The organism is Salipiger mucosus DSM 16094, from assembly GCF_000442255.1.
Lineage (GTDB): Bacteria > Pseudomonadota > Alphaproteobacteria > Rhodobacterales > Rhodobacteraceae > Salipiger > Salipiger mucosus.
In genome coordinates, this window is record NZ_KE557280.1 from 124,944 (window position 1) to 181,297 (window position 56,354).

A 56,354-nucleotide genomic window follows, 5' to 3' on the forward strand; every position below is an offset into this window, starting at 1 on the left:
TGCTGGGCGGCCCGGGCAGCGATACGCTGCTGGGCGGCCGCGGGGTCGACACCGTGGATTATTCCGGCGTCACCGCCACGGGCTTCATCCAAATCGATCTCGGCGTTGGCAAAGCCGATGTCGAGGGCTTCGATACACTGATCTCGATCGAGAACGCCATCGGCACGAACGGGGACGAATGGATCTGGGGCTCCGACTGGGAAAATCATCTGCAGGGCCTCGACGGCGATGATATGATGATCGGCATGAGCGGGGCGGACACGCTCGCTGGCGGTGCCGGCGACGACACGATAGTCGGTGACAGCAACTACGACACCGTCGACTTCTTCGGTGCCTCCGCCAGGGTGGTCGTGGACCTCGAGGCCGGAACGGCCACCGGCGACAGCACCGACTCGCTCTCGGGGATCGAGCACGTCATGGGCTCGGACTTCGGCGACTACATTTCCGGCACCCTGATCCACGGCAACCTGCTCGAGGGCTTCGCGGGCAACGACACCCTCACCGGGCTCGATGGCAACGACACGCTGCTGGGCGGGGACGACGACGACACGCTCAATGGCGGCGACGACAGGGACCGGCTCGAGGGCGAGGCGGGGAGCGACGTCCTCGCGGGCGGCTCCCACTCCGACACGCTGCACGGCGGCGCGGGCGACGACACGCTCAACGGCGGCGACGATGTGGACCGCCTCTACGGCGGGGCGCAGGACGACGTCCTCGACGGCGGCGACGCGACTGACTTCCTGACCGGGGGAGTGGGCGCCGACACCTTCGTGCTGTCGGGCATCGGCGACACCGGCGTGGGCCGCTGGAACCGCGACGAGATCCGCGATTTCGACGCCGCCGAGGGCGACGTGATCAACGTCTACCTGGTGGATGCGGACACGACGACCGGCGGCAACCAGGCCTTCACCTACGCCGGAACGTCGTTCACCGGCACGGCAGGCGAGCTGATCCTCAACGACTACGCCTTCTCGGGGGCCAACGTGACCATCGCCTCGATGGACGTGGACGGCGACGCGGTGATCGACGGCCAGATCTACATCGTCGGCGGCGCGGTGATCGGCGACTTCGTGCTCTGAGCCGCGCGGCGCGCGCCGGGTGCCTCAAATTCGAGCATGCGGGGCCGGACTGAATGGCCCCGCGTTTCTTGGACACCGTATTGTGGCGGTCTCTGCTACCGCTCGAACGCGACGGGCGACAACATTCCATTCCGTGCGTGGTTGCGCGTTGGATGGTGCTGCGGACTCATTCCGAGACGTCCGCAGCAGGCGCTCCTTCTTCGCTGATTTCAGGCGCTGTTCCGGCGTCATCGCCCATCTGCACCGACACGAAGCCTACGATGCCCAGGACCGCGACGGCGGCGAGAAGCATCCAGGTATTGCGAGAAATAGACATGATTATACCTCCCATGGCGGGATGATCTTAATGTGCAGGTCACTCCGTGCCTGCCAGTATTAAAACGCCTGCGGCGCGATCGAGGTTTCAATGCCTGGGATGATGGCTTCTTGGTTGGTCGGAAGCCGGATCAAGGATCCGGGCCGCCCATTGGCGTCGGCGGTCACAAGTGGCGGGCGGCATTCTGCAGGCTTAGCGCCGATACCTCGGGCGGGTCTTGACGACACGCAGAGAAGTCCTTCCGCGTCATCAAAGCGAGAAAGACGCCAAGCGTGGTCGCTCATCCCCGACCCTGACCTATGCGGGACGCCGAGACATCCTCGGCGTCCGGGCGTTCATTTCAAGCAACCCGCACTGCGTCTTGGGCAAGAGACTTCTTCGGGTCATAGAAGGGTCGGTCCACGATCTCGGCGCGCAGTTCCTCCGCGTCGCTAACCACCTCGACCGCGTCACCGAGAACCGCATCCTCGGCGGCGATCAACGCCAGCGCGATGTTCCGCTGCAGGCGCGGCGAATAGACCGCCGAGGTGACCTTGCCGATACGCGCGCCATCCTTCGTGACCGGCCAGAAGACTGTGTTCGGACCTGTGAGCGGCTCACCTCCGATCACCAGGCCGACCTGCTTGCGGCTGATGCCCTCGTCACGGATCCGCTCGAGGGCGGCCTTGCCGATGAACTCGGCGTCCGTGTCGAGATTGACCAGGCGTCCGAGCCCCAGCTCGAAGGGGTTCGTCTGCGCGTCCATGTCCGCGTGATAGGAAAGCATTCCGGCCTCGATCCGCCGGATCGTCGACGTGTGCCCGGGCTGCAGACCGTAAGCCGCCCCCGCGGCCATGATCTTTTCCCACAGCTCGTCGCCGCGCGTCTCGTCCCGAAGATAGAACTCGTAGCCCAGTTCGCTGGACCACCCAGTCCGGGAGACAACCAGCGGAATGCCGTCAAGCTCCAGTTCACGCAGCCAGAAGTACCGCAGGTCCAGAATGCCGTCTCCAAACAGGGCCTGCATGATGCGGCGTGAATTGGGGCCCTGCAGCTGCAGCGGCGAGACGTCGGGTTCGCGGATCCTCACATCGAGACCGGAGTGCACGGCCAGCCCCTGGGCCCAGAGGAGGATGTCGCTGTCCGCCAGCGATAGCCAGAACGTGTCCTCGGCCAGACGCAGCGCGATGGGGTCGTTCAGGATGCCGCCGTCTGCGTTGGTGATGAGGACGTATTTGCACTGGCCAACCGCCATCCCGGAGAGGTCTCGCGGCGTCAGCATCTGGGTAAAGCGCGCCGCGTCGGGGCCGGTAATCTCAACCTGCCGTTCGACGGCCACATCGCACAGGATGGCCGTGTTCACGAGATTCCAGAAGTTCTGCTGCGGATCTCCGAAATCCCGCGGGATGTACATGTGGTTGTAGACCGAGAACCCAGTCGCACCCCAGCGGACCGTCGCATCGAAATAGGGCGACTTCCTGATTTGCGTACCGAAACCGAAATTCTGTGACGTCATCATTTTGCGGACCCTCCCAAGGCCGAAAATCAAACCGCCGCCGCCACGCCTTTGCTAGATCGCTCTCGTGTCTCCGTCGTCACGATACAACGCGACCACCCTCCGGCTCGTTGCAGCCCGCGAGGTCTCCCGCCTCGCGAGTATGGCAGTTACGCAGTTCGACGGCGTCGATCTGAAGCAAAACCGACCGAACGAGAGAGGGAACCGGCAGCGGCGAAATCGTGAACGCAGTGCCGGTCGAGGCCCATACGACTGTCCGAGCCCGATTAATCGGTCTTTGACGGATGTCCGATATTGATCCCGGGACGCAGCGCTGGCGGGGTGGTGCAGATCCACATCCGTCGTCCCGCCAATCGGACTCGGCGTCCGAGATCAGGGCCTGTCCGGCGCATTGCCTTCTTCATAGACGGCGTTGAAGAAATCGAGCTCCAGCGACACTGCCCTCAGGAAAAAGTCGCGCGAGATTTCCGGCACCGCCGGACCGACCCGATCCAGCTCGTCGCGCAGGAACGCCACGAACTGCAGAAACTCGAGGTTGTCGTGGAGAGTGATCCACTCGGCATGTACGAAATTTTTCGGCAGTGGCTTCGGGGCGCGCGATGCCCAATCGTAATACAACCCCTCGGCCACGTTCAGGACAGAGAGCACCGCCGCATACGAGCGGGTCTCAGCGGCTTCCCTCATGATCGACTGAAAACCGATGGTCGGCTCTGCATCCGGGGTGGCGGCCCGATCCTCAGGTGTCACACCCAGACTTTCGAAAGCCCGCAGGAAGTAGGTGTTTTCCTCACCCGACACCGTGCCGGCGAAACGACCGAAACGAAGCCTTGCGTCAAGCGTATCGGCCGAAGCCATCGCAGCACCGAGCAGCGACAAGAAACTGTCGAGGAAGCGGTGATCCTGAACAAGGTAGAATGCCATCACCTTGTCGGGGATAGTTCCGGTGTACAGTTCGCTCACAAACCGGTGCTCGACGGCCTTTGTCCAGGTCGGTTCACTGGCTTGCTTGAGCGTCTCGGTGAATTGTTCGGTCATGGTGCTGCCCTTTCTTGGCTGGCAGCGAGACCGCAGATTCTTGACATAGTGCGGCCTCGCAGAGAGGCCGGCAAAGGCAGGCACATCATTATTCCCATCCCTTCGCCGGCATGATCCGGATCAGGTTCGAAGGGTCACCGCGCTGCTTGCGCGAGCGGTTTCTCAGCCTCTTGTCGAGGCTCCCCTTGGCACTTCCCCAATAACTGGAAGTTCTCCCGCTGTCATCGTTTGTGTCATAGGTATCGCCGAACCTGCCGGAGGCCGGAACTGCCGAGCTGACCCCGGCGAATGGTTCAGTCAGAATGCGAATGCTTGGTGGGCGCGGGCGGCAGCGGCGGCCACCTGCGTGGCACCTGCGCAGTGCTGGCCGTCTTCAATATCTTGGCGGTTCATGGGTCCGCTGCCGATGTTGGCCACGATCGACGAACCTGAGCCCGGCGCCTGGGCCGGCCTGGACTGCCGTTGGCAGCTTCATTCACCGAGCTGGGGACATGGGCCAAATTCGCGGGCGCAGCACTATGTCTGGGGGACAGGAAACGCGGCAGAAATGAGCCGCCGGCCACGCCCGCGCCAGTGACGCTGAGGCTTGACAAGGCACCTGTCATGTACCGGTTTGTGTCAGCAAGACGATTGAGCAAAAGGCCGCGTGCTGTCCGTGGATCTCGACGCGGCCTCGGTGGTGCTTGCGGGTGTCATCTGGGGACCGGTCGCGGGCGCCCTGGCCTTGTCGAGCAGAATGACGCCTGCGAGCCTGCGTCCGACATGACCGTGGCGGTCAAGCCATCATGACCAGGGCGTGACGAGGTATTTCTCGCCCGTCTTCATCTGGCGATAGTCGGTCACGGCCGCCTTGGTCAGCATTTCGTCGAGATTGACGCGTGTCTTGTAGTGGCTGGCGAAGGTGGTCGTGAGATTGTCGCGGACGCGTTTGCGCATGCGGTCGACCGTTTCGCTTCCCGCCGCTTGCAGGAAGGGGAACAGCAGCCACCCGGACAGGGTCCAGCCGAAGCCGTAACTCGGCGTGAGCATCGTCGGGCCGGTATCCAGGCGCCCGTAGATGAACATGCGCTTCGGCTGGTTCGAGCCGTAGCGCGAGTAGTCGGTCATCTTGCTCAACGCGACCTGCTCCATGGCCTTGAAGGCATTGTCGACCGCCTGGCCGCCACCGATCGGGTCGAAGCCGTAGAAGGCTCCGGTGTCCTCGATCGCCGAGCTCAGCTGCTGCATGAAGTCGTCATCCGAGGAATTGACGACATGCGTGGATCCAAGTTGCTTGAGAAGGTCGGCCTGGCTTTCCTTGCGAACGATGTTCACCAAGCCAAGGCCATCCTCCTTGCAGATGCGGGTCAACATCTGGCCGAGGTTCGATGCCCCCACCGTGTGCAGGATCGCATCCTGTCCATCCATCTTCGCATTCTCGGCGAACCCCAGTGCCGTCATCGGGTTGACGAAGGCGCTTGCCCCGTCCTCGGCCGAATGATCCCCGAGCGGCAGGCACATGGCGGCGTCGGCGATGCAGTACTGGCTGTAGGCATTGCCCGGCACGCAGGAAACGCGCTGCCCGACCAGTGCCTTTGCGGTCTCGCTGTCACCGGCGGCGACAACCGTGCCGGCGCCTTCGTTGCCGGCCGGCAGCTTGAGGCCGTGGCGCGCTTTGGAGCCCGCGTTGAAGGGCTCGGGCATCGTCGCGACGAATTTTCCATCGGAGTAGGTGGCATTTTCCATGTCTGCCGCGCCGACCAGGATGGCCAGGTCCGACGGGTTGATCGGGGCGGCCTCCATTTTCACCAGGACCTCGTTCCCTGTCGGATCGGGAACGGTCACATCCTCGATCGCGACTGTCAGAGTTCCGTCCGCATCCAGCGTCGTGAACAGTTGCTTGCCGGTGGTGGCCATTTCGGGGGTCTCCAAGTTTCGGTTCTGCGGGGCAAGGTCGCGGTCGGGAGAACATGCCGGCGCCTTGGCCCATATCGCTTTCGCGCTGCCAGATAGTGCTGACGTTTCTTCGGACGAACGGATAATGGCATCGGCCCCGCCGGCGTGCTGCGCAGGATCGCCGATGCGGCGCCATTTTTGCCACCGCGGACTTGTCTTGCGCTTGTATGCCGACCGATGCTCCGGGCGTACAGCTGCTGGCAGCGCGAGGCACGGCGTCGATCAAGAACAGCCCATTGACCAGCATCATGTCGGGCGGCGCGGCAGGCGCGTAGCATTGCGGCAGACTGCTGAAGGATCCCGCGCCATGGTTCATGATTTCGACCCGCAAATCGCGATCACCCCGCTCGGGCCGGTCTACTGGTACGGCGCCGTCTATTCGCTCGGCTTTGTCGGCATCTTCCTGTGGTTCCGGTTCCGGAAACAGGCGCGCGGGATGACCAGTGCCGACGTCTTCACGCTGACGATCCTCTTCGCCGTGGGGGTCATGCTCGGGGGGCGGATCTTCGATATCCTCGTCTACGAGCTCGACTACTACCGGGACCGTCCGCTCGCTGCACTGAACTGGTGGGAGGGCGGCATGGCCTCGCATGGTGTGCTGCTTGGCGGATTGGTCGCGACCGCGCTCTTTGCCCGGATGCGGGGGGACTCACTGGTCGCGCTGCTGGACGAGGTCGTGGTTCCGGGCGCCTTCCTGCTCGCGGTCGGGCGGCTGGGCAATTTCATCGAGGGTGGCGTCGTCGGCTCGGCGACGACCGTGCCGTGGGGATTTGCCTATCCCGATCTCGAGGGCGCCAGGCACCCTGTCGCGCTTTACGAAAGCGCCAAGAACTTCGCGATCCTGCCGGTCCTGGTCTGGGCCATCGGACGATGGCAACCGGGACGCGGCGTCGTCGCCAGCCTGTTCGTGTTCCTCTACGCGGGGCTGCGCTTTGCCGTCGATCTCTTCCGCGACTACGAGGCCGCCTGGCTGGGCATCGGCACCGGGCAGGTCTTCAACCTGCTGATGGCGGGCGCCGGGCTCGTCATGCTGATCTGGACCCTCCGGTCGCCGCAGGAACCGGCGCCGGTCCCGAGCCCGAGGGCACGGGCCGCGAGCTGGTGGCAGGTGGCGGCACTCGTCGTGCTGATCCTATACCCGCTGGGAATCCCCACCAGCTGGACCCGGGCGAACATCGCCGAGAAGCGGCAGGAGACCATGGAAGACGCCCGGATTACGGCCCCCGACCCACCGCGCTATTTCGGCTGAGACGCGAGGGCCGGAACGGAGAGAAAGACCATCCAGAAGGCGACAGCCTGCACTAGGTGATATAGCGCGATGGCCGAGAGGTTCGGGGGCACGGAGATATCGGCGACGATCACCAGCCCGGCCAGCACCGCGAGGACGAGCCCGCCAGCACCGCAGAGGGCACGGCAGTTGCCGGACCTTGCGTAGACGCGCGCGCAGATCACGGCGAGCAGGACGGACGCGGGAACGAGCCCCAGCGCGCCGACAGCAAAGGCGTCGGTCACGCCGGCCGAAACGACCAGCTGACCGACCAGCTGCACCTTGGCCCAGGTCCTTATTCGGCGCGGCCAGGGACCGTCCGGCACCAGCGCGGCTGCAAGGTGCAACGTGGCCGTCGCAGCGAGCGCAAGGCAGGCCATGGTGCCGAACCAGACGTAGCGCCCGGCCGCCGTGTCGCCTGCCGAGAACATCCCGTGCCAGAGCGCGCCGAGCAACGACGAGGCACCCAGCGCGACGAAAACCAGGGCGCAGAGCCTCGACACGGTGCCACCGCGACGCAGCAGGATGACAGCGAAGGCCGCGCATTCCGCCGCCAGCGCAAGATCGGTAAGCGTCACGTCCGCTTCGAGGATCATGTCTGCCGTATCCTTCGAGAACAGGCCGGCCACACCGCGCCCGCCGCGGGGCCGGTCATGCCATTTCCAGGTTCCAGCTAACGGGTCGCGGACGCAGGTGCCTTGTCCGGCATCAATGCAGGACCACGCGGGACGCGTATCCTCGGGCATGGCAAGCCGGCGCCGGGGCCGGGACGAAAACCTGGAGCCGGGCATGGCGCGCTCACCCAACACTGACCGACCGCGCCTCGCGATCGTCACGGGAGCATCGAGCGGCCTGGGATTTGCCTTTGCCCACCGGCTGGCCCGCGAGGGCAGTGACCTGATGCTCGTGGCGCGCAACCGGGAGCGGCTTGACGCCTGTGCGGCCGAGCTGGCCACCACCTGCGGCGTGACGGTCGAGACCATCGCTGCAGACCTTTCGCAGCCCGAGACGGCCGCTCTCGTCTTCGCGCGGCTGGCTGCGCTCGGGCGCCGGGCCGACGTGCTGGTCAACAACGCCGGCTTCAACCTCTATGGCCGGTTCGAGAAGAGCGACCTCGACCGCGAGATCGAGATGATCCGGCTTCACGCCATCGCCGTCACGCAGCTGTCGAAGCTCTTCGTGCAGGCGCGCGACCGGTCCCGCGTCAACAGGATGGTGAACGTCGCCTCGGTCGCGGCGCTGGTGCCCGGCCCGTATGTCTCGGTCCACTTCGCGACGAGGGCGCACCTGCTGAGCTTTTCGCTCGCGCTTTCCGAGGAGTTCCGGGGCACCGACGTGAGCGTGACCTGCCTCTGTCCCGGACCGATGCGATCGGACTTCTTCCGGCGCGCAGGCATGACCGACGTGCGGCTCGCGAGCGGCTGGCCGATGAAGAGCATGGCACCGTCCGACGTCGCGACCTGCGGCTATGACGCGATGCTGCGGGGAAGGGCGATGGTCATCCCCGGGCGTCGCAACCGGATCTTCGCGGTCTTCGCCCGGATCGCGCCACGCCAGCTTCGCGTGCGCTTCACCAGATGGATCATGGGCCGCACCTGACCCACTGGCCCCGACCACCTATGCGCCGGCCATCGATATGGACGAGGCGTGACCTGCTCGGGAGGACCTCAGCGGAGGCGATACAGACGACCAAAGGTCCGGCGACGCTGTCAGGCGACGCCAACGCCAAAGGACCGAGGCTGCCGGCAAGACGTTGAAGCCGCGGAAACAAAAGTGTTACACAAGGCGGAAATGTCGGGAATGCCCATGTTAAACGCGATCTGGTCCGAGTTCATTCAGCCCATCATGAGACGCCCGTCGCGTTACCAGGTGGCGGCTCTGTGCTTTCGGCGCGATGGTGAACGACTGGAGATCCTGCTCATCACCTCGCTCGAGACGCGTCGATGGATCCTGCCGAAGGGCTGGCCCAAGACCGGCTTCGACGCGGGGGGCGTCGCGCTCGAGGAAGCTTGGGAAGAGGCCGGCGTGAAGCCGCGCGGCGGCAAGCCGCGCCTGATCGGGCGGTATCGCTATGACAAGCGCCTCCGGGGCGGGATCCCGCTGCCGACGGACGTGGACGTCTTCGCGATCGAAACCGAGAAGCTCTACGACACCTATCCCGAGGTCGGGCGCCGCGAGCGTCGCTGGATGTCGCCGCAGGATGCGGCCGAAGCGGTGGATGAACCGGAGCTGAAAGATCTCCTCGCAAACGCCGACGAGCTGCTTGCCGTTTCCTCGCGATAACCCCTTTCTTCGAAGAGTAGACCAATGAGCGAGAAGGACAGCTCCTACAGCTGGCAAACCCTCGACCGTGACCTCAACCGGCTGTCGCGGCTCGAGGCGGCAACCATGTATGCCGCGCGCCCGCTCATCGGTGTCGGGTTGTCCCTGCTGTTCGTGGGCGTCGCGGCGATCGCCGCCGGGCTGATCGTCGGCCAGACGCCGGGCGCGCTCTTCGTCATCGTCGCGGCGGCGTTCGGCGCCTACATGGCGCTCAATATCGGCGCGAACGACGTGGCCAACAACATGGGCCCCGCGGTCGGGGCCCGGGCCCTCTCCATGGCCGGGGCCATCGCGATCGCGGCGGTCTGCGAAAGCGCGGGCGCGCTTCTGGCCGGCGGGGACGTGGTGAATACGATTTCCAAGGGTATCGTCGCGCCGGAAAGCCTGGTCGAGGGCCGGGTGTTCGTGACCGCGATGATGGCGGCGCTCCTGTCCGCCGCGCTCTGGGTGAACCTCGCGACATTCATCGGCGCCCCGGTCTCGACAACGCATTCCGTGGTCGGCGGCGTGATGGGCGCGGGCATCGCCGCGGCGGGCCTCGGGGCTGTCAGCTGGCCGACGATGGGGGCCATCGCGGCGAGCTGGGTGATCTCGCCGGCGCTCGGCGGTATCATCGCGGCGGCGGTCCTCGCCTTCATCAAGTGGCGGATCATCTACGTCGAGGACAAGATCGCCGCGGCCCGGACCTGGGTGCCGGTGCTCATCGGCCTGATGGCCGCCGCCTTCGCGAGCTATCTCGCGCTCAAGGGGCTCAAGCGGGTCATCTCGATCGACCTCGGCACCGCGCTTCTGATCGGGGTGGTTGCCGGTGCGCTCTGCGCGGCCGCGGCGGCTCCGCTGATCCGGCGCCAGGCGCGCCATCTCGAGAACCGCAACCGGTCGCTCAAGATCCTCTTCCGCGTGCCGCTGGTCATTTCCGCGGCACTGCTTTCCTTTGCTCACGGCGCGAACGATGTCGCCAACGCGGTCGGCCCGCTCGCCGCCATCGTCTACGCGCAGGAGACCGGCGGCGCCGCCGCCGAGGTCGCCATCCCGGTCTGGGTCATGCTCATCGGCGCGATGGGGATTTCCGTCGGCCTGATGCTGTTCGGGCCCAAGCTGATCGCCATGGTGGGCGGCCAGATCACCAAGCTGAACCCGATGCGCGCCTATTGCGTCGCTCTCTCCGCGGCGGTCACCGTCATCGCCGCCTCGTGGCTCGGCTTGCCGGTCAGCTCCACGCATATCGCGGTCGGCGGGGTGTTCGGGGTCGGCTTCTTCCGCGAATGGCACGCCGAGCGCCGCGCCCGCATGATCCAGAACTCGCGCCCTCCGGCGCAGAGCGTCCCGAGCAAGGAACGGCGCCGCCGCAAGCTCGTCCGCCGCTCGCATTTCCTGACGATCGCCGCGGCCTGGATCGTCACCGTGCCTGCCGCGGCGATCCTGTCGGCATTGTGCTACCTGGCACTGTCGTTCGTGTCGGTCTGAGGTCTTACCCGACGCCCTAACGGCCTGTTCATTCCGACGCCCTGACGCGGGGGAACGCAACGCATGCGTGCGGCGTTGCCTTCGCAAAAAGAACGCGTCTGAAATGAACAAGTTTCTTATCGGCAGCGCCGTTGCGCTCGCTCTGACCTCGACATCCCTGTCTGCCGCTCCGATCCGTGCCAAGGGCAGTTTCGCGCAGGTCGGCACGGGCAACGCAGAACAGATCTGGCTGACCCAGGGCAAGAGCGGCAAGGGGAAGGGCAACGGCGCCGGCGGCCAGAAGCGGCTCAAGAAAGGCAATGGCAACGCCGGCAATGGCAACGGCAATGCCGGACGCGGCAATCGTGGCAACGGCAATGCCGGTAACTGGAAGGCCCAGGCAGGCAATGGCAATGCCAAGCCCGGAAACGGGAATGAGCAAGCCAGCAATGGCAATCCCGGAAACGGCAAGCCCGCGCACGCCGGCGGACCGAAAAACAACGCGAACGGCAACGGCAACGGTGCCAACGGCCGCCGGGCCTTCACCCCGGCAGAGCGCGAGGAAGCCGTCAGCCGCTTCGCCTCGACACCGGCCCCGGAAGGCCGCGACATGACGCGAATTCTGGGTGCGACGGCCCTCGCCCTGGCGACACCGCAGCTTGTCGTGGCGGACACCCCCGAGAACGAGCTGAACACCCACAGCAACTGCTCGCCGGGCCTTGCCAAGAAGGATCCGCCCTGCGTGCCGCCGGGCCTCGCAAAGAACGGCATGAGCTACGACGAATGGGCATCCTACGATCAGGACGATTACGACGAGTTCTGGCTCGAGCGCCGTGAAGACTGGCTCGGCTACGAACGCGATTTCGATCCGAACCCCGATCTCATGCTGCTGCGATCGGACCAGATCGCGCGGCTCTATGATCTCGATCCCGCGCCCGAGGGCTACCGGTATGACCTCATCGATGGCCTTCCCGTGATGCTCGATCAGGAGGACTACAATTCGCTGCTGCTCGTGAACCAGATGGCACAGGTGGCAGACCTCGCGGACGGCGTGCCCATCGCCCCGATGGCCGCTCTTACGCAGAACGAACTGATCACCATGTACCGCCTGCCACAGCTCGGAGCCGACGAGAACTACGCCATGGTGAACGGTCAGCTCGTGCGGATGAACGACTCGGCGTACGGGCTCCTGCAGATGCTCCGCATCGCGCGGGCCGTGCTGTAAGCGTCCCGGCCGGAAAAGGCGACTGCTCTGGACCTCGTGGCCCGAAGCGGAAAGGCGAGCGGCCGCCGATCAACCGGCGGCCGCGTGGCTGGTGATGCGACAAGCCAGTCGTTCGCACTGTCGCACGCGCAGGCCCCGGCGCCGTGGATGGTGTCTTCTTCGTCCAGCGCAAGCTCATCCTGTCCGGCGCGCCGAGGGACGTGATATTGCACGCCCGGCGACTCCCGGGAGGACAGGGCACAGCGGGTCTGGCCGGGTCATGTGCGCTCGCACGTCCGGACCTTGCCGCCGGCCAATCACATCTTCAAATTCGGTTCCTGACCGATGGCGTTCGCCTCGCGCAGCTGTGCGACGGCCTCGTCGACCGCCCTCGCGTGGTGGACCCTCGGAGGCTCCAGGCCGTGGGCGGAGAGGACGCGCCGGATCTCCCGGCTTGCACCCGTGAGCCAGAGCGCGACACCCTGCTTCTGCGCCTTGTGGGCAAGTCCCTCGATCATGTTCGCGCCGGTCGAATCGAGGAACGGCACGGCGGAAACATCGACGATCAGCGCCTTGTGGGTATCCTGGATGCGATCCAGCACGGACCCGATCGAGGCGGCCGCGCCGAAGAACAGCGCACCGGTGATCCGGTAGACCACCACGTCGGGGCTCTGCGCCTGCTCCTCGTCGTAGTCACCGCGCGGATGGGCGGTATCGGCCTCGTCGCGCCCGACGAAGACGCCGTCTGCCTCGACCTCGATCGCGCGGCTCATCCGATGGATGAATAGGACCGACCCGAGCGCGAACCCGACAACGATGGCCTCGGTCAGATCCCGGAAAATGGTCAGGAAGAAGGTCGCGCCCAGGACCGTCCCTTCGCCCCAGCCCGAGCGGACAAGGATCGCGATGGCCGATTTCTCGATCATGTTCCAGGCAACGACGGCGAGCACGCCGGCGAGCGCGGCCAGTGGGATGTACGACGCGAGGGGCGCCGCGACCAGCATGAACAAGAGCAGGAACGCGGCGTGCAGCATGCCGGCCACCGGGCCATGCGCCCCGGCGCGCACATTGGTCGCGGTCCGCGCGATCGTGCCTGTCACGCAGAAGCCGCCAAAGAGCGACGAGCCGATGTTGGCCGCGCCCTGGGCCACGAGTTCGCAGTTCGACCGGTGGCGGCGCCCCGTCATGCCATCGGCGACGACGGCCGACAGCAGCGACTCGATGGCCCCCAGCAAGGAGAAGGAGATGGCGGCCGGCAGGACCGCGACGATGGCCTCCGCCGAGAGCGGCGGCAGGCGCGGCGCCGGAAGCGAGGAGGGGATGCCGCCGAACCTTGTCCCGATGGTCTGCACCGGCAGAGCGAGCAGGGCGGTCGCAATGGCTGCAACGGCGACGGCGATCAGCATGCCCGGCCAGCGCGGGCGCCAGCGTCGCAGGCCGAGGATCACGGCCACCGTGACAAGGGCAACGCCGACCGCGGCGGGCGTCAGGCTGGCCCGTGCGTCCCAGAGAGCCGGGATCTTTTCCACCAGTTCGCCCGGTTCGTGGTCTAGCGTCAGGCCGAAGATCTCGCGGATCTGGCTGGCGAAGATGATCACGGCGATCCCGGCGGTGAATCCGACCGTGACGGGATACGGGATGAACTTGATGAAGGCCCCAAGCCTCAGGACCCCGGCGGCGGCCATCATCAGACCCGACAGGAAGGTCGCGAGGATCAGCCCCGCCATGCCGTGCTGCGCCACGGTCGCGGCAACCAGCACGATGAAGGCTCCGGCCGGCCCGCCGATCTGGAACCGCGATCCCCCCAGCAGCGAGACGAGAAAGCCGCCGACAATGGCCGTGTAGAGCCCCTGTGTGCCGGGCTCGCGCCCGAGGCGATGGCAATGGCCATCGAAAGCGGCAGCGCCACGATGGCGACGGTCAGTCCCGCAATGGCATCAGCGCGCAGCTGAGACGGGCCATAGCCTTCGCGCAGGACGGTGACGAGCTTTGGAGTGAACAGCTCGGAGAACTTGGGGGCGTCGCTTTGCCCGGGGGTCTTGTCTTTCATCTGCGGCCGCGCCTTTGAAAAGGAAGCGGCGGGATCGTCGGCTTGGTGTCGGCGGTCGCCGTCGCGGGTTGGGGGTCAGTCTGTCGGTGGAGGCGCCTTCAGCCTCACGCCGCGTCCGTTTGCCGTGCTGACGGCGCCTTCTGCGATCAGTTCGATGCCGGCCCCTTCGAGAGCCGTGACGACCTTGGTCAGGCTGTCCACGACGCCGCGGACATTTCCGCTGCCCGCTTCCATCCGCTGGATCGTCGGGACGGAAAGTCCCGCCATTCGAGCCAGCGTCTTCTGGTCGATGCCGAGAAGGGCGCGCGCCGCGCGCATCTGTGGACCTGTAATCATGATGCCAATGTGAACTATGATGATCGCTGTTTAAATCATCATTCATGACATTTCAAATATCACAATGTGCGACATCCCGAAGCATGGTGGCCCGTCGCGCGATGGAAAGCCCGCCATTGAAATGCCGCTGGCGCGGAAGGTCCGCAAGGAGCCTTCGAGGGCGAACATCGCTCCAGCTTCGTCGACAGGACGAACCGTCCTGAGCCGCCTTTGACCGTTGCCCGGCCGCGAGGCGAGAGACGTATCCCGGCTCTTCGATTGCGTTCGCCCGGGTCCCTTTGGTTCCGGAAACCGGATTGTCATCGACGTTTGCATCAGGGCAGGGCGCCGGACGCAGAGCCATTGTTGCGCAGTTTACCCGAAGGGCTCGCGGCGGTAGCGTTCCCGGGTTCCCGTCCGGCTTGGAGACCTGGCCCATGAGCCTCGAGTACCTGTTGACCGCCTTCATAATCTGCCTCTCGCCCGGCATCGGCGTGGTCTACACGCTGTCGTCAACGCTCGGCGGCGGTATCCGCGCGGGCTTCTGGGCCGCGGTCGGCTGCACGATCGCGACCGTGCTCCACCTCGTCGTCGCGATGGCGGGCCTGGCAGCGGTTCTGCACACCAGCGCCGTGCTGTTCCAGGCGATCAAGTTCGCCGGCGTCGCCTACCTGATCTGGATGGCATGGGCCGTGCTGCGTGACCGAGGCGGGGTGTCGGTGCGCCCCTCCGAGCCGGTCCCACCCGGAAAGCTGGTCCGGCGCGGCATCCTGCTGAATGTCCTGAACCCGAAGATCCCGCTGTTCTTCATGGCGTTCATTCCCCAGTTCGTGCCGGTCGGCAGCCCCGTTTGGCTCCTCGTCGAACTGGGCCTCGGCTTTTCGTCCATGACCTTCGTCGTGTTCATGGGCTATGTCGCGGTCGCGGCAACCGGGCGCGAGCGCCTGCTGCAGAGCGAACGGGCCATGAACTGGATGCGCCGCGTTTTCGCGGCGTCCTTCGCGGCGCTCGGGCTGAAGCTGGCCGGCGAGGGGACGTAAGGATCTAAGGGTCGACTGACGATGGCCGGCTCCGGACCGATTGGAACTGCCTCGGTGGCGCAGTGGCAGCCAACCCGGCCATTCGTGCGGGGCACCACAGGACCCGCCCCTCTGGAACCGCCGGCTGGCGAAACGAACCGGTCATTTGCCGGCCTGTCTTCGCCAGCCCCGCAAGGCCCCGGTCCAGGGCTTGAGCCGTCCCACAGTCAGCGCCAATGCACCGACCGCCACCGCGCACATCACCGTCTTCGATACGGTGCCCATCGTGCCTTCGATCAGAACGGCGTGCGCCACGCTTCCGACCACCACGACGGAGGCCGCCGTGGTATGTGACAGCCGCCAGGACTGCGGGCGCAGACGGAGTTTCCTTCTGAAACCGGCGAGCAGCGCCGCCGCGATCAGGGCCCACATCGCCACGACGCCAAAGACCGAGAAGGCCGTCGGCGCGGTAAAGGTCAGCGCATCGACCATGTCGGGCGGGCTGGTGATCCAAAGTCCGGCGACATGCACGGCAATGGCGCTCAACAGCGCAACGCCGGTCCAGCGATGAACCCGCCGCCCGGCGCGCATCGGGATCCCGGGCAGCAGTCCGGCGGCCAGCAGGGGCTGCACCAGCAAAAGTGCCAGCGCGATCACTCCGGCAAAGCCTGCCGCCACGTAGACGGGCCTGCGGTACTGCAGGTACTCGCTCCCCGCGGCAACAGCCAACGATACGGCGACGATGCCCGCAATCGCGCACCAGACGAGGATCGCGCGCAGGACGGTCAAGGTCAGGCGGGCTGCAGCACGAAATGCGCGGCGAGGCTCGTATCCCGGGCGCTTGCCATGACCGGGCGGAGAAAGACCGTCTCGAAGTCGCCGCTGTCGTAGGCAAGATGCCCATGCGGTTGTCCGAAGGTCGGCACGATCTGCGGCATCTCGAGCTGGAACATGCCCTCGGCGTTCGTCAGCGTCGCGCCGTGGCTGCGGGCGTCGCTCTCGCGGCCCTCGGTGGTGTGGGCCCAGATCTGGATGCGGATACCCTCCAGCGGTGCGCCGTCACCCGCGCGGCGCACGGTGCCGGACATCATGAAACCGCCGCCCCCGATCCGGTCCACGACGGGAGCGCCGGGCCGGTAGTTGTTCGCACCGCCGCGCATCGACGTGCTCGGAGCGAGGCCCTGCGAACGCAGGGGCGACACCAGACCTGTCCCGGCTGTGAGCAGTGCTGCAGCCCCTGTTGCGATGAAGGTTCGGCGGGGCATCGAAGTTTGCGGCATTGAAAGGCCTCCCTTCGTCAAGGCGTTTGTCCGGAGACTAGCCTAGACTGAATCCGGGTCGAGAAACGATTGCCGGCCGCAGCCGCACAGTCTTGTGATCGGCTCCTCCTTGGGCTGTTCACTGTTCAAGGACCTATCCAACCGATCCCTCGGGCCGCCCCGAATGCACTTGCAGCCAGAAACCGGTCTCTCGAGAATGACATGATGAAGCCGCCCTACGAAGATGTCATCGAAGAGCTGGACGTCCTCGCGCGGCTCGCCGAGTTCTCGCCGGTTGTCATCGGCACGCCTCCGCTTGGTCTCGCGACCGATGACAGCGACATCGATATCGCCTGCTCATCGCCCGATTTTGACCGGTTCTTCGCTGTCGCCGGTCGCGCGTTCGACCGGATGGAGGCGTTCTCCATGCGCCACGTGGATCACCTTTCGGCCCCGGCAGCCGTCGCGTCGTTCAGGTCGATGGGGTGGGAGGTCGAACTGTTCTGCCAGAAGGTCGCCACGACGCATCAGTGGGGCGTTCGGCATTTTCAGGTCGAAGCGAGGCTCATGGCATTGGGACCGCACCTGAAGGACGCGATCATGCAACTGAAACGAGAAGGGCTCAAGACGGAACCCGCCTTTGCGACGGTTCTGTCGCTCCCGGGCGACCCATATGTCGCGATGCTCGAACTGGAAGCCTTCGATGATGCGCACCTTCAGCACGTCATCGACGCGGCAACCGGATGACGGAGCCTCGTGCCGTATTCTGGTGCACAAGGACAGATTCACATGCCGTTCCAGCCCCGAACCGACTTTGCCTGGTTGGCGAGACCGGTCCGCCGAGGCTCACGCCCGAGGTGATCGTTCGCGGCGCCGTCAGGGCGCGTCGACAACACCATCGACCTGATCGCCCACCTCGCGCGTGACGCCGACAGCATGGATGTGTAGGAGTCGCTCGGAACGCTGCGTAAGCGGCCCCACCTGCGAAGCGGTGCCGCCTCGACATCGGCCTGCAACATGGCCGGGAGTGGGGAAATAAAGCGCCGCTCGGCCAAGCTTACGGAGAAGGCCGAGCGGCGCAACCAATGCGCGTTTCCAGGAATCGCTATGGTTGTATCCAACTATGCAACAATCCACCTATTGGGGCAACGGTCAATCCACGCCGCGAATGGGAAACCGGAACGACGGCTGAAAACCGCTCGCCATCGCCGGTCGTATCTTGTGTGCAGGCCGTCGCGAGTTCACGACCTTGCGCTCATGGCCGCGTCCGGCGTCGTGACGTGGCGGACCTGGACCGCGGGCAGGGTGTCGATCTCGGCAACGGCGGCGGGCTTCGTCGCTGGTTGCTGCAGGGTCGATATCGGCTGCTGCGCGACGGCGTCGAGGACAGCAGACTGCAAACGCTGTGGGCGCGGCCCATCGGCCGGGAGACCTGCGTTTCGGTCGGATATTCCTGAGAAGAGGGAGGCGGCGACCCTCAGGGAGGAGGAGAGAGGGTCGCCGCTGATTTCCAGGATTCAGGGAGGAGGAGAGAACCCTTGGAAAACCTTGGGCACATCGCTGCGCCGTTGGGAAACAGATAGCCAGCGCTGCGCTGCAGAACAACGGTCAGTAATGCAGACCCGTTCTGAGCCTCGTGCATACCAGCGCCGAGATCTTTGGCTGACGTCATCATCGACCGACCCGGCCCGCACGGGAACGGGCGCCCGAGCGGATCGGCGGCATCGCCGCGCGCCATAGCTTGCGCAACCCGGCCTCGACTGCACCCTCGATCGCTGCAATCGCAATAGAAGGGGCAACGCCGGCGCGGGCGCGCGGCGATCCTGGCAATTCACCGGCCCGGGTTGCTGCGAGAGCTTTCGGTTCCGGAACAGAGGGCGGATCAAGGCCTGGGGCGTCTGTGCGCGGCAGTCCCGCCAAACCGCATGTGCCGGTCCGCTCCCGGAGCTCGGAGCCACGCGTGGCCCGCAAACCGCCGCATCAATTTTCCGGCCTGCACCTCGCACCGTTTTTGCTGTAACCGGCGGGCATGGACCTGACCGACCACCACCGGACCGCCCTCGAAGAGATCCTGACCTGGCGCCGCGACGTGCGGCACTTCCGCCCCGACCCGGTCGACCCGGCCGTGCTGGACCGGCTGAAGCGGCGGATGGAGCTTTCGCCCTCTGTCGGCAACGCGCGTCCCTGGCGCGTCGTGCAGGTCGAAAGCCCGGGGGTCCGCACCCGCATCGCCGACAACTTCGAGGCCTGCAACGCCCGCGCCGCAAAGGCCTACGACGGCAGCACCATGAGCGACTATCTCGCCCTCAAGCTCGCGGGGCTGCGCGAGGCGCCGGTCCATCTGGCAATCTTCACCGATACGGGCGCCGAGGAGGGCCGGGGGCTCGGCCGGCAGACCATGCCCGAGACGCTCGCCTATTCGACCGTCATGGCGATCCACACGCTCTGGCTGGCCGCCCGGGCCGAGAACATCGGCGTGGGCTGGGTCTCGATCCTCGAGCCGGACACCGTTTCGGCGATCCTGCAGACGCCCGAAAGCTGGTCGCTGACCGGCTATCTCTGCCTCGGTCATGCCGAGATGCAGGATGACACGCCGCTGCTGCACAGCACCGGCTGGCAGCGGAACACCCGGACCGACTGGCAAGTGGTCTGAGGGCCGTCCCATGCGGCCCGGAGCGGGCCGCAAAAGCCTGCGGCCCGCCTTTGTATGATGTCTCGTCCGACCGTGCCGTGCCGCGCCAGCTGGTCACGGCCGATCACCGGTCAGAGCACGAGACCTCGGTTCACTCCGAAGCTTCCGCGGCGGGTGCTTCGTCCGTGCCGGCTTCCGGTTCCATGGCCTCTTCCGTGCCCATGTTCATGGACGCGAAGGCGACAATGACCAGAACCGCAACGACCGCGACAATGATCCAGGTATTACGGGACATGTGTTGCCCTTCCAGTTGGTGGGTATGCACTCCCACGCTACGGCTCAAAGTCCGATCGCGATATGACGGGACGCAGAGGGGCGCTTGGGGCGGCGGAACGTCGCCTCTGGAGCGGCGGATTGTTGCCTTGGACGGCCTCCGGTTTCCCGCCGCCACCGCGTCACGGTCCCCACTGCCGCTGGACATCGTCGTTGAGCGGGGGGCCGTTCACCATGGCCCGGCTGCCCCGATTTTGGCCAAGACGCCATTCGCGAGATACGGGATCAGTCGGCCATCGACTTCGGTACGATCTGTCTTGACAGGCTCGCCCCGGATGCTGCGTCTTTGAACCTGCAACCGATGGGGAGTATTGGATGTCCCGTCTCAATCGCCGCGATTTGATCGCCTCCCTGGGGGTTGGGGCATCGTTGCTGGCAAGCCGCGCCAATGCCCTCTGCGATGTCTGGCGGGACGAGATCGCCGGCGTGCCGACCAAGTCGTACCAGTGCACGGTCTCCGAAGGGCAGGTTCTGACAACCACCTTCATGCGGCTCAGCGACGTGATGTTCGACAGCGCAGGCGGCGCGCCCCTCGATGGCCCGGCGGGCGAGTATCAGAGCCTCGTGCGGGGGCATCGCCTCATCGAGACGCCCGCGCTGGAAACCTTCTCCCGTCTTTTCGAGACGCATTCCTTCGCCTTCGAGCCGTCGAATCTCGAGGTGGAATTCGACATGCGAGGGCAGGGGCTCTCCGGCCGCGAGGATCTCTCGGGCGCGGGCACGGAGGGCCGCCGCTGGCGCACCCTGGGCGTCTGGGACGAAACGCTGGGCCTCTTCATGCCGGCCTTTCCGCTGCCGGCTGTGCTGCGCAGAGCGATCGAGAACAGAAGCGGTGTCGCCGGTCCGCGATTCCTGCGCCATGCCACGGCCGAGGACTTCCGGGATCTGGATGCCAAGAGGCAGGAATACGTCCGGCTCTGGGGCGCCAACGTCGAGGACCGCGCCGATCTGCTGTCCTTCGGCAATCTCGACATGCTGGCCGACATCGAGGCGGGCAGCGTGGAGGGTTTCCTCCCGTTGCTGTTCCACGCGGGCTTCGGTCAGGACGGTTGCAGCGGGGCGGCACGGGGCGGCGCGCTCTACGTTCCGCCGGCGCTCTACGTGGACGTCGCCGTCTGCAGGAACGACGGGGCGGAGCCGGCCGAGATCGAGGACATGTTCGGCGCGGCCGAGACCACGACACGCCTGCGCCCCTATGATCCCGCCACGCCCCCGCGTGAAGAGCGGTTCGGCTGGCGCCCGGTCACGCTCGCGCCCGGGGAAAGCCTGCTGGCCGTGCAGCGCCTCATCTTCGGCGCGCGGCCGACCACGCTCGACGAAGAGACCATTCCCGCCACGCGGGCCGTTTACGGACCCACGCATCTGCCGAAGGGTGTCATCGTGAAGGGTCAGCCGGTCGCGTTCGACGGACGCTCGCACAATGCCGTCATCCTGGCGTCCTATGCCAACTGCTGCTCCTGTCCCTATCTCGAAAGCTGGTGCCCGCGGGCCGAGGAGTGGATCGATCACGGCAAGGTCCTGGCGGAATGCGATGCGCCGGAAAGGGCCGGAAGCGAGACGCGCCACTTCCGCGATGCGCGCTGCCGTTTCCGCATCTCCGAGCGCGAGCACGAGGACACCACGCTCACCGCCGCCCGCCTGGACGTCACGCTCGATGACGGGACGACGCGGGTGTTCGAGCTTCTCGACGCGCCCCGGCGGCTGACCATCGGCGAGAGCTGCGAGCTTGCCGTCGAGCTGCCGCCGGGCATCGCGCGCCGTGCCAGGTCGTCGGCACTCACCCTCTGGGGGCATTACGAGAAGTTCACGCAGGCGCGCTTCGAGGCGCGGTCCCTTGCGCTGACGACCTGAGGCGCGATGCCCCGTATCTTCATTTCCCACGCCAGTGCCGACGATGCGACGATCGACAGGCTGTCCGACTGGCTGTGCGAAATGGGGCTCGAGGATCATTTCGTCGATCATTGCCACATCGCCGCCGGCGAGTCGTGGGATGCCGTCCTGCGGCGCGAGGCCGCCCGGGCGGAGATGCTGATCCTCTACGTCAGTCCCGACTGGCTCGCGTCGGATGAATGCTTCGCCGAATATCGCGCCTCGTTCTACGGGGACAAGACCGTGCTGCCGCTCCTGGTGGACGGCCTGCGCGCGCAGGATCTGGCGGGCCGGGCGCGCGAGCGGTTCGACACGCTGTGTTCCTCGGTTCAGGGCATTCCCGTCGGCGCGATGCCACCCGACGGGTTCACCGCCGAGCAGATCGAGGCGGCGGTCTCGCGCGTGACACGGGCGGCACGGGTTGCCCGCCGGCAGAGGTATCTTGCGCGCGGCGGGCTGGTGGCTGCGGTCCTCGTGGCAACGCTGGTCACGCTCGGGGTCACCAATGCGGCCTACGTCGGCGATCTCATCGCCAAGTGGCAGGTCGACCGGAGTTTCGCCCCGGCATCCGGCACCGACGAGGTCTTTCTCGACTGCAAGCATTCCGACCTTTGCCCGGAGATGATCGCGCTTCCGGCCGCGCAATACGAGATCGGCTACGCCTCCGATTTCGACCCCAACGCCTGGGAGTCGCCGGTGCAGCCCGTCGAAATCCCGGCCTTCGCGGTGTCGAAATTCGAAGTCACGAAATCCCAGTGGCGCGCCTGCTATCTATCCAGCAAGCGCGAGACGGGCGAAACGCCCCGCTGCAAGGAACTCGTCTATTCGGAGGCGACACGGGACGAGCCCGTGGAGTCGGTCTCGTGGAATGACGCGCAGGCCTACGTGGCCTGGCTCAATACGCGCCTGACGGGGGCGACCGGCGGGCCGTATCGCCTCCTTTCGGAGGCCGAATGGGAATACGCCGCCCGCGGCGGAACAGTCCCGCGCGAGACGTATTCCTGGGGCAACGGCCGACAGGGCATCTGCGATCACGCGAACATGCTCAACCACGATATGCCGGTCGAGCTCGATGTGCGCCGCCCCGGGTTCGATTGCTCGGGCGCGACCATCGACAACCACGTCCGGCTCGCTCCGGTCGGAAGCTACAAGCCCAACGCCTTCGGCCTCTACGACACCGCCGGCAATGTCTCGGAATGGGTCGCCGACTGCTGGCACGACAGCCACGCGGGCCGTCCGGCCGGGATCGGTTCCGGCCCCTGGCTCACCGACGCGCCGAAGGACTGCGATCGCGTTCTGAAGGGCGGCTCGTGGATCGGTCACATCGACCTCCTGCGTCCCTCGGCCCGCGTGCCGCTGTCGCCGGAGACATTGGGCTTCAATATCGGGTTCCGGGTGGGGCGCGCCTTGCCGGAGTGACCCGTGCGGCATGAGATCCGGGTAGGACAGTGGCCTTGCGCAATGCTCGCAATTGATGCAATTCGCGGCAGGAGACACGCAAAGCGGGAGGCAGACCTCCCCGTGTGCAATTCAAATGAGTGTGTCTGACATTTCGCAATGCAGACATGCCCCCTTATAAATATGGTAATTATCGAAGTGTAGATCGTTATTGATTGCGAGCTTGCCTTCCACGCTGCGATGCCAGCATTTGACTGATGAAGCGAGGTGAGAGAAAAAAGATGAACAAGATCGACGTGAACAGCCTTTCAAAGAACGAGCTCCTGGCGCTGCAAAAGGATATCGACAAGGCCATCAAGGACCGGGAAGAGCGTGAAAAGATCGAGGCGCTCGCTGCCGCCGAGGCCAAGGCGCGGGAAATGGGCTACACCCTGTCGGAGCTTCTGGCCGCCCGGGGTGAGGGCAAGAAGAAGTCCGTGAACCCGCCCAAGTACCGCCACCCGGAAAATCCCGAGAAGACCTGGACGGGCCGTGGTCGCCAGCCGGACTGGATCAAGGAAGCCCTCGGCTCCGGCAAGTCGCTGGACGACTTCCTCATCGCGGAGTGAAGGGCAGACGCCGCGCTGACCCCCTGTTCGCGGGCGCGCGGCGTCATCGTCGCTCGAATTCACGCCGGAAGGTCTGCGCGTTCCAGGGCGGAGCTCATCCGCACGAAATCGCCCAGGTGCATGGCACGCCGCGATGTCGACGCATTCCAAGCGCCTCGGCTCGGCGGGCCGGACGACCGCCAGCCTCCACGGCCCGCGTGGGTCGTGGAGGTTCGCCGCGTCGCCCGCCTCTCTCCGCCAGGCGCGGAGGGCACGTTTATCCGGTTTCCCCGTTCAACCACGCCAGGGCGGCAGTCTGCGTATCGAAACGCCGCACGTCATCGACCTTCTGGCGCTCTCCGTCGAGCTCGGTGTACTCCTCGCCACGGTAGCGGGTTTCGGTCTTGCCGTTGGGCGTTTCGCAGGTCTTCTGCCAGACTTCCCGTGCGCCCTGGCGTTCAAGAAGTGTCCAATCTGCGCTGGTCATGGCTGGCCTCCTTTCTGCGAGGTTTGTAAGACAAAACCATCACGGGGGCGCCACAGTTCCTGCCCCGCAGGGCAGGTCACAGGTCCGGGAGCCGCTCACCGTCCGGCGAAGCGGCCCTCGGGCATGTATTTCCGGATTCCGTGCAGGAAGATGTCGATCTCCAGCGCGAGGCCCACCTCGAACTCGTTGAGCTCCGCCCCGCTCCAGCGGTGCTGCTCGAGCCGGGCCAGGAAATCGCGACGCGCCTGGTCGTGCTGCGCGTCCAGCGGCAGCGTATCGGCAGCGCGCAGCAGGTCGATGCGCTTGTGCACCTCGCGCATGCCCGAAAAGGCCTCCATCATGGGCCGCGTCAGCCGCGGATCCGTCTGCCAGGACCGTCCGCCAAAGACGTCCTGCACGACCCGGTTGCCGGCGCCCAGGCAGTCATAGGCGACGCAGCCCGGAAAGCCTTCCTCGGCCAGCCTGTCGTGGATCGAGCAGCTGTGCCCCGAAAGGTTCCGGCACGGCTCGCCCGGGTTCTTGTCGAAGGCGAAATCCTTGCCCTTGTCGAAGGCCAGCGCGATGCAGCACAGCGCTGCACATTTCGAGCAATCGGTCTTGAGAGGGTCGGTCTGGGACATTCTGGCTATCGGCTTTCAATGGTCCGCCCCGGGGCAGGGTCTCGCGCCGCCCTATCCCGCGGAACGCCCCCGGAATGCAAGGTCCGGCGGATACCCTGCGACGTCGCGCCAGACAAGGATACCTCAAAGGGGCAGGCAATCGGCACGGGCGAGGCGCCGGGCCCAAGACGCATCTTCGATGCCGCGCCCTTCGCAGCCGCGGCCTGCTCGGAATGTCAGGCGATCAGCTTGAGTGTCTGCAATGCGGCGCGCAGAAGGACCTGCTGGCTTCCGAGGTCCGCCAATTTCTCGATGCATTTCCGGTCGCGCTCGCTCCAGATGCGCGGGGTGGTGTCGATGGCGCAGACCGCCCCGATCATGTCATCGGCCGGCCCCTTCAAGGGCGCGCCAAGGTAGGCGCTCACGCCCATTTCGTGCCGGGCGGGATGATCGCGGAACTCGGGATCGCGGCTCAGGTCCGGGATGACCAGTGGCCCACTGCGCAGCCGGACCTCGTTGCACAGCGACAGCGACAGGGGAGTCGAGCAGACCTCCGGATGCTCGCGGCACAGCCCGCGGCTGGCCTTGAAGACCTGTCGCTCGTTCTTGTCATCGATCACGGAGACAAGCGCGATCGGGGCGAGCACGGTCTGATGTACGAGGTCGACGATGTTGTCGAAGACCGCGTCGGGGCCCCGGTCGAACAGACCGAGATCGTTCAGGGTGAACCGTTTCACATCGGTCTCCTCCACACCAGGACACTCCCCATAGGTAAAGGAGATTGTGCGATGCAGGTTTTTGTCAAATCACGAATAGCCGTCAGCCGAAATGGTCACAATCATTCCAGAATGGCTGCAACTGGTGGTCACATTCCGATGCCCCGAGAATGAATTCAAGTCAATTGCACAATTTATGAATGCCCCCGCCCCGATGCCGTCTTTGGGCTCCGGGACAGGCAGCGGGACCGCGCGCGCCGGGATGGCCAGCGGGCCCGGGCCAGGAACGGCGGCCGTCTATCCCGCTTGTCCTGAACGGATTTTCGGCGAAGCGGGACGTCGTTTCACGCGATTCCGGATTCCTGACCAAAACTGTTTGTCTTTATCGGAAGGCCGTGAAACAACGCCGCTCGTGTCCATTCAGGGAGTATGACCATGCACGTTTCGCGATCGGCCCTTCTTGTTGCCTTGGGAGCCGCACTGCCTGCAGCCGCGCAGGACGCCGGCACGCTCGACCTCGGCACGCTGGTCCTCGAAGCCGAGAGCGACGCCACGCTCGATCAGAACGGCTACGTCGCTCTCTCCGGCCGGCAGGCGACCAAGCTCGACACGCCGATCCGCGACATTCCGCAGGCGATCAGCACCGTCACGCAGGACCAGGTCGAGGACCAGGTCCCGCGCACGCTGCTGGAAACGCTGGCCTACACCGCCGGCTCGAGCGTCGGGAACTTCGCCTTCGACACGCGCTACGACGCGATCTACCTGCGCGGCTTCCCGGCCTATTACACCGGGCTGTTCCGCGACGGTCTGCGGCAGGTGAACGGCCCCTCGGCCTGGTACCGGAACGAGCCCTATACCTTCGAGGGGGCCTCGGTCCTGAAGGGGCCGGCCTCGTCGCTCTACGGCGTGAGCGGGCCGGGCGGCATCGTCAACATCGTCTCGAAGCGTCCCAAGGACGAGCCCTTCCGCGAGCTGAAGTTCACCACCGGCACCGACGACCGCGCCGAGCTGGCTTTCGACTTTACCGGCCCGCTCGACGAGGCCGGGCGCCTGACATACCGGCTCACCGGGCTGGTGCGCGACGCCGACACGCCGCTCGACGGCTACTCCGACGACAAGACCCTGATCGCCCCGGCGCTCACCTACGAGCTGACCGACCGCACGAGCATCACTTTCCTCGGCGAATACTCCGAGTCCACGGTCGGCGGCACCGCCTCCTACTACAACCCGTCCTACGGCGAGGCCTCCGAGATCTACAACGGCGATCCGGACTACAACGATTTCGACCAGACACAGTACCGCATCGGCTACGAGATCGAGCACGAACTCACCGATGCCGTCACCCTGCGCCAGAACCTGCGCTACTCCGAGGTGGACGCCGACCTCGAGTACAGCGGCTACTACGACAGCGGCGCCTCGCTCGCGCGGTACTGGGGCCACTACCTCGAGGACATCGAGGTCTTCACCGTCGACACGCTGGCCGAGGCCGAGTTCACCACCGGCGCCATCGATCACACGCTGGTCGGCGGCGTCGACTACTCATGGTCCGACTACGATGCCTACTCGACGACGGGCTACGTCTCGGCCGAGGCGACCGACGCGGTCGACGTGCCCTATTCCGGCGGGCAGGAGACCGAGCAGGTCGGCATCTACCTGCACGACCAGATGACGACCGGGCCCTGGACCGTCTTCCTCAGCGGACGCTACGACTGGGTGGACATGACCTCGCGCGACGCGGCCCGCGACGGGACCGACACCTCGGACGAAGCCTTCTCGGGCCGCATCGGCGCCTCCTACCAGGTCTCGACCGACCTCAGCGTCTTCGGCAACGTCTCGACCTCCTTCTCGCCGAACGTGGGCGTGGTCTACGACGACGTGACCTCCGACGACAGCCGCCCGGCCGAGCCGACGCGCGCGCTTCAGAAGGAGATCGGCATCAAGTACCAGCTGCCCGGCAGCGAGAGCCTGATCACCGCCTCGCTCTTCGACATCGCGCAGGAGGACGGCGTCGTCTTCGACACCTCGACGGGCGTGAACAAGCAGCGCCAGCTCGACCTGCGCTCGCGCGGGTTCGAACTCGAGGGCAACGTGAACTTCGGCAACGGGCTGAGCGCGATGGGCTCCTATACCTACGTCGACATGGAGATCGAGAAGGGCGCGGCCGACACCGATGGCAACACGCTTTCGGCAACGCCCTACCACACGGCCTCGGTCTGGGGCTTCTACGAGCCGCAGGCCGGCGCGCTCGAGGGCTTCGGCTTCGGCGCGGGCCTGCGCTACATCGGCGAAAGCTGGGGGGACGACACCAACACCTTCAAGAACGACGCCTACCTCTTCACCGACCTCGCCATGTCCTACGACTTCGGCGAAGTGGGCTACGACGGGCTCGAGCTTCAGGTGAACGCCAAGAACGTCTTCGACGAGACCGGCCAGACCTGCAGCGCGGGCAACTGCTACCGCTACGAGGGCCGCACCGCGACCGCCAGCATCCGCTACCGCTTCTGATGCCGGACCTGCGGCAGACCCTGGGCACCGTCGGCACGATCGGCGGTGTCTACGTCGCGCAGAGCGTGATCGGCGGCGTCACCTGGACCGGTCTTCCCGGCGTGCTGCGTGCGCAGGGGCTGCCGCTCGACCGGATCGGGCTCATCTCGCTGCTGGTGCTGCCCTGGGCATTGAAGTTCCTCTGGGCCCCGGCGGTCGAGCGCTACCGCCTGCCGGCGCGGGGGCGCGATCGCTCGGGACGCATCGTGGCGCTCGGGGCGCTGGCGGTCATCGCGGTCCTGCTCGTGACCGGCCTGATCGGCCCGGCGCCGGTGCTGCCGGTGCTGGCGCTGCTCATGGTGGCGGCCTTCGCCACGGCGACCGTCGACATCGCCTGCGACGGCTTTGCCGTCGCGGCGCTCGCGGGCACGCGCTACGGCTGGGGCAACGCCGCGCAGGTGGGTGGAGCCTATCTCGGCTCGGCCATCGGCGGGGGCGTCTTCCTCATCGTGGTCGACCGCGCGGGCTGGCTCTCGGGCACCTCGGCCATGGCCGCCGTCATCGCGGCGCTCTGCCTGCCGTTCCTGCTGCTCGCGTGGCGCGGACGGCCCGCCGAACGCAGCCACCAACCCAGCCTCCGCGCCGCGCTCGCGCGGCCCGAGGTGCGCCGCGGCCTCGGCATCGCGGCGCTCTACGTCATCTCGCAGAAGACGGCGATGGGCCTTTTCGGGCCGTTCTTCATCGACGCGGGCTACGACCTTGCGCAGCTCGGCCTGCTGAGCGGCGCGGGCAGCCTCACGCTGGGGCTTGCCGGCGCGCTTGGCGGCGGTGGCTTCGTGCGCCGCTTCGGCAGCCGCCGCGTTCTGGTCGGCGCGGTGATCGCGCAGGCCGCGATCCTCGGGCTCGTGGCGCTCTCGGCCGGCCCGGGCCTCCTGCCGGTCGCCGGCATCGCGCCCCTCGCCATGGTCACCAGCACCGCCGTCATGGCCTTCGGCTTCGTGGCGCTCTACGGCCAGTTCATGGCCTGGTCCGATCCGCGCCAGGGCGGCGTGGACTTCACGCTCTTCCAGTGCATGGACGCCGCCCTCAGCATGCTCGCCGGCGTCGCGGCGGGCGTCGTGGCCGAACACTTCGGCTACGGCACGGTCTTCACCATCGCCTGCATGCTCGCGCTCGCGACGATCCCCGCGATCCTCGGCGCGACACGGGCCTCCGACAGGACGCACTCCCATGCCTGATCCCGATCTCGTCGCCGAAAGCCTGCTGCCCGACGTGCCCTTCGCGCGCCTGCGCGAACTGGTCCTCGGTCTCGCGCAGGAGCAGGAGCTGCCCGTCGAACGCAACGATCCCGGCGCGCTCGTCGTCGGCACCGCCTACGGGCGGCTCGGCTTCGAGCAGCGCCCCGAGGGCGCCGCGGCCCGCATCACCGCGCCGCGCGCCGACCACCTGCAGGCGCTCAAGGACAGCATCGTCGGCCAGGTCTCGGCCGCATGGCCCGAGGCCGCGCAGGCGCTGCGCTGGTCCGACGGCGCCGGGGCAGGGCGCCTGCCGCCCAACGTCCGCCTCATGGCGCTGGAGAGCATCGAGGCCCTCGACTGCGGCTTCCTGCGCATCGCCCTCGCGGGCGATGTCTCGCGCTTTTCCGACGATGCGATCCATTTCCGCCTCGGCCTGCCGCCGCGCGGCCTCGCGTGCCCGGAATGGCCGCGGCTCGGCGACAACGGCGCGACCGTCTGGCCCAAGGGCGACGCCGCGCTGCAACTCCCGGTTTACACGGCCCGCCACGTCGATCCCGCGCGCGGGCGGCTCGTCTTCGACCTCTTCCTGCACGATGGCGGACGCGCCGGGGACTGGCTGCGCGCCGCCGCGCCGGGCACCGAGATGGCCGTCATCGGCCCCGGCGGAGGCGGCTGCCGCGTCGAGGGCGAGATCCGCGCCTTCGCCGACGAAACCGCCTTCCCGGCGATCGCGCGCCTGCTCGAGCGCAACCCGGACCTCACCGGCGAGATCACGCTTCAGGCCGGCAGCGCGACCACGCGCGCCTATCCGCTTCCCGACCACCCGGGCCTGCGCCTGCACCGGCCCGAGGGCTTGACGCCCGAGATCATGGCGGAGCGGGCCATCGCCGCGATGGAGGCGGCCCCCGAGGCCTACCTCTGGTTCGCCGGAGAGCGTGACGCGGCCCAGCACCTGCGCCGGGCCTACCGGCAGGCCGGCCGCCCCCCGCGCCGGTCCTACATCTCGGCCTACTGGACCAAGGCCGCCTAGCCACACCGGGCGGCTTCCGTGCCCCGCCATGCGCGCCGGCCATTCCTTTCGCCCGCGCCACGGCCTAGACAGGACGCCGAGGCAAGACACAGGTGAAACCATGCGCGGAACGATCTTCAAGGTGCTGGCGGCGGGCCTTCTGACCGGCGTGCTCACGGCCTGCTCGGCATCGGGCGGCTGGAACGGCCGGCACGAGGTATATGGCGTCGAGGAGGGCGACATGCTCAAACTTCGCGGCGGCCCCGGAACCGGCTTCGACATCTACACCGGGCTGCCCAACGGGACCGTCGTGCAGGTGCACGAGTGCACGCCGACCGGCGGCACCAGCTGGTGCGAGGTCTCGCTCGAGCGGGCGAGAGGCCTCCGGGGCTGGGTCTCGGAGGCCTACCTGCGGGAGCTCTGACCGGAGGCGCCGCGACGCGTTTGCATCGGCGCCCGGGGCGACGAAACGGCCGCCCCCGGGCGACTTGCCGCCGAACCTGGCTGAACGGTGGCGAAACCTGCGCGAAATGGCTTGTTTCGAGGCGCACGAATCGACCTATTCTTCTGTCTGCGCGGAGCTCCGTGGACAGAGGGCAGGCCGTTGGGTATCGACATTGACAGTTACCATCTGGCTGCGACGCAGTACGCTTTCCTGCTGCGCCTCGTCGATGCCCTCCGACCCATCGCCGATCCGGTCGAGATCCAGGCCGAGGCCTGCCGGATGCTCGCCGACTGGCTCGAGGTCGACCGTGCCTATTACGTCGAGATCGACGAGGACATGGGCCTCGCCCGGGTCGAGCGCGATTACGTCCGCGGGGACATCGGATCGCTTGCCGGACAGTATGACCTCGCGGACTTCGGCTGGTCGGTCGAGATCCTGCGCCGGGGCGAATGTCACATCGTCCCGGACGTGCGCAGCTCGCCCCTCGTTCCCGACGAGGACCGCGCGGCTTCGGTCGCCATCGGCATCATCGCCAGCCTCGCCGTGCCGCTGTCGAAAGGCGGCCGGCTGGTGGGTGCGCTCAGCGTCACGCTCGACCGCCCACGCGCCTGGAGCCGCGAAGAGGTCGGCCTGATCTGCGAAGTCGCCGAGCGGATCTGGTCGGCGATCAAGGAGGCGCGCGCCGAGGCGAACCTGCGCCTGAGCGAGACCCGCAACCGCGCTTTTGTCGAGGCGATGGACGACGCGGTCTGCATCTTCGAGCGCCTGCCGCTTCGCCCGGACGCGCTGCGCGACTACCGGTGCGTGACGATGAACCGGGCCATGCAGGAGATGTTCGGCATTCCCGACCTCAGCGGCCAGTCGATCCGCGACAGTTTCCCGGACGAGGTCGAGGACTGGTACGACGACTATGACCGCGTCCTCGAAACCGGGGAGTCGGTCCGCACCGAGCGTGAGTCCAAGCCCCAGGGCATGCTGCTCGAGATGTTCGTGGCACGCATCGAGGACGGCTCGCAGCAGCGCCTGCTGGCCATCATCCGCGACGTGACCCGACGCAAGCGCGCCGAAGAGGCGCTCCGCCAGAGCGAGCAGCGCTTCCGCGCACTGGTCGCCGCGACCTCCTACGCGATCTACAGCATGAGCCCCGACTGGCGCGAGATGCGCCAGCTCGACGGCCGCGGCTTCATCAGGGACACGCATGCGCCCACGACCGACTGGCTCGAAGCCTACATCGACCCCGAGGATCAGCCCGAGGTCCTTGCCGCCATCCGGGCCGCCATCGAGACGAAAGGCGTCTTCCAGCTCGAACACCGGGTCAAGCTTCCGGACGGCACGCTCGGCTGGACCGTTTCGCGGGCGATCCCGCTGATGGACGAGCGTGGCGAGATCGTCGAGTGGTTCGGCGCGGCCAGCGACGTGACCGAACGCCGGCAGGCCGAGGAAGAGGTGCGGCAGACCGAGCTGCGGCTCCGGGTCGCCCAGGAAGCCGCCGGCGTCGGCACCTTCGACTGGCTGGTGGAGACCGGCGAAGGCCGCTGGAGCCCCGAGCTGGTCACCATGTTCGGCCTGCAGGAGGGCGTCATCGGCGGCCGCTACGAGGACTGGATCTCGCTGATCCACCCCGAGGACCTTCCCGTCGCCACGCGCTGCATCGACGCCGCGCTCGAGCACGGCGTCCTCGAAGGCGAGTGGCGCATCCTGCGCCCCGACGGCGAGGTCGTTTGGGTGCTGGTCCGCGGCACCGTCGAGCAGGACCGGCAGAACCGACCCCGGCGCCTGACGGGCGCGCAGCTCGACATCACCGAGCGCGTCCTCACCGAGCAGCGCATGAGAGAGCTGATCGCCGTGGTCAACCAGCAGATCATCGAGCTGCGGCGGCAGCAGGGCGGGGGAAACTGATGATGCCCCTGAGACTGCGCCAGGCCTTCCGCCCGCGTTCCGCTGCCGCGTCCCGGCGGTCCGCACCGGGCCTCCGGCGACCCTCCAGGTCGGAAAGGGGCGCTCATGCCCCGGATTGACGCGAAGCCCAGCGGCGCGAGGTGCCATCTGGACACGAGCGATCATTTCGCCGGATTGCGGCCCGAGACACTCGGCGCATTGACCGGGATGTGCCGCCGCCAGACCTTTCAGAATGGCCAGACCGTGCTCCGCGGAGGCGAAGCCGCGGGCTTCGTCGGCAGCGTGCGGCACGGTTTCCTGCGGATGCAGAAGACCTCGCAGGCGGGCAACCGCCACACCGTCGGGCTGCTCGCCTCGGGCGACATCTTCGGCGACACCCTCGGACACCTCTCCGATTTCGACATCGAGGCCGCCACCGAGGCCGAGGTCTGCATGTTCCCGCAAGAGCCCTTCGCGGCGCTTCTCGACAGCGCGCCGGACCTCGAGACGATGATCTACCGCAAGAAGCTCGCCGACCTCGAACACGCGCGCGACTGGCTGCTGATCCTGTCGCACCAGCGCATCCGCAGCCGCCTCGCCGGGTTCCTGCTCACGGTCTGCACGCGCTACGGCCGGATCGACAACCTGTTGCAGGCGGTGAACGGCCACATCGAGATGCGTATCCCGATCAACCGGCTGGACCTCGCCTGCATGCTCGGCACCCGGCCGGAGTCGCTCTCGCGGGCCTTCCGCAGCCTTGCCGAGGCCGGCGGGATCCGCCTGCTGAAGCCCGACCTGCTGCGCATCCTCGATGTCGCCATGCTCCTCGAGGACGCGGGCGATATCGGTCCTGCCGTGGCGAGGGATATCGAGGGAATGCTGCAGGACCTCGCGCAGCGCCGCCCGGCGCCCGACCGGCCGAAGTAGGTCTCTGCCGGGGGCAGGGTGCGAACGCAGCCGTACATCTGGGGAAGTGGCGTACAGGCCCGGAACGGGATGGGCCATGCTGCGTCCGCCAGCCGCTTCTGAACATGCCGGGGCGGTGAATCAATCCGTGTGGCGTGCCGGTGTCGGGGTGTTGCAGAAGAGCACCGGTTCTCGCGCGGACGACGGCAAATTTCTGCTCGGCGCGCGGTTTGGCAGGTGATCCGGAAGGGAGGGAGTGCGGCGACCCTCAGGGAGGAGGAGAGAGGGCCGCCGCTGATTTCCGGGGTTCAGGGAGGAGGAGAGAACCCTTGGAAACTGTCAGGCGTCTTTGCAGCGCCGTTGAGAAACAACTAGCGAATGCTGCCCTGCAGCACAATGGTCAGCTATGCAGACCTGTTCTGTGCCATGTGCATGACACAGCGGCATTTCGCTCGGCTTCGCGGGATACGCAGATCGGATGACGCCGGGACGAACCGGCGAGCTGCAAGGCATGCGTTAACGATTTGCTAAGCAAGGTCCGTCAATCATCCAGCCTGACCGCCGGGCCGACGAGGCACGGTGCAGCAGGGACCTCGCTCGACGGGGTGTTTCGGCACGCCTGCCGCGTTGGGGAGGACGCCGGGACGCGTGACCCGGACGTGCCCGGAACGGGATCGTCCATGGCCAGGAACGGGTCCGGACAGGTGCAGGCCTGGAAAGGATCAGGCGGACGCGTCTTGGGGCTGGCGCGCCGGATTTGATGGCCGGACCCTCGCTGACGGGCGCGTGCTCGGCGGTCAGCGCCCGGCCTTTGTGTTGCTTCCGATGACGCCCCGGCTCAACCAGAACCGGGACAGCGTCACGGGGCAACGTGCCGATCATGGGCGCCGGACATTTCATCCCGCGATTGCACCGTTCCGCCAGGTTTGAATTCCGGAATGCTCCGGGCCAGAATTGCCGAGACGCCGTCACGTTGAAATTGAGCAATTCGATGTTCACGCTACCAGTGATTGCAGAGCTTCCGCCCGAATGAAGCGGCATTGGTTATTGGGCCGTGATCCCGTGCAGCGCGTATCGGCACCGGACCTTCCCGTGCAGCGTGCCAGGCCTGCGTTTCCGTGCGGGGATGCCCGGACTTTGCCGCGGTCCGGAGGGTCTTTTGCGCAGACACCGGTGGCCGGACTCGCTCTCGACAGGTGACCGTGCGGCCGAGTGTCGCAAAGGCTGCATTCTAGACGAATGAAAATTGAATGATTCGCAATCGGTTAAGGCCAAGAGCCTTGCCGGCTTGACCAATGGCGACCGGGCGACGTGATTGGTTCCCCTGCCGGAACAGACGCCGCCTCATTTGCGACACATCCGATGGTTGCAACCCGCCCGAACAAGCCGGTCGCAATTTGTCTCGCATCCGGCAACAGTGATCCCGAATTGAACGAAGTGAGTAACGCCGGATCCACGTTTTCAAGGCGCATTGCGCGCTTCCGACCGTTGCTAACGGAAACAATTCGCCACAACACCTATGCGCGAGTGAGCCTTGAACCAGCCCGGATCGCGGCGCCGAAATGCGCCTGCTGCCGAAAAGATGCCATTTTCTCCTTTGTGCATGACCTCGCTATCCTTATTAATTTCCGCAAGCCCGACTGGGGGGTGAAGACTGCAGGCCACGGGGGCGGCCGCTGAACTGTCATGCATCCGCGAGGGTGCGACGGGATGCGCCAGGGGACGAACCCCGCCGCTGCAGACGTCGATCTCCGGCCCGCGACATGCGCGGCACGAGGGGGACGGCGCGGACCCGTCGCAACCTTTCAGGCCTGGCACGGAATTTTGGATCGCGCGGTGCCCGGGTGCGCCGTGGCCGCCGCGGCGGTTGGGGCATGCCCCCGTTTATGAATTGAAAAGGGTCGAACGATGGCTGATCTGCTGCTGAACTGGGGCCTGCTGGGCGCCTACGGTTACAACCTCGCGCCCACGCCCTCCGATGGCGTGACGGCAACGGTCGATACCGGCGGCATCGCTGTCGACATCACCTTCACCGCGCAGGACGACGGCGCCGAGGCCTTCACGGTCAACTATGACGGCTACGTTCCCGGCTCCTCGGGCTTCAACCCGACCTCGCACCTCAAGCTCTTCGGCGACGGCGGGCCCGGCGGCACGGTCGCGGGCACCTCGACCACGGTGATGGACTTCCGAGCCACCGACGAAAGCTACGCCGACGAGGTCGAGAACGTCTCGTTCCTGCTCAACGACGTCGACGCCGGCACCGGCGGCGACCTGGGCGACCTGGCGGAATACGCCTCGGGCGGCAGCGCGGGCACCAGCTTCGAGGACAACGTCACGATCCTCGCCTACGACGCCGAGGGCAATCCCGTCGACGTCACGCTGACCGCGCTCGGCACCACCTCGGACGTCTCCGGAGCCACCGCCGTGGGCACCGAGATCACCGACTTCGACGAACAGAACGGCACGCTGCAGGTCTCCATCGCGGGGCCCGTGTCGCGCGTCGAGGTGGTCTACGAGAACGGCGGCAACACCACCCAGGCCGTGCTGGTGTCGGACGTGATGTTCTCGACCACCAACGGCGACAACCTGCCTCCGCTGGCCGAGGACGACGACGCCACCACCCCCGAGGACACCGCCGTCATCATCGACGTGCTCGAGAACGACAGCGACCCCGAGGGCGGCGAGCTGACCGTCACCGAGGCCACCGCGACCAACGGAACCGTCGCGATTAACGACGACGGCACGCTGACCTTCACGCCGGACGACGACTACAACGGCCCGGCCGAGATCACCTACACGATCCAGGACCCCGAAGGGAACGAGGCCACCGGCCAGGTCGACGTGACGGTCGAGCCGGTCAACGACGCGCCCGTCGCCAACGACGACGCCGAGGAGACCACCGAGGACACGCCCGTCACCTTCGATCCCACCGAGAACGACACCGACGTGGACGGCGACGACCTGACCGTCACCGATGTCTCCGATCCCGAGAACGGCGAGGTCGTCATCAACGACGACGGCACCGTGACCTACACCCCGGACGAGGGTTTCACCGGCGAGGACACGATCACCTACACCGTCGACGACGGCAACGGCGGCACCGACGAGGGGACGATCGTCGTCACCGTGGGCGAGGACACCACCCCCGCTGGCGACCCGCGCATCGACGCCGACATCTTCCCGGTCTCCGAGGACATGCAGGACCTCGATCCCTTCAACGGCCTCGACCAGGACCCGGACCCGGATGACGACCGCGACAGCGTCGTGGGGCTCGAGACCGCCGACCTGATCGAGACCGGCGACGATGCCGACACCATCATCGGCGACGACGGCGACGACACGATCCGCCCGGGCATCGACAACGACTCGGTCGTGGGCGGCGGCGGCAACGACTACGTCTTCGACGTGCAGGGCGCCGACACCGTCTACGGCGGCGCGGGCGACGACACGCTCATCGTCGGCACCGACACCTTCTCGGACTACGCGGGCGACGACCCGAACCTGCCGATCCTCGGCTTCGAGAGCGACCCGAACCAGGAGGACGGCCGCGACTACGTCGAGGGCAACGGCGGCAACGACAGCATCGAGACCGGCGACGACCGCGACACCATCGACGGCGGGCAGGGCGACGACTACCTCGACGGCGGCATCGACGACGACGAGATCACCGGCAACGTCGGCAACGACACCCTGATCGGCGCCCACGGCTCCGACACGCTCGATGGCGGGCAGGGCGACGACTACATCGACGGCTCGAACCCCGCCGAGCTCGAGATCACCGACGACACCGACCCGGTGCCCGAGAACGACCGCGACTACATGATGGGCGGGCTCGGCAACGACACCATCATCGGCGGCGATGACGACGACACGCTGCTGGGCGGCTCGGGCAACGACTACCTCGACGGCGGCATCGACGAGGACAGCATCCTCGGCGGCAACGGCGACGACACGATCGTCGGCGGCCAGGGCGCCGACACCATCGACGGCGGCGACGGGCGCGACGTTATCATCGGCGCCGACGGCGGCGACGTGGTCGATGGCGGCGACGGCCCGCAGGGAGAAGACGAGGAGGGCAACCCCTACGACTACGACACGCTCGACCTCACCGGCTCCGCGCCCGAGGGCGGCTCGCTCAACGTGGTCTACACCTCCGATGACCGCGAGGACGGCTACGTCGAGTTCTACGGCGCCGACCGCACCGAGGACAGCGACCCGCTCTCGACCATGACCTTCGAGGAGATCGAGAACGTCGTGCCCTGCTTCACGCCCGGCACCCTGATCGCCACCCCGCAGGGCGAGCGCCTGGTCGAGGACCTCAAGGTCGGCGACCGCGTCATCACCCGCGACAACGGCATCCAGGAAATCCAGTGGGTCGGCCGCAAGGAACTGACCGGCTTCGAGCTGGCCCGCCAGCCCCACATGAAGCCGATCCTGATTCAGAAGGGCGCGCTGGGGAACAACCTGCCCGAGCACGACCTGCTGGTCTCGCCCAACCACCGCGTCCTCGTCGCCAACGACAAGACGGCGCTCTACTTCGAGGAGCGCGAGGTCCTCGCGGCGGCCAAGCACCTCACGGGGCTCGAGGGCGTGGACGAGGTCGGCACCCTGGGCGTCACCTACATCCACTTCATGTTCGAGCAGCACGAGGTGGTCCTGTCGAACGGCGCCTGGACCGAGAGCTTCCAGCCCGGCGACTACACCCTCAAGGGCATCGGCGATGCGCAGCGCAAGGAGATCTTCGCGCTCTTCCCCGAGCTCGAGCAGGCCGAGGGCCTCAAGGCCTACGGCGCCGCGCGCCGCTCGCTCAAGAAGCACGAGGCGCGCCTGCTGACCAGCTGATCGCGGCGGTCCCCGGAACGGCATATGCAGCGCGTTCCGGTCCGATCGACCCGGCGCCGGAACGACCACGGGAACGGGGCGGAGCGATCCGCCCCGTTTTCCTTTGAAACCATGACGCAGCAGGCCGGAAGCTCTCTGGCGCCCGGCGCAGGGCTTGGATAGGGTCGCGCGCATGACCCTTCCCGCGATCACCTACTCCGAAGACCAGGCCGAGGCCTGGGACCGCGTCGCCGAGATGCTGCGCGCCGCCGGCATCGACCTCGAGGAGGGCACCTGCGCTCCGGCAAAGGACGGCCGCGGGCAGGTCATGGCGCTGATGGGCAAGGCGGGATCGGGCAAGACGCTTCTGCTGGCCGAGCTCTGCAAGTCGCTCGAAGCGGCCGGGGTCGAGCTGGTCTCGGGCGACTACGAAAGCCGCCGGCGGCGGGAAAAGCGCACCGTCGCGGTGCTGGCGCCCACCAACAAGGCCGCGAGCGTGCTGCGCATGCGCGGCGTGCCGGCGACGACGATCCACCGCATCATCTATACCCCGGTCTACGACCCGGAATACGAACGCATCGCCGAATGGCTCATGGGCAACGACGAGAAGCCCGATATCGAGGGCCTGACCGAGGACGCGCTCGACCGCGCCTTCACAGCGTACCAGGGGCACAAGTCGGTGCCCGCGGCGCTCGCGGCGGCGGGGCTGCGGGGCAGCGACTTCATCACCGGCTGGAAACGCCGCGAGGAGCCGCTCGACATCGGCTTCGTCGACGAGGCCTCGATGCTCGACGAACGCCAGTTCGATGACCTCAAGGAGATTTTCCCCAACCTCGTGCTCTTCGGCGACCCGGCCCAGCTCGCGCCGGTGAACCAGTCCGGCAAGATGGTCTTCGACGGCCTCGACGACGGCGCGAAGATGGAGCTGCACCGCATCCACCGCCAGGACGCCGACAACCCCATCCTCGACCTCGCCCACGCCCTCGCGGACCCGCAGCTCGAGTTCCACGACTTCGAGCGCATGGTCGAGGAAAAGGCCCAGCAGGACGACCGCGTCGTCTGGGGCCAGCGGGTCGAGGTCGACCTCATGGCGCGCTCGCCGGTGCTGGTCTGGCGCAACGCCACGCGCATCCGCCTGATCCAGGCCTTCCGCGCCGTCCACGAGGCGCCCGAGACCGAGCTTCTGCCGGGCGAGCCGCTGATCTGCGACGGTCTGGAACTGCCCATGAAGCACCGCAAGAAGCGGCTCGACCTCGAGGCGCGGGGGCTCATCAAGGGGGCGCAGGTGGTCTACCTCGGGCCCGGGCGCAAGTCGGGGTTCTCAAAGCTGCACGTCATGGGCGCGCTCGAACCGCAGGTCTCGGCAGCCTCCATCGTGAAGATCGAGAAGCCCGACGAGGAAGAGCCCTTCATTCCCTTCGCCGCGCGCATGGGGGCGACCTTCCTGCACGGGGCGGCGGTCACCATCCACAAGGCGCAGGGCTCGCAATGGAGCGACGTGCAGGTCTTCGCGCCCGATCTCTTCGCCGCCGCGCGCATGGGCCGGGTCGAGGCCGGGCAGCCGCTCTGGAAGCGGCTGGCCTACGTCGCGATCACCCGCGCGCAGGAACGGCTGCACTGGGTGGTGCGCAACCGCCTCGCGCGGCCGACCGGGCCGCTGCGCGTGGACGACCTCGGCGGCACGCCCGCGCCGCTCGCGCTGGAAACGCAGGAGAACGCGCCGACATGACGACAGGAGCCACGCAGTGATGGACGAGCGATTCCGGGAAGATCCATCCCCCTTCGGCGCGCATCTGGGTTTCAGGATGGCCGACTGGCGCGAGGATTTCGCGCGTTTCGAGATGGAGATCGCACCGCATCACGGCAACCGCTACGGCGTGCCGCACGGCGGCGCCTACGCCACGCTGCTCGACGCCGCCATGGGGCACGCCGGCTGCTGGACCGGCGATCCGGAGGTGAAACAGGTGGCCTTCACGCTATCGCTGAACGTGCAGTACCTCTCGCTGCCGACCGGCAAGCGGCTCATTGTCGAGGCCCGGCGCACGGGCGGCGGACGCGCCACCTATTTCGCCGATGGCGAGGTCCGCGACGAGACCGGCGCGCTGATCGCCAAGGGCTCGGGCGTCTTCCGCTATCGCCGGCAGGCGGGATAGCCCGGTCCGGGGCGGGGCTCCGCCCCCTTCGCCTGCGGCGAATTCCCCCGGCGTATTTCCGGAAAGATGATGGGGCCGGGGGCGGCGCCTCAGGCGGTGACGGCCTCGCGGATGGCGCGCATGTTCGTGCCATAGGCCTCGGGGGTCTCCACCGATCCACCCTTGAAGACCGCCGAGCCCGCGACGAGCACGTCGGCGCCCGCCTCGCGCACCAGCGGCGCTGTTGTCGGGTCGACGCCGCCGTCGATCTCGATGTGCACGGGGCGGTCGCCGATCATGGCGCGCAGGGCGCGGACCTTGTCGACGCAGGAGTGAATGAAGCTCTGCCCGCCGAAGCCGGGGTTCACCGTCATCACGCAGACGAGGTCGCAGAGGTCGAGCAGCGGCTCGGCCGCGCTGGCGGGCGTGCCGGGGTTGAGCGCGAGGCCCGCCTTCATGCCGCTGGCGCGGATCGCCTGCAGCGTGCGGTGCGGGTGCGGCCCGGCCTCGACATGGGCGGTGAGGATGTCCGCGCCGGCCTGGGCATAGGCCTCGATGTAGGGATCGACCGGCGCGATCATCAGGTGCACGTCCATCACGGTGGTCACGTGGCGGCGGAAGGCCTTCACCGCCGGCGGGCCGAAGGTGAGGTTCGGGACGAAGTGGCCGTCCATGACGTCGACGTGCACCCAGTCGGCGCCCTGGTCCTCGATGGCGCGGATCTCGCGGCCGAAGTCGGCGAAATCGGCAGAGAGGATCGAGGGGGCGATTTTCAGGGATCGGTCGAAGGTCATGGCGGGGCTCCGTGCATCCGGGGTGGTTTGCGTATTTGGGGAAAGATGAAGGGGCGGGGCGGTCACTCGGCGGCCTGGTGCAGCCGCTTGTCCACGTCGAGGCCGCCGCGGAAGACGCGGGAGGCGCGCAGGTCGGCCTCGGTGATGGTCGAGAGGGCCTCGGCGTCGAGCGGGCNTACTAGGAGAACCGCGCAGTTGCTGGAGTGCCGCCCATGACCTTCGACCGATCCCTGAAAATCGCCCCCTCGATCCTCTCTGCCGATTTCGCCGACTTCGGCCGCGAGATCCGCGCCATCGAGGACCAGGGCGCCGACTGGGTGCACGTCCATCACGGTGGTCACGTGGCGGCGGAAGGCCTTCACCGCCGGCGGGCCGAAGGTGAGGTTCGGGACGAAGTGGCCGTCCATGACGTCGACGTGCACCCAGTCGGCGCCCTGGTCCTCGATGGCGCGGATCTCGCGGCCGAAGTCGGCGAAATCGGCAGAGAGGATCGAGGGGGCGATTTTCAGGGATCGGTCGAAGGTCATGGGCGGCACTCCAGCAACTGCGCGGTTCTCCTAGTATCCCGCGTCGCGGTCCACAAGGTGCAGAAACGGCTTACCCGCCTCGCCGCGCCGGATGTTCTCGGCGATCACCCGCGAGGCCGAGGGCGGACGCGTCTCCGAGGCGATGTGCGGCGTCACGGTCACGCAGGGGTGGGCCCAGTAGGGATGGCCCTTCGGCAGCGGCTCCTGCCGGAAGACGTCGAGCGTGGCATGCGCCACCTCGCCCGCGTCGAGCGCCGCGAGCAGCGCGTCGTCGTCGATCAGCGCCCCGCGCCCGGGGTTGATGACGAAGGCGCCGCGCGGCATCCGCTCGATCGCGCGGGTGTCGAGCGTGTCGGCGGTGTCGGGCGTGTCGGGCAGCAGCAGAACGAGGATCTGCGCGTGCTCCAGCGCGTGGCGGAACCCGTCCTCGCCGTGCAGGCAGGTGACGCCGCTCACGTCCTTGGGGGTGCGGCTCCAGCCGGTCACCGGGAAGCCGATCCCCGTCAGCGCATGCGCGCAGGCCTGTCCCAGCGTGCCGAGGCCGAGGATCGTGACCGGGCGGTCGCGCGCCAGCGGCGGCATCACCGGGTCCCACTCGTGCTCTGGGTTCACGATTTGCGCGTCCATCCCGAGATGGTGGCGCATCACGTGGCCGGTGACGTATTCCACCATCCCCTGCGTCAGCCCCTCGGCATCGACCATCCGCGCCAGCGGCGCCTTGAGCGTCTCGTTCCCGACGACGCCCTCGACGCCCGCCCAGAGATTCAGCACCGCCTTGAGCCGCGTGTAGGGGGTGAAGTCCTGCACGTGGGACTCGGGCGCGTAGACGATGTAGTCGACCTCTTCGGGTGGAAAGGACAGGCCGAGACGGTAGTCGAGGCCGGTCTCGCGCAGGGCGGCATGGAGCGGCGCCTCGTAGTCGGCCCAGCGGGCCTCGGGCGCGGCGAACAGGATGGTGACGGTCATGAAGCCTCTAGCGTGGTTTGTGGATGTGCGCGCTCTGCACCAGCCCGAAGGCGATCATCAGAACGAGCATGGCGGACCCACCATAGCTGACCAGCGGGAGAGGGACACCCACGACCGGCGCAAGCCCCATGACCATCGACATGTTGACCGCGAAAAAGAGGAAAAACGTCAATCCGATGCCCAAGGTGAGCAGCGACGAGAAGCGGTCGCGGTTCTGCAGCGCCGAGATCACGCAGAAGACCAGCACCAGCACGTAGAGCGCGAGCAGCGACACCCCGCCCACGAAGCCGAATTCCTCGGCCAGCGTGTTGAAGATGAAGTCGGTGTGCTTCTCCGGCAGGAAGTTCAGCCGCGACTGCGTGCCCTGCATGAAGCCGCGCCCGGTCCAGCCGCCCGAGCCCATGGCGATCTTGGCCTGCGTGATGTGGTAGCCCGCGCCCAGCGGATCGGTCGAGGGGTCGAGGAAGGTGTCGATGCGCCGGAACTGGTAGTCCTTCAGCAGCTGCCAGTCGGTGCCGCGCGACAGGAAGACGGAATAGACGCCGCCGGCCCCCGCCGCCGCGACCACCGCGAAATAGAGCCAGTGCACGCCCGCGAGGAACATCATCAGCGCGCCCGCGGCCACCAGCAGGATCGCGGTGCCGAGGTCGGGCTGGATCAGCACCAGCCCGGTCGGCGCGAGGATCAGCACGATGGGCGCCAGAACCCAGATCGGGTTCGACACGCGCCGCATGGGCAGCCAGTCGTAGTAGGCCGCCAGCACCATCACCAGCGCGATCTTCATCACCTCGGAGGGCTGCAGCCGCATGAAGCCGATGTCGATCCAGCGCTGCGCGCCCATGCCGACCGAGCCCACGAACTCGACCGCGACCAGCAGCAGCAGCGCCGCGAGGTAGATCAGCGCCGAGAGGTTCCGCCACAGCCAGATCGGCACCATGGCGACCACGAACATGACCGCGAGCCCCAGCGCGAAACGCTTCATCTGCGGCTCCGCCCAGGGGTCGAGCGCACCGCCGGCGACCGAGTAGAGCATCAGGAAGCCCACGCAGGCCACCGCGGTCAGCAGCACGATCAGCGGCCAGTTGAGGTAGAGCACCTTGCGCCAGCCCGCGGGCGTCGTCTTGACGGTATACTCGAGGTAGCTCATGCGCGGCTCCGCGCATCGGACTGGCGCTCGCGGCGTTCGCGTTCCAGCCGCTCCTGCTGCGACTCGATGCGTGAGCGGGCCGCGCTCGGGTAGGCCTCGAGCGGCGGGGTGCCGCCGTAGAGCGCCTGCAGCGTCACGTCGCGGTTGATCGGCGCCGCCGCAGAGGACCCGCCGCCGCCGTGCTCGACCACGACCGAGACCGCGATGCGCGGGTTGTCGTAGGGCGCGAAGTTCACGAAGAGCGCGTGGTCGCGCTCTTCCCAGGGCACGTCCTCGTTGCGCACGACGCGGTTGCGCACCTGGCTGGTGCCCGACTTGCCGGCCATGCGGAATTCCTCGGTCACGATGCGCGAGCGGTAGCCGGTGCCGCGCCGGTCGTTGCAGACCTCGAACATGGCGCGGCGGACCTGCCGCAGGTGGTTCTCGTTGATGCCGAGGCTCTCGGCCTGCGGCGCCGGCGTCTCGACCCCGTCCACGGTCTTGACCAGCCGCGGCGTGATCGCCCGCCCGGTGGCGATGCGCGCCGTCATGATCGCCTGCTGCAGCGGCGAGGTCAGCACGAAGCCCTGGCCGATGGAGGCGTTGACCGAGTCCCCGATCAGCCACTCGGCGCCGCGCTCGCGCCGCTTCCAGTCCTTGTCGGGCATCAGCCCGGCGGTCACCGCGGACATCGGCACGTCCGGCGTCTGGCCCAGGCCCATCCGGCGGCCCATGGCGGCGATGTTCTCGATGCCCACCTTCAGCGCCAGCTCGTAGTAGTAGACGTCGCAGCTCTCGCGCAGGCTCTGCGCGAGGTCGACCCAGCCGTGCCCGCCGCGCTTCCAGCAGTGGAAGCGGCGCGTGCCCACCTTGAGGTAGCCGGGGCAGTAATGCGTGTCGCCGGGCGTCATCAGCCCGGCCTCGAGCGCGGCCAGCGCCGTCACCATCTTGAAGGTCGAGCCCGGCGGATAGGCGTCCTGCACCGTCTTCGAGGCCAGCGGCCGGTGGTTGTTGTCGCGCAGCACGCCGTAGTCGGCGACCGAGATCCCGCGCACGAACTTGTTCGGATCGTAGGAGGGCGACGAGGCGATGGCGAGGATGTCGCCCTTCTCCACGTCCATCACCACGACCGAGGCGCTTTCCTGTCCGAGGCGGGCCTTGCAGTATTCCTGCAGCGCGCTGTCGAGCGTCAGCTGCACGTCGGCGCCGGGCTCGCCCTCGCGGCGGTCGAGCTCGCGCATGACGCGGCCCACCGCGTTGACCTCGACGCGCTTGGCGCCGGCCTTTCCGCGCAGCTGCTCCTCGTACTTGCGTTCGACGCCGACCTTGCCGATCTGGAAGCGCGGGATGCGCAGCACCGGCTCGGGGTCCTCGTAGCGCGCGAGGTCGTTTTCCGAGACCGGCCCGACGTAGCCCACCACGTGCGCAAAGGTCTCGTGCTGCGGGTAGAAGCGCGACAGGCCCACCTCGGGCGTGACGCCGGGCAGGGCAGGGGCGTTGACAGCGACGCGGCTGATCGCCTCCCAGCTCACCCGGTCGGCCACGGTGATCGGCAGGAAGGGCGCGCTGCGGTTCATCTCGGCCAGCGCGCGGTTCAGTTCGTCCTCGTCCAGCTCGACCAGCGACGACAGGCGCGCGATGACCTGCTCGACGTCGCCCGCGTCCTCGCGGACCACGGTGATGCGGTAGGTCGGCTCGTTCTCGGCGATGACCCGGCCCTCGCGGTCGAAGATCCGCCCGCGCGCCGGCGGCAGCAGACGGATGTTGACGCGGTTCTCCTCGGCCAGCAGGCGGAATTCGTCCGCCTGGTCGACCTGCATGTGCCGCATCCGAAGCCCCAGCACCCCGGCAAAGCCCAGCTGGGCCGCACCCAGGATCAGGCCGCGGCGGGTGATCCGGCGCGTGCTCTCGGCGGTATCGCGTGGATTGCGCTTCATCCCGGCCTCCCCGACACGGCATAGTCGCCCGGCGCCAGGCGGCGGACGCCCAGCAGGTATTGCGAAACCGCTACCACGGCGGGATAGGCGGCAATGGTCATGGCATAGCGCATGGTCTCGAGCAAAAGCGGTCCCGTCGGCACGATCAAGAGGGCAAGCACCAGGCGGTACGCAAAAGTGATCGCCAGCAGCAGGCCCGCGACGGTCAGCCACTCCATGAAGAAGGTGGTCTCGCGGTCGCGACGGTCGCGCGATTTCAGCAGCTGAGTCGCGATCAGCACCAGCCCCGCCCACAGCCCCGGCGGCCGCTGGAACAGGATGTCGGCCAGCATCATGACGCCCGCCACCAGCAGCGCGGGCACGTAGTCGGGCCGCCGCAGCGCCCAGGCAAAGCAGAGCGCGGTCAGGATGTCGGGCCCGGCCAGCCGCGAGGGCATCAGGTCGAGCGGCAGCAGGCGGTAGAACATGATCGCCAGCGCCAGCGCAACGAAAGCCGCGCGCATGGCCCATGTCCGGGTGGCGCGGGTCTCAGCCATCGGGCTGCTCCGGCGCGGCGGCCGCGGCATCCTCCTCGGGCGGCGGGCCGGCGTCCGGCGGCGTCTCGGGCAGGATCAGAGAGGCCGGCGACGAGACCTGCCGCGCGCCGTGGTCGCGCAACACCCGCAGGAACTCGAGCCGCTCGTAGTCGGCGGCCAGCCGCACCCGCAGCCGTCCGCCGGGGTCCTGTGCCACCTGTCCGATCAACAGCCCCGGCGGAAAGACCTCGCCGTCGCCGCTGGTGACGATGCGGTCGCCCGGGCGCACCTGTTCGGAATCCTCGAGGAAGTCGATCGGCGGCGCGGCCGAGTTGTCGCCGGTCACCAGCGCGCGCTGCCCCGAGGGCTGGATCACCGCCGGAATACGGCTCGTGGCGTCGGTCAGCAGGATCACCCGGCTGGTGTTGGGCCCCACGCCCGAGATCCGGCCCACGAGGCCGATGCCGTCCATCGTGGCCCATCCGTCGACGATGCCGTCGCGCGAGCCCACGTTGATCAGCACGGACTGCCGGAAGGGCGAGCCGCTGTCGGCCAGCACGACGCCGGTGATGTAGGTCAGCCGCGGGTCCAGCCGCACGTTGTTGAGATCGCGCAGCCGCGCGTTCTCCTGCTCGAGCTGCAGCGCGGCCTCCTTCCAGGCGGTCATCTGGCGCAACTCGCGGCGCAGCTCCTGGTTTTGCTCGTGGATGCGCTGGTAGGACTGGAAATCGCGCAGGATGCGCACCGTGCCCGTGACCGGCGCCATGGCCCAGTCGAAGCCGGGGATCACCCGGTCGATCACCTGCGCGCGGAACCGCTCGACCCGCGGGCTGTCGATCCGCCACAGGATGAAGATGCCGAACAGGCAGATCACCAGCACCCCGAGAAGCAGTCGCTTCAGCGGGCCGGTGTAGTCGTCGCTGCTGGTGCCGTTCTTAGCCATTCGTCTGCCCCGAAGACCGGGCCGTCACGCCCGCGCCGCGGGCGCAGGGATCAGCCGCGCGCCGCCCGCGGGCCGGCCCCGTCAACTATCATAGTCGATCGCGTGGCGCAGTTGTTTTTCGTACTCCAGCGCCTTTCCGGTGCCGAGCGCCACGCAGTTCAGCGACTCGTCCGCGATCGACACCGCCAGCCCCGTCTGCTCGCGCAGCGCGAGGTCGAGATCGCCCAGCAGCGCACCGCCTCCGGTCAGCATCACGCCCCGGTCCACGATGTCGGCCGCAAGGTCCGGCGGCGTCGCCTCGAGCGCGGTCATCACCGCCTCGCAGATCGCCTGCACCGGCTCCGAGAGCGCCTCGGCCACCTGCGCCTGGCTGATCTCGGTCTCCTTCGGCACGCCGTTCAGCAGGTCGCGGCCGCGGATCTGCATCGAGCTGCCGCGCCCGTCGTCGGGCATCCGCGCGGTGCCGATGGCGGTCTTGATCCGCTCGGCGGTGGAATCGCCCACGAGGATGTTCTGCTGGCGGCGCAGGTAGTTGACGATGGCCTCGTCCATGCGGTCGCCGCCCACGCGCACCGAGCGGGCATAGACGATGTCGCCCAGCGACAGCACCGCCACCTCGGTGGTGCCCCCGCCAATGTCGACGACCATGTTCCCCGTCGGGTCGGTGATCGGCATGCCCGCGCCGATGGCCGCCGCGATGGGCTCGGCGATCAGGCCCGCGCGCCGCGCGCCGGCGCTCAGCACCGACTGGCGGATGGCGCGCTTTTCAACCGGGGTGGCGCCATGCGGCACGCAGACGATGATCTTGGGCTTCGAGAAGGTCGAGCGCTTGTGCACCTTGCGGATGAAGTGCTTGATCATCTCCTCGGCGACGTCGAAGTCGGCGATCACACCCTCGCGCATCGGCCGGATCGCCTCGATCGAGCCGGGTGTCCGGCCCAGCATCAGCTTGGCATCCTCGCCCACGGCCAGCACCCGCTTCACGCCGTCCTTGACGTGGTAGGCCACCACCGAAGGTTCCGACAGGATGACCCCGCGCCCCTTGACGTAGACCAGCGTGTTCGCGGTCCCGAGGTCTATGGCCATGTCCGCCGAAAAGGCGCCCATGAGTCTGTCCAGTCCAAACATTCCGTGTCCTGCCCCAACGCAAAAGAGTAGAAGTCCGCGACTCTGTCCCCGAGGCGCAGACAGCGGTCCTTATAGGCCCGCGTGTTCTGCGGCGAAAGGGGCAGGCCCGCGCAAATCAGCGTGAAACCGCCGCAACCCCGCAGTGTCCGCCAAAGGTGCCCGGCGACACCGCATGTCGCTTTCCCGTCATGACAGGTCGGGCCAACTCTGCGGGCTTTCTGCGGCTGCGATATGCAGATGGAAACGCTCGGGAGTCGCAGCAGATGAAGACAGACGTGAAAGCCCTGGTCGTCGGCGGTGGCGCCGTCGGCACCTCCATCGCCTACCACCTCGCCAGGGCCGGTTGGTCCGATGTCGTGCTGCTCGAGCGCGACGAGCTGACCAGCGGCTCGACATGGCACGCGGCGGGGCTGCTGCCCTACTTCAACATGTCCTACGCGACGACCCACATCCACGACTATTCCATCAAGTATTACAAGACGCTGGAGGAAGAGACGGGCCTCGACGCGGGCTTCTTCGTGGTGGGCAACCTGCGCATGGCCCAGAGCGACGCGCGGATGGACGAATACCGTCTCTACGCCACCACCGCCGAGACCTGCGGCGTGCCCTTCGAGTGGCTCAGCCCGGCCCAGATCAAGGAGCGCTGGCCGCTGCTCGAGACCGGCGATCTCAAGGGCGCGATCTACCATCCGACCGACGGCTACATCAATCCGGCCGACGTCACCATGGCGATGGCCAAGGGCGCCCGCCAGCGCGGCGTGACGATCGAGCGCAAGTGGCAGGTCGACGGCTACCACTGGGCCGGCGATCACTGGCAGGTCACCGTCACCAAGATGACCGAGCGCGGCGGCAATCTCGTCCCCACGGACGAGACAGTGACGATCCGCGCCGAGCATGTCGTCACCGCGACCGGCAACCACGCGCAGCGCACCGCGAAGATGCTGGGCCTCAAGAGCCCCGCCATCCCGGTCGAGCACCAGTACATCGTGACCGAGCCCGACCCGGCGCTCGTCGAATGGCGCAAGTCGAACCCGCAGCACCCGGTCCTGCGCGACGCCGACGCCAAGTGGTACGTCCGCGAGGAGCGCGGCGGCTGGATCCTCGGGCCCTACGAGCTGAACGCGCCCGCCTGCTTCGAATACGGCGTGCCCGACAGCTTCCGCGCCGACCTCTTCCCGCTCGATCTCGAGCGGATCGAGGAGGAATACATGTCGATGATCCACCGCATTCCCTCGTCGGAGACGGTGGGCCTCAAGGACGACTACAACGGCCCCATCTGCTACACGCCCGACGGCAACCCGCTGATCGGCCCGGCGCCCGGGCTGCGCAACATGTGGCTCGCCGAGGGCTTTTCCTTCGGCATCACCGCCGCCGGCGGCGCGGGCTACTACCTCGCGCAGATGATGGTCGAGGGCGAGGCCGAGATCGACATGGCCTCGCTCGACCCCAAGCGTTTCGGCGAAGACTGGATGACGACCGAGTATGCCGCCCGCAAGAACGAGGAGGCCTACGAGCACGTCTACATCCTGCACCACCCCGACGAGGAGCGCCCGGCCTGCCGCCCGCTGCGCACCACGCCCTGCTACGACCGCCAGAAGGCGCTCGGCGCGCAGTTCGGCTGCGTGAACGGCTGGGAGCGTCCGAACTACTACGGGCCGGTGGATGCGCCCGACAGCTTCGACCACGACGCCCGCAGCTTCCGCCGCGGCGGCTGGTGGCAATACGCCGTCGACGAGGCAAAGGCCATCCGCGAGGGCGTGGGCATCATCGACGCCAGCGCCTTCGCCAAGCACGCGGTGAAGGGGCCGGGCGCGACCGCCTTCCTCGACTGGTTCACCTGCAACAAGCTGCCCAAGGTCGGCCGCATCGGCCTGACCTACGCGCTGAGCGCCAAGGGGACCACGCGCACCGAGTACACCATCGTCCGGCTCGCCGAGAACGACTACTACCTCGTCAGCGCCGGCGGCTGGCAGGCCTACGACCGCGACTACCTCGAGAAGGCGGCCGAGGACTTCGGTTTCGACCAGGGCTATTTCTCGGTCCACGACGTGACCACCCAGTGGGGCGTCTTCGCGCTCGCGGGGCCGAAATCGCGCGAGCTGCTGACCGAGCTCGTCAGGGACGCGGACCCCGCCACGGTGCTCTCGAACAAGCGCTTCCCCTGGCTCTCGGTGCGCGACATCGAACTGTACATGTGTCCCGTACGAGCGGTACGTGTCGCCTACACGGGCGAGCTGGGCTGGGAGCTGCATCACCCGATCGAGATGTCGGCCTATCTCTGGGACAAGCTGATGGAGGCGGGCGCGAAACACGGGCTGAAACCCGTCGGCGCGCGGGCTCAGAACTGGCTCCGGCAGGAGAAAAGCTACCGCGCCTTCGGTCACGAGCTTGGCCGCGACGGCACGCCGCTCGAGGCCGATCTTCCGCGATTTGTCGATCTTTCCAAGGACTTCCACGGCAAAGCTGAACTGGAAGCCACGGGCATCCGCTCCAAGTGCTGCACGGTCCTGATCGACGGCCCGGACGACGCCGACCCCTGGGGCCGCGAGGCGCTCTACCACGGCGACACCCGCGTCGGCCGGCTGACCTCCGGCGGCTACTCCGTGGCCTTCGGAAAATCCATCGGCATGGGCTATGTCACCCCCGAGCTTGCCGTGCCCGGCACCCGGCTGAAGGTCCGCATCATGGGCGATCTCTGGGACGCCGAGGTTGTGAAGGACAGCCCGTATGATGCTGAAAACGCTCGCATTCGCGTCGACGGCTGAATGACCTCACCGCCCCCGGCAGAGGCGCCGGGGGCGGGGTTCCACGTCCGGCCGATGGCGCTCGCGCCGGCCGATGTGGTTGCGTCCGGTGACCGCAGGCATATCTCACTGTCAGACGAGTCAGAAGGAGCGAGGACATGGGACTGAACGTTTACCTGTCGGGCGAGATTCACACGGACTGGCGCGAGCAGATTATCGAGGGAGCCCAAGGGCTTGACCTGACCTTTACCGCGCCGGTGACTGACCACGCGGCCAGCGACGACTGCGGCGTCGCGATACTGGGCGCCGAGCCCGACAAGTTCTGGCACGACCGCAAGGGCGCGCTGATGAACGCCATCCGAACCCGCAAGGGGATCGAGGATGCCGACGTCGTCGTCGTGCGCTTCGGCGACAAGTACAAGCAGTGGAACGCCGCCTTCGACGCGGGCTACGCCGCGGCGCTCGGCAAGTCGCTGGTGATCCTGCAGCCCGAGGCGCACGACCACGCCCTGAAAGAGGTCGATGCCGCGGCCCTGGCGGTCGCCCGCACGCCCGAGCAGGTGGTGGGGCTCCTGCGCTACGTCCTGACCGGCGCGCTGCCGGACTGAACCCGTCCGGCGCGAAAAACTGTTGCCGCACAAGGCGATCTGCCTTGAGATGACTGCGCCGTCCATCGCGGGCGGCGCAGTTCTTTCTTGGAGATCCGGACAAATGGTTCAGGAATTTCGCGACTTCATCGCCAAGGGCAACGTCATGGACATGGCGGTGGGCATCATCGTCGGCGCGGCCTTCACCGCCATCGTCACCTCGCTGGTGGGTGACATCATCAACCCGATCATCGCGCTCTTCACCGGCGGGATCGACTTCTCGGGCTGGTTCTACGCCCTCGACGGCAACGACTACGCCTCGCTGGACGCCGCCAAGGAGGCCGGCGCCCCGGTCTTCGCCATCGGCCGGTTCGTCATGGCGGTGGTCAACTTCCTGATCATCGCCTTCGTGGTCTTCATGCTGGTCAAGATGGTGAACCGCGTAAAGGCCATGGCCGAAAAGCCCGACGAGGTCGCCCCCGAGGTCAAGACCGGCCCTTCGCAACTCGACATCCTGATCGAGATCCGCGATGCGCTGAAGGCGCGCGACTGACGGGTCGCCGTCCCGCCGCGCGCCCTTTGAATGCCCTGCGCGCCTATTCCGCCGCGCAGGGCGCCTGGTTTCTGTCGCGCCAGGCCTGCCAGGCCTCGGGCGTGTCGAGGTCGGTCACGGCCCGGGAACCGGGCAGGGCGACGTGACGCAGCCGGTGCGCATTGGCGTCCAGCACCCGGCGTGCGCCCTGGTCTCCGCTGAGGTTCAGCAGCGCCGGAAAGCAGTCGGCCGGGAACAGAACCGGGTGGCCCGGCGTGCCGTCCGCGGCCGTGGCCTGCTGCAGCGTCGGCCGCGGCACGGCGCGGAAACCGGCGATAACCGCCGCCAAGTCCGGCGCCGTCAGTTCCGGCATGTCGGCCGGCAACACCAGCACGGCATCTATCCCGCGCGGCAGCATGGCCACGCCGCGACGCAGGGCACTCGACATGCCCAGGTGCGCGTCAGGCACTTCGACCACCTGGACGGGCAGGCCCTGGATGGCCCGCACGCGTGGATGGTCGTGTGCGGGCAGGGCGACGGCCACGTGGTCCGCCACCTGCAAGGCTTCCTCGGCCTGGCGACGGAGCAGCGCGCGTCCCTCGACCTCTTCCAGAAGCTTGTCGGTTCCCCGCATCCGGGCGCTCGCTCCGGCGGCGGGAATCAGAATTGCGATTCCTCCCATGGCCGCGCTTATACAGGATTGCCGCCGGCGTTGGGGCATTTTTCGCCAAAAGGTTGCGCAGACCCATGCACGGCCGAACGAATCTTCCCCGTGCGTGCGTCTTCGGGGGCGCTGACACGACGCGACCCTTCGCTGCGCCTCGGCTTCCGCAACGTCGGGCACCCCGAGGCGGAACCGGCCGCCAAAAGGTTCGCGCAGGCCGTTGACGCCGCTCGCTTGTTGCATAATCTCGGAGAATTGGCAGGACACGGGAAGCAGAACCCATGGCACTGGCGCCAAAGCCCGAGGACGAGGCAGACAGACTGGCCGAGCTCGAGAGTTTCGGAGCGCTCGACAGCGCGCCCGAACCCTCGCTCGACGAGATCGTGCGCCTGCTGGCCTCCATGCTCGACGTACCGGTCGCGCTGATCAGCCTGGTCGGTTCCGACCGCCAGTGGTTCAAGGCGCGCCACGGCTTCACGCCCACGGAAACGCCGCTCGACCAGTCGATCTGTTCGCACGCGCTGCTCGACGGCAACTTCCTCGAGATCCCGGACACCGCGCAGGATCCGCGCACGGCCGACAACCCGCTCTGCTGCGGCATCCGGGCCGAGATGCGCTTTTACGCCGGTGCGCCGCTGATCACGCGCGCGGGCCATGTCATCGGCACCGTCTGCGTCCTGGACGAGCGGCCGCGACGGCTGACCGACCAGCAGCGCCAGCTGCTCGAAGTCATGGCGCGGCAGGTGATGCAGCAGCTGGACCTGCACCGCGCGCTGGCGCTCAAGGAAGAGCTGCGGTCCGAGATCGACCACCGGGTCAAGAACTCGCTGCAGACGGTGGCCTCGACCATCCGCCTCTACCGCGCCCGCACCAAGAGCCCCGAGACGCTGGACGCGCTCGATGCGGTGGGCCGCCGGGTCGACGCGATCTCGCAACTGCACGCCGAGCTCAACATGGCCTCGAAGATGCATCACGTGCGGCTCGACGCCTATCTCGCGCGGGTGGCCACGCTGCTGCAGCGGCAGGCCCCGGTGGGCATGTCGCTGATCGTCGACGTGCCGGCGCTTGAGGTGGAATCCCGGGTCGCCGCGGCCCTTGGCGTGATCGCCAGCGAGTTTGCCGCCAATGCCACGAAATACGGCTACCCGGACGGCGCCGAGGGCGCGCAGCTGCGCTTTACCGCTTCGCGCGGCCCGGATGGCGCCCTGAGCTTTCGCTGCGGCGACAACGGCACCGGCCAGCCGGGCACGATCGACCCGCTCTCCTCGACCGCCCTGGGCAGCCGCCTGATGGAGGCGGCGGCGCAGCAGGTCGGCGGCACGATCACCCAGGGGCGCGATGTCGCGGGCTTCGTGCTGACGGTCGACCTGCCGGGTCCCGGCGGTCTCAGCTCGCCAGACGTGGCACGGAAGGACGCACACGCAACCGGGTGATCCGGTTGTTCTCGCGTTCCATGACTTCGAAGCGGAAGCCGTGGAAGCTGAACTTCTGGCCCTTGGTCGGGATCATCTGCGCCTCGTGAATGACGAGGCCCGCGATGGTGTTCGCCTCGTCGTCGGGCAGCGACCAGTCCGTCGCGCGGTTGAGATCGCGGATGGTCATGGCGCCGTCGAGCCAGAACCAGCCATCCTCGCCGGCCTTGACCTGGTGCTCGGCGTCGGGGTCGTGCTCGTCGGTGATCTCGCCCACGATCTCTTCCAGGATGTCCTCGAGCGTGATGAGACCCTCGAGCGAGCCGTACTCGTCCACCACCAGCGCGAAGTGCGTGTGCAGGCGCAGGAAATTGCGCATCTGGTCGGCCAGCGTCGTGGTGTCCGGCACGAAGTAGGGCTTCATCATCACCTCGGTAATGCGGAACTCGTCCAGCGCCTCGATCCCGCGGTCGCCCGAGGCCTCCATGAACTGGTACATCGCGCGCAGCAGGTCCTTGGCGTGCAGCACGCCGATGATGTTCTCCTGCTCGTCGCGGAAGACGGGCAGGCGGGTGTAGCTGCTGTCGAGGCACTGCTGGAGGATGTCGCGCGGCTCGGCGGCGATGTCGATCATCTCGATGCCCGAGCGGTGGAGCATGATCTCCTCGACGGTGCGCTCGGCAAGGTCCAGGGCGCCCAGGATACGGTCACGATCCTCCTTCTCGACGACGCCTTCGGAGTGGCCGAGCTGCAGCGCGCCCGCGATCTCCTCGCGTACGGCGAGGATCTGGCTGTCCGGATCGGTCTGCACGCCGAAGAGCCGCAGGACCACCCGCACGAAGGCGCGGATCGCGGCAACCACGGGTGCAAAGACCAGCACCACCACCGAGATCGGCGTCGCCACCTTGCTCGCGGCCTGCTCGGGGTTGGTGATGGCGTAGGTCTTGGGCAGCACCTCGGCGAAGATGAGCACCAGAAGCGTCATCACGAGGGTCGCCAGCGCCACGCCGGATTCTCCGAAGAGCCGCGTGAAAAGCGCCGTCGCCAGCGAGGTGGCGAGGATGTTCACCAGGTTGTTGCCCAGCAGCACCGAGCCGATCAGCCGCTCGTTGTCCTCGGTGATGGTCAGCGCCTTTTCCGCGCCCTTCGATCCGCGGTCCATCGAGGCGCGCAGCTTGCCGCGCGAGGCGGCGGTCAGCGCCGTCTCGGAGCCCGAGAAGAAGGCCGAAAGCAGGATGAGCACGAGGATCGAACCGGCGGTGATCCAGAGGGCCGCGTCCATGTATGTCGAGGCGTCGTTCATGAAATCCGTCGTCCGTTGGGGTCGGAAGGGTTATGGGCGCCCGCGCCGCCGCGTTCAAGGCGAAGCCCGTCCCGCGCGGCGGCGCGAGAAGAATTTTCGAAAACTTTTGCGAATTCCTCGATGAGATTTGCGGTCTGCGCCGAGGTCACTCGCGCGCGAGCGGGTGATGGTCGAGGACCAGCTCCTTCAGCCTTTCCTCGAGCACGTGGGTGTAGATCTCGGTGGTCGAGACGTCGGCGTGCCCCAGGAAGGTCTGGATCGCCCGCAGGTCGGCGCCGTTCTGCAGCAGGTGCGTGGCGAAGGCATGGCGCAGGGTGTGCGGCGTGACCCGCGCGGGCGAGACGCCGGCGCGCACGGCGATGTCCTTGATCAGCAGGTAGAAGGCATGCCGCGTCAGGTGCCCTGCCTTGCCGCGCGAGGCGAAGAGGTGGCGGGAGGCCGGCTTGCCTTCGATCCGCGCGGCCTCTTCCATGGCCTCGCGCCGCGCGAGCCAGGTCCCGAGCGCGGCGCGGGCGGGCGGCGAGAGCGGCACCATGCGTTCCTTGCCGCCCTTGCCGCGAATGAGCAGCATGCGCGGATCGCCTCGCGCGGCAGACAGCGGCAGCGTGACAAGCTCGCTCACGCGCATGCCCGTGGCGTAGAGCAGCTGCATCAGGCAGGCGTTGCGCAGCCGGTCGCTCTCGGTGCGGCCATGCGCGCCGGCGGCCTCCAGCAGTCGGTCGACCTCCTCGATGCTCAGCGTCTTCGGCAGGCGTTTCGGACGGCCGGGGCCCGCGATCTGGACCGCCGGGTTGTCGCCGCGAAGCCCTTCCTCGAAGGTGAAGCGGTAGAGCTGCTTGATCGACGAGAGGCGCCGCGCCCGGGTCGAGACTGCGAGGCCATTGGCCTCGCAGTCGATGA

49 protein-coding genes, 3 pseudogenes and 1 riboswitch (1 of these 53 only partly in view) are annotated in these 56,354 nt (G+C 67.4%); of the genes and pseudogenes, 28 read left to right on the forward strand and 24 right to left on the reverse strand.

Annotation, left to right across the window (positions count from 1 at the left end; translation table 11 throughout):
• Nucleotides 1-1,079, forward strand: a 1,079-nt coding sequence (locus tag SALMUC_RS28370; RefSeq protein WP_020040577.1) for a calcium-binding protein, incomplete at its 5' end; no start/stop codon positions are given.
• Nucleotides 1,080-1,245: 166 nt separating this feature from the next.
• Here SALMUC_RS28370 and SALMUC_RS30005 read toward each other — a convergent pair.
• From SALMUC_RS30005 to SALMUC_RS19280, 4 genes are all read right to left on the reverse strand, one after another.
• The gene (locus SALMUC_RS30005; protein WP_021120650.1) at nucleotides 1,246-1,395 is read right to left on the reverse strand and encodes a hypothetical protein; all 150 of its coding nucleotides are present in this window, start codon (nucleotides 1,393-1,395) and stop codon (nucleotides 1,246-1,248) included.
• Nucleotides 1,396-1,735: 340 nt separating this feature from the next.
• Nucleotides 1,736-2,893, reverse strand: a complete 1,158-nt coding sequence (locus SALMUC_RS19270; RefSeq protein WP_020040579.1) for a glycine cleavage T C-terminal barrel domain-containing protein — start codon at nucleotides 2,891-2,893, stop codon at nucleotides 1,736-1,738.
• A 369-nt stretch (nucleotides 2,894-3,262) separates the two neighbouring features.
• Nucleotides 3,263-3,925, reverse strand: a complete 663-nt coding sequence (locus SALMUC_RS19275) for a TenA family protein (RefSeq protein WP_020040580.1) — start codon at nucleotides 3,923-3,925, stop codon at nucleotides 3,263-3,265.
• A gap of 80 nt (nucleotides 3,926-4,005) precedes the next feature.
• Nucleotides 4,006-4,121: riboswitch (TPP riboswitch) on the reverse strand.
• 587 nt (nucleotides 4,122-4,708) lie between these two features.
• Entirely contained in the window at nucleotides 4,709-5,821 is a 1,113-nt protein-coding gene (locus SALMUC_RS19280; RefSeq protein WP_021120652.1) for a zinc-binding dehydrogenase, read from the reverse strand.
• 346 nt (nucleotides 5,822-6,167) lie between these two features.
• Here SALMUC_RS19280 and lgt point away from each other — a divergent pair, with 346 nt between their 5' ends.
• Nucleotides 6,168-7,109 carry a prolipoprotein diacylglyceryl transferase gene (lgt, locus tag SALMUC_RS28375; protein ID WP_020040582.1) on the forward strand — a complete coding sequence of 314 codons (942 nt, stop codon included), beginning with the start codon at nucleotides 6,168-6,170 and terminating at the stop codon, nucleotides 7,107-7,109.
• Here the strand turns inward: lgt and SALMUC_RS19290 are convergent.
• Complete coding sequence (locus SALMUC_RS19290; protein WP_020040583.1) at nucleotides 7,097-7,723, reverse strand: DUF6962 family protein; 627 nt, start codon at nucleotides 7,721-7,723, stop codon at nucleotides 7,097-7,099. The genes lgt and SALMUC_RS19290 overlap by 13 nt on opposite strands.
• Before the next feature lie 193 nt (nucleotides 7,724-7,916).
• On the opposite strand from SALMUC_RS19290, the gene SALMUC_RS19295 reads away from it, so the two are divergent.
• The 4 genes from SALMUC_RS19295 (at nucleotide 7,917) to SALMUC_RS19310 (ending at nucleotide 12,120) form a co-directional block, all read left to right on the forward strand.
• Nucleotides 7,917-8,726 carry an SDR family NAD(P)-dependent oxidoreductase gene (locus tag SALMUC_RS19295; protein WP_037372388.1) on the forward strand — a complete coding sequence of 270 codons (810 nt, stop codon included), beginning with the start codon at nucleotides 7,917-7,919 and terminating at the stop codon, nucleotides 8,724-8,726.
• A gap of 207 nt (nucleotides 8,727-8,933) precedes the next feature.
• Nucleotides 8,934-9,410, forward strand: a complete 477-nt coding sequence (locus SALMUC_RS19300) for an NUDIX hydrolase (RefSeq protein WP_020040585.1) — start codon at nucleotides 8,934-8,936, stop codon at nucleotides 9,408-9,410.
• A gap of 24 nt (nucleotides 9,411-9,434) precedes the next feature.
• Nucleotides 9,435-10,916, forward strand: coding sequence for an inorganic phosphate transporter (locus tag SALMUC_RS19305; RefSeq protein WP_020040586.1), 1,482 nt, complete (start codon nucleotides 9,435-9,437; stop codon nucleotides 10,914-10,916).
• A 67-nt stretch (nucleotides 10,917-10,983) separates the two neighbouring features.
• Nucleotides 10,984-12,120: a hypothetical protein gene (locus SALMUC_RS19310; protein WP_245584726.1), complete on the forward strand. Its 1,137-nt coding sequence runs from the start codon at nucleotides 10,984-10,986 to the stop codon at nucleotides 12,118-12,120.
• 296 nt (nucleotides 12,121-12,416) lie between these two features.
• On the opposite strand, the pseudogene SALMUC_RS19315 reads toward SALMUC_RS19310, so the two are convergent.
• Together SALMUC_RS19315 and SALMUC_RS19320 are read right to left on the reverse strand one after the other, a co-directional pair.
• A pseudogene (locus SALMUC_RS19315) lies at nucleotides 12,417-14,149 on the reverse strand (SulP family inorganic anion transporter).
• Nucleotides 14,150-14,224: 75 nt separating this feature from the next.
• Entirely contained in the window at nucleotides 14,225-14,467 is a 243-nt protein-coding gene (locus tag SALMUC_RS19320; RefSeq protein WP_020040589.1) for a helix-turn-helix domain-containing protein, read from the reverse strand.
• A 434-nt stretch (nucleotides 14,468-14,901) separates the two neighbouring features.
• On the opposite strand from SALMUC_RS19320, the gene SALMUC_RS19325 reads away from it, so the two are divergent.
• Nucleotides 14,902-15,504, forward strand: coding sequence for a LysE family translocator (locus SALMUC_RS19325; protein ID WP_020040590.1), 603 nt, complete (start codon nucleotides 14,902-14,904; stop codon nucleotides 15,502-15,504).
• Nucleotides 15,505-15,645: 141 nt separating this feature from the next.
• On the opposite strand, the gene SALMUC_RS19330 is transcribed toward SALMUC_RS19325, so the two are convergent.
• Nucleotides 15,646-16,272: a ferric reductase-like transmembrane domain-containing protein gene (locus SALMUC_RS19330; protein ID WP_020040591.1), complete on the reverse strand. Its 627-nt coding sequence runs from the start codon at nucleotides 16,270-16,272 to the stop codon at nucleotides 15,646-15,648.
• Nucleotides 16,273-16,274: 2 nt separating this feature from the next.
• Nucleotides 16,275-16,763 carry a peptidase associated/transthyretin-like domain-containing protein gene (locus tag SALMUC_RS19335; protein ID WP_037372344.1) on the reverse strand — a complete coding sequence of 163 codons (489 nt, stop codon included), beginning with the start codon at nucleotides 16,761-16,763 and terminating at the stop codon, nucleotides 16,275-16,277.
• A 201-nt stretch (nucleotides 16,764-16,964) separates the two neighbouring features.
• Between SALMUC_RS19335 and SALMUC_RS19340 the strand changes: the two genes are divergently transcribed.
• The 3 genes from SALMUC_RS19340 (at nucleotide 16,965) to bluB (ending at nucleotide 19,395) form a co-directional block, all read left to right on the forward strand.
• Nucleotides 16,965-17,489: a DUF4269 domain-containing protein gene (locus tag SALMUC_RS19340; RefSeq protein ID WP_020040593.1), complete on the forward strand. Its 525-nt coding sequence runs from the start codon at nucleotides 16,965-16,967 to the stop codon at nucleotides 17,487-17,489.
• A gap of 533 nt (nucleotides 17,490-18,022) precedes the next feature.
• A complete protein-coding gene (locus SALMUC_RS30010) occupies nucleotides 18,023-18,199 on the forward strand; it encodes a hypothetical protein (protein ID WP_020040595.1) in 177 nt (58 codons plus the stop codon).
• Between the two features lie 572 nt (nucleotides 18,200-18,771).
• Nucleotides 18,772-19,395, forward strand: coding sequence for a 5,6-dimethylbenzimidazole synthase (bluB, locus tag SALMUC_RS19350; protein WP_020040596.1), 624 nt, complete (start codon nucleotides 18,772-18,774; stop codon nucleotides 19,393-19,395).
• Between the two features lie 130 nt (nucleotides 19,396-19,525).
• Here bluB and SALMUC_RS30590 read toward each other — a convergent pair whose 3' ends face one another.
• On the reverse strand, nucleotides 19,526-19,669 hold the full coding sequence (locus SALMUC_RS30590; protein WP_020040597.1) for a hypothetical protein: 144 nt from the start codon (nucleotides 19,667-19,669) through the stop codon (nucleotides 19,526-19,528).
• 353 nt (nucleotides 19,670-20,022) lie between these two features.
• Here SALMUC_RS30590 and SALMUC_RS19355 point away from each other — a divergent pair, with 353 nt between their 5' ends.
• The 3 genes from SALMUC_RS19355 to SALMUC_RS19365 all read left to right on the forward strand — a co-directional run bounded on the left by SALMUC_RS19355 (nucleotide 20,023) and on the right by SALMUC_RS19365 (nucleotide 23,582).
• On the forward strand, nucleotides 20,023-21,558 hold the full coding sequence (locus SALMUC_RS19355) for a hypothetical protein (RefSeq protein WP_020040598.1): 1,536 nt from the start codon (nucleotides 20,023-20,025) through the stop codon (nucleotides 21,556-21,558).
• Between the two features lie 6 nt (nucleotides 21,559-21,564).
• The gene (locus tag SALMUC_RS28380; RefSeq protein WP_020040599.1) at nucleotides 21,565-22,995 is read left to right on the forward strand and encodes an SUMF1/EgtB/PvdO family nonheme iron enzyme; all 1,431 of its coding nucleotides are present in this window, start codon (nucleotides 21,565-21,567) and stop codon (nucleotides 22,993-22,995) included.
• 260 nt (nucleotides 22,996-23,255) lie between these two features.
• Nucleotides 23,256-23,582: an H-NS histone family protein gene (locus SALMUC_RS19365; protein WP_020040600.1), complete on the forward strand. Its 327-nt coding sequence runs from the start codon at nucleotides 23,256-23,258 to the stop codon at nucleotides 23,580-23,582.
• A 256-nt stretch (nucleotides 23,583-23,838) separates the two neighbouring features.
• On the opposite strand, the gene SALMUC_RS19370 is transcribed toward SALMUC_RS19365, so the two are convergent.
• From SALMUC_RS19370 to SALMUC_RS19380, 3 genes are all read right to left on the reverse strand, one after another.
• Nucleotides 23,839-24,048: a hypothetical protein gene (locus tag SALMUC_RS19370; RefSeq protein ID WP_020040601.1), complete on the reverse strand. Its 210-nt coding sequence runs from the start codon at nucleotides 24,046-24,048 to the stop codon at nucleotides 23,839-23,841.
• Nucleotides 24,049-24,143: 95 nt separating this feature from the next.
• Complete coding sequence (locus SALMUC_RS19375; RefSeq protein WP_020040602.1) at nucleotides 24,144-24,668, reverse strand: 6,7-dimethyl-8-ribityllumazine synthase; 525 nt, start codon at nucleotides 24,666-24,668, stop codon at nucleotides 24,144-24,146.
• 215 nt (nucleotides 24,669-24,883) lie between these two features.
• The gene (locus SALMUC_RS19380; protein ID WP_156883566.1) at nucleotides 24,884-25,384 is read right to left on the reverse strand and encodes a GAF domain-containing protein; all 501 of its coding nucleotides are present in this window, start codon (nucleotides 25,382-25,384) and stop codon (nucleotides 24,884-24,886) included.
• A gap of 414 nt (nucleotides 25,385-25,798) precedes the next feature.
• Between SALMUC_RS19380 and SALMUC_RS19385 the strand changes: the two genes are divergently transcribed.
• The 10 genes from SALMUC_RS19385 (at nucleotide 25,799) to SALMUC_RS19425 (ending at nucleotide 40,297) form a co-directional block, all read left to right on the forward strand.
• Nucleotides 25,799-27,868: a TonB-dependent siderophore receptor gene (locus SALMUC_RS19385; RefSeq protein WP_020040604.1), complete on the forward strand. Its 2,070-nt coding sequence runs from the start codon at nucleotides 25,799-25,801 to the stop codon at nucleotides 27,866-27,868.
• Complete coding sequence (locus tag SALMUC_RS19390) at nucleotides 27,868-29,085, forward strand: MFS transporter (RefSeq protein WP_020040605.1); 1,218 nt, start codon at nucleotides 27,868-27,870, stop codon at nucleotides 29,083-29,085. Before SALMUC_RS19385 ends, SALMUC_RS19390 begins: the two co-directional genes overlap by 1 nt.
• Nucleotides 29,078-30,115: a siderophore-interacting protein gene (locus SALMUC_RS19395; RefSeq protein ID WP_020040606.1), complete on the forward strand. Its 1,038-nt coding sequence runs from the start codon at nucleotides 29,078-29,080 to the stop codon at nucleotides 30,113-30,115. Before SALMUC_RS19390 ends, SALMUC_RS19395 begins: the two co-directional genes overlap by 8 nt.
• 100 nt (nucleotides 30,116-30,215) lie before the next feature.
• Nucleotides 30,216-30,518 carry an SH3 domain-containing protein gene (locus SALMUC_RS19400; RefSeq protein ID WP_020040607.1) on the forward strand — a complete coding sequence of 101 codons (303 nt, stop codon included), beginning with the start codon at nucleotides 30,216-30,218 and terminating at the stop codon, nucleotides 30,516-30,518.
• 180 nt (nucleotides 30,519-30,698) lie between these two features.
• On the forward strand, nucleotides 30,699-32,438 hold the full coding sequence (locus SALMUC_RS19405; protein ID WP_020040608.1) for a PAS domain-containing protein: 1,740 nt from the start codon (nucleotides 30,699-30,701) through the stop codon (nucleotides 32,436-32,438).
• Between the two features lie 207 nt (nucleotides 32,439-32,645).
• Nucleotides 32,646-33,344 carry a Crp/Fnr family transcriptional regulator gene (locus tag SALMUC_RS19410; RefSeq protein WP_020040609.1) on the forward strand — a complete coding sequence of 233 codons (699 nt, stop codon included), beginning with the start codon at nucleotides 32,646-32,648 and terminating at the stop codon, nucleotides 33,342-33,344.
• Between the two features lie 1,341 nt (nucleotides 33,345-34,685).
• Nucleotides 34,686-35,003, forward strand: coding sequence for a hypothetical protein (locus SALMUC_RS30015; protein WP_156883567.1), 318 nt, complete (start codon nucleotides 34,686-34,688; stop codon nucleotides 35,001-35,003).
• A 228-nt stretch (nucleotides 35,004-35,231) separates the two neighbouring features.
• The gene (locus SALMUC_RS19415) at nucleotides 35,232-38,165 is read left to right on the forward strand and encodes a Hint domain-containing protein (protein ID WP_020040610.1); all 2,934 of its coding nucleotides are present in this window, start codon (nucleotides 35,232-35,234) and stop codon (nucleotides 38,163-38,165) included.
• Nucleotides 38,166-38,337: 172 nt separating this feature from the next.
• Complete coding sequence (locus SALMUC_RS19420; RefSeq protein WP_020040611.1) at nucleotides 38,338-39,873, forward strand: ATP-dependent DNA helicase; 1,536 nt, start codon at nucleotides 38,338-38,340, stop codon at nucleotides 39,871-39,873.
• A gap of 19 nt (nucleotides 39,874-39,892) precedes the next feature.
• Entirely contained in the window at nucleotides 39,893-40,297 is a 405-nt protein-coding gene (locus SALMUC_RS19425) for a PaaI family thioesterase (RefSeq protein WP_020040612.1), read from the forward strand.
• 89 nt (nucleotides 40,298-40,386) lie between these two features.
• Here SALMUC_RS19425 and rpe read toward each other — a convergent pair whose 3' ends face one another.
• Nucleotides 40,387-41,070: a ribulose-phosphate 3-epimerase gene (rpe, locus tag SALMUC_RS19430; RefSeq protein WP_020040613.1), complete on the reverse strand. Its 684-nt coding sequence runs from the start codon at nucleotides 41,068-41,070 to the stop codon at nucleotides 40,387-40,389.
• 212 nt (nucleotides 41,071-41,282) lie between these two features.
• Here rpe and SALMUC_RS31885 point away from each other — a divergent pair.
• Nucleotides 41,283-41,354: pseudogene (locus SALMUC_RS31885) on the forward strand (ribulose-phosphate 3-epimerase); the annotation flags it as partial.
• Here SALMUC_RS31885 and SALMUC_RS19435 read toward each other — a convergent pair.
• From SALMUC_RS19435 to SALMUC_RS19465, 7 genes and pseudogenes are all read right to left on the reverse strand, one after another.
• Nucleotides 41,340-41,597, reverse strand: a pseudogene (locus SALMUC_RS19435) (ribulose-phosphate 3-epimerase); the annotation flags it as partial. The pseudogenes SALMUC_RS31885 and SALMUC_RS19435 sit on opposite strands and share 15 nt — an antisense overlap.
• Before the next feature lie 30 nt (nucleotides 41,598-41,627).
• Complete coding sequence (locus SALMUC_RS19440; protein ID WP_021120663.1) at nucleotides 41,628-42,563, reverse strand: 2-hydroxyacid dehydrogenase; 936 nt, start codon at nucleotides 42,561-42,563, stop codon at nucleotides 41,628-41,630.
• A gap of 7 nt (nucleotides 42,564-42,570) precedes the next feature.
• Nucleotides 42,571-43,710, reverse strand: a complete 1,140-nt coding sequence (gene rodA / locus SALMUC_RS19445) for a rod shape-determining protein RodA (protein WP_020041421.1) — start codon at nucleotides 43,708-43,710, stop codon at nucleotides 42,571-42,573.
• The gene (mrdA, locus tag SALMUC_RS19450) at nucleotides 43,707-45,626 is read right to left on the reverse strand and encodes a penicillin-binding protein 2 (protein ID WP_020041422.1); all 1,920 of its coding nucleotides are present in this window, start codon (nucleotides 45,624-45,626) and stop codon (nucleotides 43,707-43,709) included. Before mrdA ends, rodA begins: the two co-directional genes overlap by 4 nt.
• Nucleotides 45,623-46,162, reverse strand: coding sequence for a hypothetical protein (locus SALMUC_RS19455; protein ID WP_037372398.1), 540 nt, complete (start codon nucleotides 46,160-46,162; stop codon nucleotides 45,623-45,625). The genes mrdA and SALMUC_RS19455 overlap by 4 nt, the downstream gene beginning before the upstream one ends.
• The gene (gene mreC / locus SALMUC_RS19460) at nucleotides 46,155-47,084 is read right to left on the reverse strand and encodes a rod shape-determining protein MreC (RefSeq protein ID WP_020041424.1); all 930 of its coding nucleotides are present in this window, start codon (nucleotides 47,082-47,084) and stop codon (nucleotides 46,155-46,157) included. The genes SALMUC_RS19455 and mreC overlap by 8 nt, the downstream gene beginning before the upstream one ends.
• A gap of 81 nt (nucleotides 47,085-47,165) precedes the next feature.
• A complete protein-coding gene (locus tag SALMUC_RS19465; protein WP_020041425.1) occupies nucleotides 47,166-48,212 on the reverse strand; it encodes a rod shape-determining protein in 1,047 nt (348 codons plus the stop codon).
• 263 nt (nucleotides 48,213-48,475) lie between these two features.
• On the opposite strand from SALMUC_RS19465, the gene SALMUC_RS19470 reads away from it, so the two are divergent.
• The 3 genes from SALMUC_RS19470 (at nucleotide 48,476) to mscL (ending at nucleotide 52,096) form a co-directional block, all read left to right on the forward strand.
• On the forward strand, nucleotides 48,476-50,977 hold the full coding sequence (locus SALMUC_RS19470) for a GcvT family protein (RefSeq protein ID WP_020041426.1): 2,502 nt from the start codon (nucleotides 48,476-48,478) through the stop codon (nucleotides 50,975-50,977).
• A gap of 137 nt (nucleotides 50,978-51,114) precedes the next feature.
• Nucleotides 51,115-51,564: a YtoQ family protein gene (locus SALMUC_RS19475; protein ID WP_020041427.1), complete on the forward strand. Its 450-nt coding sequence runs from the start codon at nucleotides 51,115-51,117 to the stop codon at nucleotides 51,562-51,564.
• Between the two features lie 103 nt (nucleotides 51,565-51,667).
• Entirely contained in the window at nucleotides 51,668-52,096 is a 429-nt protein-coding gene (gene mscL / locus SALMUC_RS19480; protein ID WP_020041428.1) for a large conductance mechanosensitive channel protein MscL, read from the forward strand.
• Nucleotides 52,097-52,139: 43 nt separating this feature from the next.
• On the opposite strand, the gene SALMUC_RS19485 is transcribed toward mscL, so the two are convergent.
• Entirely contained in the window at nucleotides 52,140-52,757 is a 618-nt protein-coding gene (locus SALMUC_RS19485) for a nucleotidyltransferase family protein (protein ID WP_037372348.1), read from the reverse strand.
• Between the two features lie 263 nt (nucleotides 52,758-53,020).
• Here SALMUC_RS19485 and SALMUC_RS19490 point away from each other — a divergent pair, with 263 nt between their 5' ends.
• A complete protein-coding gene (locus SALMUC_RS19490; protein ID WP_020041430.1) occupies nucleotides 53,021-54,172 on the forward strand; it encodes a GAF domain-containing protein in 1,152 nt (383 codons plus the stop codon).
• On the opposite strand, the gene SALMUC_RS19495 is transcribed toward SALMUC_RS19490, so the two are convergent.
• On the reverse strand, nucleotides 54,126-55,454 hold the full coding sequence (locus SALMUC_RS19495) for an HlyC/CorC family transporter (protein WP_020041431.1): 1,329 nt from the start codon (nucleotides 55,452-55,454) through the stop codon (nucleotides 54,126-54,128). The genes SALMUC_RS19490 and SALMUC_RS19495 overlap by 47 nt on opposite strands.
• Before the next feature lie 145 nt (nucleotides 55,455-55,599).
• A protein-coding gene (locus tag SALMUC_RS19500) for a site-specific tyrosine recombinase XerD (RefSeq protein WP_020041432.1) crosses the window boundary here: on the reverse strand, nucleotides 55,600-56,354 show its 3' portion. It continues 172 nt past the right edge of the window; only the last 755 of its 927 coding nucleotides appear in the window; the start codon falls outside the window, past its right edge; it ends in the stop codon at nucleotides 55,600-55,602.

Excerpts from the sequence above, each read along its gene's own strand:
- SALMUC_RS30015 (WP_156883567.1), top strand. The coding sequence starts at position 34,686 with ATGGTTGCAACCCGCCCGAACAAGCCGGTCGCAATTTGTCTCGCATCC.
- SALMUC_RS19385 (WP_020040604.1), top strand. The coding sequence starts at position 25,799 with ATGCACGTTTCGCGATCGGCCCTTCTTGTTGCCTTGGGAGCCGCACTG.
- SALMUC_RS19275 (WP_020040580.1), bottom strand. The coding sequence starts at position 3,925 with ATGACCGAACAATTCACCGAGACGCTCAAGCAAGCCAGTGAACCGACC.
- lgt (WP_020040582.1), top strand. The coding sequence starts at position 6,168 with ATGGTTCATGATTTCGACCCGCAAATCGCGATCACCCCGCTCGGGCCG.
- SALMUC_RS19420 (WP_020040611.1), top strand. The coding sequence starts at position 38,338 with ATGACCCTTCCCGCGATCACCTACTCCGAAGACCAGGCCGAGGCCTGG.
- mrdA (WP_020041422.1), bottom strand. The coding sequence starts at position 45,626 with ATGAAGCGCAATCCACGCGATACCGCCGAGAGCACGCGCCGGATCACC.
- SALMUC_RS19395 (WP_020040606.1), top strand. The coding sequence starts at position 29,078 with ATGCCTGATCCCGATCTCGTCGCCGAAAGCCTGCTGCCCGACGTGCCC.
- SALMUC_RS19325 (WP_020040590.1), top strand. The coding sequence starts at position 14,902 with ATGAGCCTCGAGTACCTGTTGACCGCCTTCATAATCTGCCTCTCGCCC.
- SALMUC_RS19280 (WP_021120652.1), bottom strand. The coding sequence starts at position 5,821 with ATGGCCACCACCGGCAAGCAACTGTTCACGACGCTGGATGCGGACGGA.
- SALMUC_RS19340 (WP_020040593.1), top strand. The coding sequence starts at position 16,965 with ATGATGAAGCCGCCCTACGAAGATGTCATCGAAGAGCTGGACGTCCTC.
- SALMUC_RS19390 (WP_020040605.1), top strand. The coding sequence starts at position 27,868 with ATGCCGGACCTGCGGCAGACCCTGGGCACCGTCGGCACGATCGGCGGT.
- SALMUC_RS28380 (WP_020040599.1), top strand. The coding sequence starts at position 21,565 with ATGCCCCGTATCTTCATTTCCCACGCCAGTGCCGACGATGCGACGATC.
- SALMUC_RS19440 (WP_021120663.1), bottom strand. The coding sequence starts at position 42,563 with ATGACCGTCACCATCCTGTTCGCCGCGCCCGAGGCCCGCTGGGCCGAC.
- SALMUC_RS19270 (WP_020040579.1), bottom strand. The coding sequence starts at position 2,893 with ATGATGACGTCACAGAATTTCGGTTTCGGTACGCAAATCAGGAAGTCG.
- SALMUC_RS19490 (WP_020041430.1), top strand. The coding sequence starts at position 53,021 with ATGGCACTGGCGCCAAAGCCCGAGGACGAGGCAGACAGACTGGCCGAG.
- SALMUC_RS19355 (WP_020040598.1), top strand. The coding sequence starts at position 20,023 with ATGTCCCGTCTCAATCGCCGCGATTTGATCGCCTCCCTGGGGGTTGGG.
- SALMUC_RS19455 (WP_037372398.1), bottom strand. The coding sequence starts at position 46,162 with ATGGCTGAGACCCGCGCCACCCGGACATGGGCCATGCGCGCGGCTTTC.
- SALMUC_RS19365 (WP_020040600.1), top strand. The coding sequence starts at position 23,256 with ATGAACAAGATCGACGTGAACAGCCTTTCAAAGAACGAGCTCCTGGCG.
- SALMUC_RS19300 (WP_020040585.1), top strand. The coding sequence starts at position 8,934 with ATGTTAAACGCGATCTGGTCCGAGTTCATTCAGCCCATCATGAGACGC.
- SALMUC_RS19295 (WP_037372388.1), top strand. The coding sequence starts at position 7,917 with ATGGCGCGCTCACCCAACACTGACCGACCGCGCCTCGCGATCGTCACG.
- SALMUC_RS19305 (WP_020040586.1), top strand. The coding sequence starts at position 9,435 with ATGAGCGAGAAGGACAGCTCCTACAGCTGGCAAACCCTCGACCGTGAC.
- SALMUC_RS19425 (WP_020040612.1), top strand. The coding sequence starts at position 39,893 with ATGGACGAGCGATTCCGGGAAGATCCATCCCCCTTCGGCGCGCATCTG.
- SALMUC_RS19415 (WP_020040610.1), top strand. The coding sequence starts at position 35,232 with ATGGCTGATCTGCTGCTGAACTGGGGCCTGCTGGGCGCCTACGGTTAC.
- mscL (WP_020041428.1), top strand. The coding sequence starts at position 51,668 with ATGGTTCAGGAATTTCGCGACTTCATCGCCAAGGGCAACGTCATGGAC.
- SALMUC_RS30590 (WP_020040597.1), bottom strand. The coding sequence starts at position 19,669 with ATGTCCCGTAATACCTGGATCATTGTCGCGGTCGTTGCGGTTCTGGTC.
- SALMUC_RS19320 (WP_020040589.1), bottom strand. The coding sequence starts at position 14,467 with ATGCGCGCGGCGCGCGCCCTTCTCGGCATCGACCAGAAGACGCTGGCT.
- SALMUC_RS19465 (WP_020041425.1), bottom strand. The coding sequence starts at position 48,212 with ATGTTTGGACTGGACAGACTCATGGGCGCCTTTTCGGCGGACATGGCC.
- rpe (WP_020040613.1), bottom strand. The coding sequence starts at position 41,070 with ATGACCTTCGACCGATCCCTGAAAATCGCCCCCTCGATCCTCTCTGCC.
- SALMUC_RS19475 (WP_020041427.1), top strand. The coding sequence starts at position 51,115 with ATGGGACTGAACGTTTACCTGTCGGGCGAGATTCACACGGACTGGCGC.
- SALMUC_RS19335 (WP_037372344.1), bottom strand. The coding sequence starts at position 16,763 with ATGCCGCAAACTTCGATGCCCCGCCGAACCTTCATCGCAACAGGGGCT.
- mreC (WP_020041424.1), bottom strand. The coding sequence starts at position 47,084 with ATGGCTAAGAACGGCACCAGCAGCGACGACTACACCGGCCCGCTGAAG.
- rodA (WP_020041421.1), bottom strand. The coding sequence starts at position 43,710 with ATGAGCTACCTCGAGTATACCGTCAAGACGACGCCCGCGGGCTGGCGC.
- SALMUC_RS19370 (WP_020040601.1), bottom strand. The coding sequence starts at position 24,048 with ATGACCAGCGCAGATTGGACACTTCTTGAACGCCAGGGCGCACGGGAA.
- SALMUC_RS19495 (WP_020041431.1), bottom strand. The coding sequence starts at position 55,454 with ATGAACGACGCCTCGACATACATGGACGCGGCCCTCTGGATCACCGCC.
- SALMUC_RS19485 (WP_037372348.1), bottom strand. The coding sequence starts at position 52,757 with ATGGGAGGAATCGCAATTCTGATTCCCGCCGCCGGAGCGAGCGCCCGG.
- SALMUC_RS19290 (WP_020040583.1), bottom strand. The coding sequence starts at position 7,723 with ATGATCCTCGAAGCGGACGTGACGCTTACCGATCTTGCGCTGGCGGCG.
- SALMUC_RS19400 (WP_020040607.1), top strand. The coding sequence starts at position 30,216 with ATGCGCGGAACGATCTTCAAGGTGCTGGCGGCGGGCCTTCTGACCGGC.
- SALMUC_RS19470 (WP_020041426.1), top strand. The coding sequence starts at position 48,476 with ATGAAGACAGACGTGAAAGCCCTGGTCGTCGGCGGTGGCGCCGTCGGC.
- SALMUC_RS19410 (WP_020040609.1), top strand. The coding sequence starts at position 32,646 with ATGTGCCGCCGCCAGACCTTTCAGAATGGCCAGACCGTGCTCCGCGGA.
- SALMUC_RS30005 (WP_021120650.1), bottom strand. The coding sequence starts at position 1,395 with ATGTCTATTTCTCGCAATACCTGGATGCTTCTCGCCGCCGTCGCGGTC.
- SALMUC_RS19375 (WP_020040602.1), bottom strand. The coding sequence starts at position 24,668 with ATGTCCCAGACCGACCCTCTCAAGACCGATTGCTCGAAATGTGCAGCG.
- bluB (WP_020040596.1), top strand. The coding sequence starts at position 18,772 with ATGGACCTGACCGACCACCACCGGACCGCCCTCGAAGAGATCCTGACC.